Genomic DNA, 53,830 nt, shown 5'->3' with positions numbered 1-53,830 from the left:
CAAAACAAAGAGCAGCAAAACAAAGAGCAGCAAAAAGATAAAGCAATTAAAGATCAGCAGACTCAAAATAAAAGTGAAAGTAAGGGTGAGACTCAGTCTGAAGCAGAACGAGAAAAACAATTGGCAAAAGAACAATGGTTGCGTTTGATTCCAGATGATCCGGAAGGATTAATGCGAGAACAATTCTTACGTGACCATTTACGAAGAGAACGTGGATGGTATCAATGAAAAAAATAATTCTTATTGGTCTATTTTATTTATTTTGTGCGTCAATCTATGCTGATGTACACGTACAACTTGATCCTTCTCAAATTAGTATTGATGATTCATTCAACTTGGTTATCACGCAAGATTCTTTACAAAATGGAGTCATACCTGATCTGACACCCTTGCAAAAGAATTTTGTGATTCTTGGTACGGAACGGCGTATGAATTATTCGATTATTAACGGACAAGCCCAATCATCAAGTGAATGGACTGTTACTTTAAAACCAAACAAAGAAGGAAAATTAACCATTCCAGCGATTAAAATAGGGAATGAATCGACGCAACCGACTGTAATTGAGGTAACCGCAAGTACAACTGCTCATAAGACCTCTCAAAGTAATTCTGACAATACCCCGAACCAAAATTTATATTTAACTGCGGAAATTAACAAAAATAATCCGTATGTGAATCAACAAATTACTTATAAGGTTACTTTATACAATTCCAAGCAACTGCTTAATGCAAATTACCAAGGTCCCCAAGTTGAAAATGCATTACTTTTTCCTTTGGGTGAGGAAAAGCGTTATCAAATCCAAAAAAATGATGTCACTTATCTTGTGGAAGAACAAAACTATGCCATTTTCCCTCAAAAAAGCGGACCTTTAAAAATAAAATCTCCTGTCTTTTCTGCTTTAGTTTATGATTTTAATCCAGAACGTGTCACTGCTCAGGACAAAACAATAAAAATTAACGTCCAACCAATACCCAAAGAATATTCAGGTAAAATATGGCTCCCCGCAAAGAAAGTAAAGCTCATGGAAGAATATGAAAATTCAAACCAAAAAATTGAACAAGGAAATACTTTAGTTCGAACTGTCATTTTAGAAGGGGTGGGTATTCCTGCGCAACTTCTACCTTCACTTAATTTTGCTGAACCAGATGGGATTAATGTTTACCCCGAAAAAACGAAAAATAAAAATAGGATTACTTTTGGTGAGTTGGTAGGTCGCACTGAAATCAAAGTGACATATTTATTCAACAAAGCAGGTAAAATCACAATTCCTGAACTCAAACTCCCCTGGTTTAATACCGAATCAGGAAAAGAAGAAATCACAACCTTACCTGCAAAAACATTCGAAGTGACTCCTGCAGTCAATGCGGCACCTTCGGTAAATGCGAGCACATTACAAGCCATTAAAAGTGAAAATAAAACCCAATCTTCCCATGAAATGAAAGAAAGCCCTACTACGGTAAAATGGGATTGGGCTTGGGCAGTTGCAGCATTGTTCGCTGCGGGTTGGATTATTACATTATTTTTATGGGGATGGCAAAAACGCAGTAAACATTCTGGAAAGACTTCTTATAAAACTGCATTAAACGACCTTCGCCAGGCATGCATTCAGAGTAACCCCCAACGCACACGGGATGCCTTAATCTTCTGGGCGCGCCTTTACTGGCCAGATGCCTCTATTCTAAATCTGACAGATATCACACGGCTTGCTACGGATTCTTCTTTTAAAAAACAAGTGCAGATTCTTTCTCAGGTTTTGTACAAAAACAAAGAAAGAATTCTTTGGCGAGGGGACGAACTTTGGCGCAGTGTGCAGCACATGAAAAAAAATAATACGATGAAACCACACTTTGAGGATGTATTACCTCCTATGAACCCCACTTATTGAATCAATCTTGGGCGAGATTCTAATCCAATCTTGAGACACCGCGGACCAGCCGCGGTGCGTAGACGATAGTATAGTTAAAAGTAAGGAAACTGTTGCTCAAGTAGCCTGGTTGCAAAGAACAAGGCTGTACTATAGGAACATACAAGTTGCACTCTAATTAATCTTCCACGACGTCCCGCGACTTGTTTGCAGCGATCCAAGAAATTATTTTCTAAATTTGGTTTCTTATTATGCTGCAAGTAAATCAATTTCTGCGAACCAGCTGGGTACGTAGGCAATGGTAAGGTTAAAAAGTAAGGAAACTATTGCTCAAGTAGCCTGGTTGCAAATATCCAAGCTCTACTATAGAAAAATAGTTTGCTGCACTCCACGACGTCCCGCGACTTGTTCGCAGCGATCCAAGAAATTATTTCTAAATTTGGTTCTTATTATAAATAAATCAATTTCTGCGAACCAGCTGGGTACGTAGGCAATGGTAAGGTTAAAAAGTAAGGAAACTATTGCTCAAGTAGCCTGGTTGCAAATATCCAAGCTCTACTATAGAAAAATATTTTGCTGCACTCCACGACGTCCCGCGACTTGTTCGCGGGATCCATTAAATGTATCTAAATCCACGTTATGTTATGAATATAAGGGAGTTGTTTTCTATTGCAATGTTGGATGCTCATCACCTTGAACAACAGGTTCATCAAGTACTTTTTGTGCCGTATCGGACGCTTCAGGTGGGCAATCTTGTTCGGGTTCGGTATTCATTAATTTCGTTTTAATGATTGGATCATCCGCAACAAGTTTTTCTAAGCGTTTTGCTGCTTTCATAATTTTATCTCTATCGTGGATTACACGCATGTCTGAAGTTACAAATTCAGTTTCAGTTTCTGTTTCTGTAAGTTCATCTTTCTTTCCTTCACCCTCACTGTCATCTTCATCCAATTTTGAAGTTTCATAAATTTTATTTTTTTTGAGTGATTTAAAGAAGGGTATGGCAACTCGGCCAATGACATAAGCAATGGCCAAGGAAGCTGAGGCTGCGATGATAAAGAGACCTACAGGAGGTAAAAAAATACTGACGGCAGCGCCTATAACGGTTAAGCATGCAAACAAAGTTCCAATGGTCCGATCTAAAACGGCTTTGGTTCCTAACTTCTCTAATTGTTGCTGACACTCTTCGCGAGAATCAAGCATTTCTTGCAATGCCTTTAATTTAACCCTGACTTCTTTCCTTGCATTTTTTACTTCTTCTTCTAAAGCTTTATATTCCTCTAGATTCACATCCTTCTTCAGCTTTTTTAATTTAAAATGTAATTCTTCTAGATGGTCAATGGACTCATTGGCATTGCTTGTCCCTAATATGATACTGTTTTCCAATAGTGCGAGCTGATCTATCAATGCATATCGTTTATAAAAAAGATTAGCCAGGGTAATCACACTTAATCCTAAAACACTTAATGAGGTCACCAATGCAATAATGGGCGCAGCCGGTGGAAAAGCAAATGCAGTGATGGTCAGCCCAAGAATCACAGCAGAATATAAAAAGCGTGCATTGCGCGATAAAGAGAACGGCACGTCTTGGTTGGTGATAAAGGCACCTAAATAAACGGCCGGAATGTATAAGAAATCAGAGATGCTCGTGATCAATTTAATGGCATGGAAACCCGTCCCCGCTGCCTCGGAAGCATGACTGACATGCCCTTCTATTTCCGCGATGTTGGTGAGGGCATCCCCAGATAATTCGACTGATTCCATCAATTTATTAAAAAAGGGAAGGGTTTTTAACAGAGAGAACAGGATGGACTTTTTGGAAGCTCTATTCCCTTTCATTTTTTTTAATTTCTTTCTTAACTCTTCAGGGGAAAAATCTTCCAGTTCAATTTCTTCTTCGATTTTATGAAAAAACATTTTTTAATCCTACTTATTCAGCCCTAAAATTATTATACCAACTTAATATTATTAAAAGATGAACACGCACTAAAAAGGCAGACCCCTGGTTTATCCATTTAATCTTTTTTTATAATATGAACGGTCCATAGGATCCGATTTAATACAAAAGTATGCAATCTCCTTCTTTCATATTGGGACAATTCATAAAAAAGTGTATAATTCCTCTTTTTGTTTCACAAATATTGCTCAGTCATGAATCTTGAAAAATTATATGATGTCATTGTTGTAGGCGGTGGACATGCGGGTACAGAAGCCGCTCTTGCAGCAGCACGAATGGGTGCGCAAACGTTACTTCTGACGCATAATATGGATTTACTCGGCCAAATGTCCTGTAATCCTGCGATAGGCGGGATAGGTAAAGGACATTTAGTCAAAGAAATTGATGCTTTAGATGGCGCAATGGCAAAAGCTACGGACAGAGCAGGAATTCAATTCCGGACACTGAATGCCTCTAAAGGTCCTGCAGTTCGTGCTACGCGAGCACAAGCTGACCGCGTACTTTACAGACAAGCAATTAGAGAACAATTACAAAACCAAGACAATCTGACTATTTTCCAGCAAGCTGTCGATGATTTGATCCTTGAAGGTGATAGGGTGAGCGCTGTTGTGACGCAAATGGGGCTCACTTTAAGAGCACGGGCTGTGGTACTCACAGTTGGTACTTTTTTGGGTGGAAAAATTCATGTTGGCATGAGTCAATATGCTGGTGGTCGTGCAGGAGATCCACCTTCTATTGCTTTGTCTAAGAGCTTACGTGATTTGGATTTACCTGTCGGCCGATTAAAGACAGGCACACCACCGCGAATTGATCGTCGCTCTTTAGATTTTAGCCAAATGACCGTGCAACCTGGCGATTTACCCATCCCTATCTTTTCTTATCTTGGAACAGCAAGCGATCATCCGCAACAAGTGCCATGCCACATCACGCATACCACTGAAGAAACTCACGAAATCATTCGTAATAATCTTCACAAATCACCCATGTATGCGGGTGTAATCGAAGGAATAGGACCGCGATATTGTCCGTCCATTGAAGATAAGATTGTCCGTTTTGCTGATAAATTATCTCATCAAATTTTTGTTGAGCCTGAAGGACTCACTTCTGAAGAAATCTATCCTAATGGTATTTCCACGAGTCTTCCCTTTGAAGTTCAAGTGCAATTTGTACGAACAATTAAAGGATTTGAGAATGCGCACATCACCAGACCTGGCTATGCCATAGAATATGATTATTTTGATCCCCGGGGACTCACCTCGTTTTTGCAAACCAAGCCTATTCCTAACTTATTTTTCGCAGGGCAAATTAATGGAACAACAGGTTATGAAGAAGCTGCTGCACAAGGAATTATTGCGGGCTTGAATGCTGCTCTGCTAATTCAAGAAAAGGAGCTTTGGTGTCCACGCCGCGATGAAGCCTATATCGGGGTATTAATTGATGATTTGATAACTTGTGGGACTCAAGAACCTTATCGGATGTTCACCTCACGCGCTGAATATCGATTGTTATTGCGTGAGGATAATGCAGATTTACGCTTAACTGCGAAAGGCAAAGAGTTAGGCATTGTTGGTGAAGCACGTTGGAAACATTTTGCTCAAAAACGAGAAGCCATAGAATCAACTCAATCACTTTTAAATAATACTTGGGTACGTGTAGGCCACAATGAAATGTTTAAAGACATTTTGAATAATCCAATGGCCCACGACAACAGAGCCTCAGAATTTTTAAAACGTCCTGAAATTAATTATCAGCATTTACTGATGCTGGATGACTTGGGATTGCCTGAATTGCCAGATGAAGTCAGTGAGCAAATTGAAATTCAAAATAAATATGCCGGATATATTGAGCGACAACAACTTGATATAGAAAAGATGCGCAAACATGAGAATACCGCCTTGCCTGAATCATTGAACTATCATGAAGTCACTGGCTTGTCTAATGAAGTGATTCAAAAACTAACCAAGATTAGACCCGCTACACTTGCCCAAGCAGGACGTATATCGGGAGTAACGCCTGCTGCCCTGTCTCTATTGTTAGTACATATGAAAAAACAGCGAATTGAAGTATGAAGGAACACATAGAACACATTCAGTTTCTTCTTAAAGAAAGCTTAAACAAACTCGGATTGGATGCGTTAAATCCTGGTTTATCTGAATATTTATGTTTACTCAATAAGTGGAATTTAGCATACAATCTTACGGCAATTCGTGATCTTGATACTATGGTTAGCAAACATATTTTAGATAGCCTGGCGATAATACCCTGGTTGAAAGGCACGCAAATTATCGATGTAGGAACGGGTGCAGGTTTACCGGGAATCCCTCTGGCACTGGCAAAACCAGATACCAATTTTGTTTTACTGGATTCGAATGGTAAAAAAATACGTTTTCTCAAAGAAGTTAAAAGACAACTCAATATTAAAAACTTAGAAATTGTTCAATTACGAGTCGAGAACTACCACCCAACACAAGGTTTTGATACAGTATTAAGTCGAGCTTTTAGTAGCCTGGAACAAATGATTCAATGGACGCAACATCTTATTGCTGATAAAGGTATTTGGTTGGCAATGAAAGGCCGCTGTCCTGATGCAGAATTGAATGAGATAAAACAGCACTATAAAATAGAGCGTTATGAAGTCGCAGGTATTGAAGGTGAACGTTGTTGCATCATTATTGAGAACGAATCAGGAAAAAGTGATTAACCTCTAAAAATTTGTTAACATTTGGTTAGCTTGAGCCAAAATATGCCTGATTTCAAATGTCTAAGGACAGCATACTGATGCGGATTAAAACCCAGTATAAAGATGGCAGTTTTGAAGATATTAGAAAAAAATTCTGGATGTTTCATTACAAATCCAGGTGTAACCAAGGAATAAATCATGGCAAAAGTTATAGCCATTGCCAATCAAAAAGGCGGCGTAGGAAAAACGACTACAGCGATTAACTTAGCTGCTTCTTTGGCAGCGAATCGACAACAGGTTTTGCTCATTGACTTAGATCCTCAGGGTAATGCCACCATGGGCAGCGGAGTGGATAAAAGTCAGTTAGTCCATACAACCAATGATGTTTTGCTCCATGACTGCCTTGCAGAGCAAGCATGCCTTGCCACAGCTGGTGGGTACGATTTAATTCCTGGTAACGATGATTTGACTGTGGCTGAAGTAAGTCTCATGGAACGCAATCACCGAGAAACTTTTCTTTATAAGGCATTGCAGCCCATCCAAAATAAATATGATTTTCTTTTAATCGATTGTCCTCCGACCTTAAACACTTTAACGATTAATGCTTTTGTTGCGGCTGACTCTGTTCTTATCCCGATGCAATGCGAATACTACGCCCTTGAAGGCTTAGCTGCGCTGCTTTCGACTATCGAACAGGTCAAAGCCTCAGTAAACCCTCGACTTCATCTTGAGGGTCTTTTGCGAACCATGTACGATGCGCGTAATCGTTTGTGTTCCGAAGTTTCAAAACAATTAATGGAGCATTTTCCAACAAAGGTTTATCGTACTGTCGTACCGCGAAATGTTCGTCTTGCTGAAGCGCCTAGCCATGGACTTCCAGCCTTACATTACGATAAAACATCACCTGGCGCTGCAGCCTACATGGTTCTTGCATCTGAGCTGATTAATAAACAAACTGTTGCATGTTAAGAGGGGTAATTTATGACTATAAAACGTAGCAGTTTAGGGCGTAACTTATCCGCTTTATTAAGCCAATCCAATAACACGCTTTTAAATGAAAAACCACAAATCGAAAGCTTGAAGCTTGCCGTTGATTGTTTGCAGCCTGGTAAATACCAACCCCGAGGTGAAATGGAAGAAGCGCCCTTAATGGAGCTGGCGCAATCCATCAAGAAGCAGGGTTTGTTGCAACCTCTTTTAGTACGTGAATTGAGTGATGGCCGCTATGAAATCATTGCAGGCGAGCGCCGCTGGCGGGCAAGTCAGCTCGCTGGGCTAACCGAAGTCCCAGTGATTTTAAAGCAAGTCGATGATGAAACAGCCATGGCTATGGCTTTGGTTGAAAATTTACAACGGGAAGACTTAAATGCCATGGATCAAGCGCGTGCAATGCATAGGCTTACCCATGAGTTTTCACTAACCCACCAACAAGTCGCAGATCTATTATGTAAGTCCCGAACTGCTGTAAGCAATTACCTGCGGTTACTGGCTCTTGCCAATGGGGTCAAGAAATTATTGGAGCATGGTGACCTGGATATGGGGCATGCGCGTGCCTTATTGATGTTGGAAGAAGAACAACAAAATCAAGTGGCTCAAATTATTGTGGCCAAAAACTTGTCGGTACGTGAAACAGAAAAGCTGGTTGAGCGGGTTAAGTTAGGTAAAACCAAAGAGCAGTTCCCAGATTTTGACATTTCACTATATCAAGATCAGTTAAAAAATCTCTCACAGCATTTACGCACCGCCATTAAGCTCAAACCGGGTAAATCAGGTAAAGGCTCACTGGTGATTAGTTATGATAATGAAGAAAGATTACAACGGATTATTGAGCAGTTAACTGAGGCATCTTAATTCCTAGTTCAAAGGATCACTTCAGATCACCTACTTTTATCATGTAAAAAATATATCTTCATAGATTAATGGGGTATTCACAATAAATCTATCTCTAGACAGAAATTTTAAACAGCAAATACGATTCATGATAATCGTTTTGAATAAAGCATAGGATGGAGTGTGTAGCCCCAAATCATTTGAATTTTTTGTTGGGTCAAAATAGACCCAACTCTTATCAGTAACAGGAAGGAAAATTCCCGCTCGAGCAGGAATAAATTTTTGGATCTAGGCTAAGCTACTCATTGAAAATTCCTTTTATAACCAGTAAACGAATACAAACAAGAATAACCAAACTACGTCCACAAAGTGCCAATACCAGGCCACACCTTCAAAAGCAAAATGTCTTTCAGGGGTAAAATGTCCTAACTTGCACCGTACGGTGATAACTATCAACATAATCGTACCCAAGGTGACGTGTAAGCCGTGAAACCCTGTTAGCATGAAAAACGTAGTGCCATAGATACCAGCCGATAAGGTTAAGTTCATCTCTGTATATGCTTCATGGTACTCATAACTTTGCAAGGCTAAGAAAGTAACCCCCAAAGCAATTGTTAAAATCATACCAATCATCAGCTGCTTCTGCTTTCTTAATTTTAAAGCCCAATGAGCCCAGGTAATTGTGACACCGGAGGTTAATAAGATGAGCGTATTTATTGCTGCCAATCCCCAAGCACCCATGGCCTCATGAGCTCCGGCAAAAATACGATTATCAGGGTTTACCAAGATAGGCCAAGATGAATTAAAATCAGGCCACAAAGTAAAATGGGTAATGGGATGAACTTCTCCACCTAAAAGAGGCACAGACCAAAGCCGGCTGTAAAAAAGCGCACCAAAAAAAGCACCGAAAAAACAGACTTCGGAGAAAATAAACCAGCACATTCCCCAGCGGAACGATCTATCGACCTGCTCGTCATATACACCTTTGGAATTTTCATAAATTACCTGACCAAACCAGCCAAATAACATAAAAATCATAATTGCCATACCTATAGTGAAAATATAAGGTCCGTACCAATCGTGATGAAGCCACGATGCTGCACCGACGAGTGTGGTAGTTAACCCACAGGATGCAACCAAAGGCCAATGGCTTGGCTTAGGGATATAATAAGTACCATGTGCTCCCATTGTATTCTAATCTCCTGTTACAATAAGCTCTGTTATATTTTACCTGTTTTATCAAACTGAACTAGATTTTTGTATGCTGATACGCATCTTACTTAGAAGATCTTGCGCACCTCTCCCAAAAACAGCTCAATTTTCAACCAAATCCGATAAATGATTACAGATCAAAATCTATACCAATACGCACTCGAATAAATCGTGATTTTTATTAAATTATCGTGAACTGACATTTAATTATTCATAGATATCCGAGTTAATTACCAGTTTATAGTTATCAAAAAATACTATGCATTTTATCCTTTATCTGTTACATCAAATAAAGTATAAGACAAAGTCACGGTATGTACTCTTTCTGGTAAATCTGTATCCAGATGAAATAAAAGAGGCATATTCATTGCCTCATGCCCATTTAATGTTTGTCGCGCAAAGCAAAAACATTCAGTTTTTTTCAGATATTTCGCAGCAATTCCCGGTGTCACGCTCGGTATCGCCTGGACTGTCATCGGATGATCTGTCTTATTTTCAGCATAAAATGCTAATTTTGCGATTTCACCCGGATGAATTTTGATCTTGCGTACTTTTGGATAAAATGCCCAGGGAACACCACTGTTGTTTGTTGAAACAAACTCTACTGTTATTTCTCTATTTTGGTCAATTTTAGCTTTAGTTACATCGTAAGCAATCGCTTCAGGATTGGTTTTTCCATTAATACCCAAGGTTTTGCATATGCTGTTGTAAATAGGTACTAAGGCAAATCCAAAGGCAAACATCCCCAGGACAAGACTGCTTAATATAACAATTAACTTACGATGCCCATTTGGCTTTTCCATACAACGTGCCTATTAATCTAATTTGGGTGGAGTAGTAAACGTATGGTACGGAGGTGGCGAGGGTAAAGTCCACTCTAAACCATACGCGCCTTCCCACGATCTTCCCGCAGCGATATCACGAGCAGTACCTCTTTTTCTTATGGTGGCAATGATGTTGATTAAAAACAGGAGTTGTGTGAAACCAAAAATAAACGCACCAATAGTAGAGACCATATTGAAATTAGCAAATTGCAATGCGTAATCAGGTATTCTTCGAGGCATGCCTGCCAAACCCAAAAAGTGCATCGGGAAAAAAGCAATATTTACGGAAATTACGGAGAGCCAAAAATGCCATTTGCCCAATAATTCGTTATACATATGCCCAGTCCATTTTGGAAGCCAGTAATATGTTGCAGAAAACAGTGCAAAAATAACACCGGGTACAAGAACGTAATGGAAATGAGCGACCACAAAGTAACTGTCTTGGTATTGGAAATCTGCAGGAACCAGCGCCAGCATTAATCCAGTAAAGCCACCGATAGTAAATAGAAATACAAATGCTAAGGCAAATAACATTGGGGTTTCAAAAGTCATAGAACCACGAAACATGGTACTAACCCAGTTAAATACTTTAATACCAGTTGGAACTGCAATGAGCATTGTAGTGTACATAAAAAATAGTTCCGCACCCAGAGGAATACCCGAGGTAAACATATGGTGTGCCCAAACTATAAATGACAATCCGGCGATACTCGCAGTAGCATAAACCATAAAATAATAACCAAATAATGGCTTACGGCTAAACGTAGGGATTACTTCAGATATTACCCCGAATGCTGGTAACACAAGAACATATACTTCAGGGTGGCCAAAGAACCAGAAAACATGTTGAAAGAGAATAGGATCACCACCACCGGCTGCACTAAAGAAGCTGGTACCAAAATGACGATCGGCTAACATCATAGTGACCGCACCCGCCAGAACAGGCATGATGGCAATCAATAAGAATGCAGTAATCAACCAGGTCCAAACGAACATCGGCATTTTCATCAAAGTCATGCCAGGGGCGCGTAGATTTAAAATCGTGGCAATAATGTTAATTGATCCCATAATGGAAGAGAGACCCATCATGTGAATTGAGAAGATCATAAAATCGGTACTGGGCGGAGCATACGTGGTAGACAAAGGGGCATACATAGTCCAACCAAAGTTTGGCCCCCCTCCTGCATGAAAAGTTGTTGAGAGCAGCAAGGTAAATGCAAAAGGCAAAATCCAGAAACTCCAGTTATTCAAGCGAGGTAAAGCCATATCTGGAGCACCTATCATCATAGGAATTTGCCAATTCGCCATCCCTGTAAAAGCAGGCATTACGACACCAAAAAGCATGATTAACCCATGCAGTGTCGTCATTTGGTTAAAGAAGTTTGGATCAACAAAACGGTGCCCTGGTTGGAATAATTCAGCACGAATAATTAGCGCCATACCCCCTGCCAAAAAGAAGCTGATCATGGCAAGCCATAAATACAGGGTACCTATATCCTTGTGGTTTGTAGTAAACAACCAGCGTTTAATAAATCCTAAGACGCCTCTGCCTTGTTCAGGACCATGATCATCATGTTGTTCATCGTGTGCTAATGTATAACCGCTCATTGCAAACCTCCAGCTTTTACTTTATTAACCATGGTTGGTTGTTGATTCATTTTCTGACGTTGTGTCGCAACATCTGCAGCTTGGATTATATCATTGGTATTATTTTCCCAAGCATTACGCTCATATGTGGCAATTGCAGCAATTTCATCATCGGTAAGTTGATCTTTGTAAGGCTGCATTGCCGAACCAGGAATACCATTAAGGATAATATCGATATGACGTGAAATAGGATTCCCTGTTGCTACAGAGCTTCCTTTGAGCGCCGGATACATCGGTGGTATACCCCGGCCATTCGATTGGTGGCAGGGAGAGCAAAACTGCTCGTATCTTTGTTTTCCAAGGTTGAAGAGCTCATCTCGGGTCATTGTCTTCTGTGCTGCAACATTTGCCTCTAATTGATTGTATTGATCTTGGTTTTTAGATTGTGTTGCAACCCACTTATCAAAATCAGGCTGATTGACGGCTTGGACTACTATGGGCATAAACCCATGGTTCACACCACAAAGTTCCGCGCATTGTCCTCTATAGGTTCCTGGCTTTTCTATGGTTGCCCAGGCTTCGTACATAAAACCAGGTATTGCATCCCGTTTGATTCCTAATTCTGGAACCCACCAGGAATGGACCACATCATTTGAAGTCACTAAAAAACGAATTTTCTTATGGGTTGGAACTACTAATGGTTTATCAACCTCGAGTAAGTACCATTCACTCTTTTTTTGTTTGTTTTGAATTTGCTCAAAAGGTGTGGATAAGGTACTAAAAAAGCTAATACCCTGATCCAGATATTCATACTGCCACCGCCATTGGTAACCCACCACCTTAATGGTGAGCTCAGATTCTCTTGTATCGTCCATACGAATCAAAACCCGGGTAGCTGGAATAGCCAGACCGACAAGGATAAGGAATGGAATAATAGACCAAACGATTTCCAACCGGGGATTATCATGAAATGAAGCTGGCTTATAGCCCCTGGACTTTCGATGATGGATCATCGAATAGATCATGACGCCAAAAACAACGACCCCGATAATGGCACAAACGACCATACATACCATGTGCAGGTAATATGCGTCTTTACTGATAGGGGTAACCCCTTTATACATATTTAATTGCCAAAAATCCGCTCCAGCAAATATTGGCTGGCTCGCAATCCAGGCACCTAGTATTGTTAATAATCTACAGATATTTAACCTGTTTAACATCCCCATTCCTCGTCTTGTCTAGAAAGCCAGGTTAGCCTGGCTTTCCTATATTTTTATTCAATTTTTTATTTCCTCAAAAGCTGAGGAGTTTATTATCACTAAAACACTACCATAATGAGTAGTTTCCTTCAGTTTTAGATTTACTGACTATATATTTCACTGCTTCAATGACTTCGTTTGTAGTACATTGGTTACAACCTCCGTTTTTCGGATGATTTTTACCATGGACTGTGTTCTCAATTAATACATCCATATTTTTGGCAATCAGGGGTTTCCATGCTGCTTGATCGCCAATTTTAGGTGCACCATTTTTACCATCGTTATGGCAAACTGCACAATGCTCGTTATAAATCGATTCTCCGTTAGCTGGGTACTTCGCTGCACCCCCATTTTTCAGATCAATAAGTTCTGTGCGGGTTAACGATTCATTTAATATGTAATCCACTGCAGAAATAATGTCGTTATCCGAACAGGTGACACAAGCACCTTTTACGGGCATTGAGTTATATCCCTTAATTGCATGGTGATATAAACCAGTAAGCCCACTGCTTTTTAATCGCTCATACCAGCCTGCTGCATTTCCTAATAAGGGGGCTGTCATGAAGCCATCCTGGTGACAAATAACGCATGCTGTGTAATACACCTGCTTTCCACGATCCAGGGAAGGAGGGTCATTTGATGGAGGCAGCCCCAAGGGTTCTTCACTGACGACTGTTTTAAGGTATATCGCCATAGCCATCCTGTCTTCATCAGTAAGATACATCAAGCTGTTGTGATTTACCTCAGCCATAGGCCCTGCCACAGGCCCTGCGTTATTTATCAGCTGATTTAATTTAAATACATCAGCGACTTGCTGGTGGGTGGCCGATTCCAAACCATATTTGGTGATGTTGGGAGCCCAAAAGTTATCAATAAAACCACCGGTTAAATAGTATTTATTTTTTGGGGCGCCGAATGGATTTAAGGGGGTATGGCACATGCTGCAATGCCCTAATCCATCAACAATGTATTTTCCACGATTCCACTCAGGAGACTGGTTTTTATTATATTTAATTTCATTCTCTTCAGGGAAGAAGAATAATAAGTTCCAACCCCAAAGCGTAAACCTTGCTCCTGGAACATTAAAAGGAAAAGGCAATGATTTATTTTCTAATTTAACTGGCGGTAAACTCATAAAGTACGCATATAAAGCACGCGCATCATCATCGGTAATTTTAGAAAAATAAACATAAGGAAATACGGGGAAATAATTTCTGCCTTTGGGATCGCGACCATCTTTTAGTGCACGAATGAAATCCTTTTCTGTCCAGTTACCAATACCCGTTTCTTTATCTGGAGTAATGTTCGGGCTATAAAAGGTACCAAAAGGGGTCGCTATAGGTAACCCGCCTGCATAAGCTGGAGTACCTGCTTTAACATTGGTATGGCAAGAAATGCAATCGCCCATTTTTGCCAAATATTCACCCCGTTGAATTAAATTTTGTTGTTCACCCGTGGCTGGCGTAGTCGGTGGATATACTGGATAAAATCCATCATGTAATTGTAATTTCTCTGAAACAGGTGCAGGTACAGTAGCAGTTTCTGCATATGCAAATTGACCTGTCATGCCAAGCATCGTCATAGTAGCGATAACGATTAGCTTTCTTACTAACAAAGAGCCCACGCCCCCTCCTATTTGTTCTTATTTTGTACGCTTCTCTTGCGGAGACAGAATAATCGACGCATTTTATACTCCACAATGCATAAGTTGCAATGTTATAATCGCTATCTTTTATTATTTTTACACATACGACTATGTTCGTTTATCTTGATGGTTTGCTTCTAGGCTTGTCTTTAATCATTGCTTTGGGACCACAAAATGTTTTTTTAATCAAACAGGGGGCACAGAAAAATCATGCAGTGCTGTCTGCAGTGATATGCTTTGTCTGTGATCTTATTTTAATTTGTTCCAGCATCGCAGGTTTACATGAGTTATTACTCGTGCGTCCGGTTCTGCAAGTATGGATGTTACTGCTAGGTACGGGCTTTTTGCTTTTTTATTCTGCAAAGGCATTATCTAATGCGCTTTCTAAGCCAGCTGAGTCAAAAGAAAATATAACTCAACCACGTAATCGAACGCAAATCATTCTTCTCGCTTTAGGTTTTAGTATACTCAATCCACATGCCATTATTGATTCATTAGTCATTATTGGCGGTGGCAGCAGCGGCTATCCCCATCAGGAGCACATTTTTTTGATGGGCGTGCTTACCTCAAGTTTTGTTTGGTTCAGTTCTTTGACTTTTACTGCAACATATTTTGCCGATATATTAACAAGGACGTCCATATGGAAAGGAGTTGAGTTTGTTAGTGGTTTGCTGATGGCATTTATTGGAATAAAACTCGGAAAGGATTGTTTAAGCTTAATTTCTGAAATGATAGGGAGAGCGATGTAGAGAAAGGGCCAATCAGTGTGTCGCCAATTGACCCAGTGGAATGACACATAGCAAGTCCAACCTCGCAATACGAATATCTCATAATCATTATTCGATGTCAATTAGCGGGTTAACCGCAGGAAAACTTTCATTGTTGTTCTAATCCACTTCAGTTAAACTCAAGGATTTATTCATATAGAGCAATGCATGTTTTACGGCGATACCATTCAAGAGACAAGACAAATGTATTTTTCCAGTTGGTTGAAATACCAACAAAAACAACTTCTGTCGCCATTAGAAAATGAAATTGTCCAAGTGATATTAGCCCATCCTGAGTATCATAAAATATTTGAAAACCAGGATAAGTTTCAACAGCAGTCCTATTTTCCCGAATCAGGAGAACAGAACCCATTTTTACATATGGGTCTCCATCTGGCGATTAGAGAACAAGTTATGACTGATCGGCCTGTCGGCATTCATGCGATTTATCAAAGTTTAATCAAAAAATACGCTGATTCATTAATGGTAGAACATTTAATGATGGAGCAATTGGCAGAGTGCTTATGGCTTTCCCAAAAAAATAATAGACCTCCTGATGAACTCCAATATTTGCAAGCCTTGGGGAATCTTTAAACTTTACAATAGCGAAAGTCCAAATGATTACCCCTATGCCTTCAAAAGTGGATGAGTTGTTTCTTGTGCAACTGGACCATCCTGTAGATTGGGTTGGTATTCCAGAATGTCTCCAGGCTGGCACTTAAGATAAGCACAAATGGCTTCGAGCGTGGCAAAGCGTATGGCTTTTGCTTTTCCATTTTTTAAAATTGACAAATTCGCTTCGGTAATACCGATAGCCTCTGCCAATTCCTTAAGTCTGCATTTGCGCTTTGCCATCATCACATCAAGATTTACGATAATAGACACAGGTCATTCCTTAAATTATCAGTTGCGCTTCTGATTTAAGTTGATGCGCCTCTTGAACAATCCAGGAAGCAACCAAAATAATAAAAGCCGTTATTAAAGTAGATAAATTAGCCGATTTTAAGGTAAGGCTCGCAATACGTTCCCCTTTTGGATTATTAAAAGTAAGCGCTGCGGTCATCAGCGGCTGGTAGAACAATTGCACCAATTCGCCAAAAATCATACAAATGCCAATTTTCTTTATTAATTTGATATTCTCCTGTTCAAATAAATCCCCCCTTTCAAAAAGATGGAAAAGATGGGCTAGATTGCGGCAAATCAAAAGAGTGATGGTTAAGGGCAACCACTCTATAGCCAATATGATTCCTTTATGAATCCAAGAAAACTGGTGTGAATCATGTATTTGATCGACAGATATGAAAGAAGACCAGGCACCTATGGAACACATCCAATCGAATTTAAATAAGATTAGAAGTGACGTAGTGATGGGAATAAACCAAAAAAGAAAACAAAATAATAAGTAAAGAATATGACTCGTGTTCTTAATTTTGTTCACAATATGATCTCTCCATTATTAATTTATCACTGCATTATAATAATATTTTATTGTTTTACAATAATTTTTTTCCGTTATTTCGAATGATTGTTATAAAGAACCGAAATTAAGCTTTTTTCTTTAATTTCGCCAAAAAGGTGAAATTCGCCGACCAATTGCTCTCTTAAGAAACTCTTAATATTTATATTGTACAATTAGATCATTAAATATTCATGAGAGTTAAAATGCAATCAAAATCAAATGTAAATCCTCCTTCTAAAGAGCAGTGTTGCGTATCCTATGCACCATTTACCAAAGCTTGTTGTTTGGTTTTGGATGAACATGGAACTCTATTGGCTTTTGGTGGAAAACAATCCGGGAATGAACCTTTTCTAACTCCTTCTGCAGATGGCGAGAATTTTTCCCATGCTTACGCTGCTTATAAGGGTAGAACTACGGATAACAAGCCTGTGCAAGTCATCCTTGCACAACCTATGCAGGATGGAGTGGCAACAAATCACTTCGGACTTGATTTATATGCCAGATTGAAACAAATGGCGCAATTCCTTGAGCAATTCGAAATCAAAATAGATCCCAAGGCTCGAGATTTTTTACTTTACACAGGAGAATGCAAAGGGGATATCACGGCTGATGCATTATACGACAAGATAGGAGATTCTTTAGAAGGATGCGCCCTCATGTTCAATACCAAAGGAACAAAAACTGACTGTTTTAAAAAAATATCAAGCCAGGGTGAAGCTATCCCAGTTTTTGATACCTATATTCCAAAATCAAATTTTATTTTACATCCTGAATATGATCGCCATCTCAAAATGGTGAGTCCTGGGGTTAGCAATGAAAAGAAAAGAAAGCTCGAAGAGAATAATAATAATAATTCGAGTACAGATAACCACTTTTCCTTTTACAAGAAAGAAGTAAAGCGTACGAGAGAAGAGGAAGAAGTAAACGAAGCATCAAAGGAAAATCACCCCAAGAACTAAGTTAATTCTTTTAATTGAAACGAATCTTATTCTAAATAATGAAGCATGAAACCAATTTTGTGCTTCATATGTCCTATCACTTTGAAAAATTGGTACTGAGCTCACAAAATTCTCATCCGCTGTCTTGTATAATCCATCCAAAGACTGTGTATCTATAATAAAATAAGTTAATATGGTGGACTAAATAATTAATCCTGCTCCCCTATGGCTGATCAATATAAAAAAACAGACTTTGGCTTCTCCACCGTATCCTGGGATGAGAAAGAAAAAAAGGTTGCTGAAGTTTTTCATTCTGTAGCTAAAAATTATGATGTGATGAATGATTTAATGTCTTTGGGTATTCACCACCTATGGAAGCGTTACACGGTAGAACTAAGTCATGTACGTCCTGGACAATTTGTTCTGGATCTTGCTGGAGGTAGTGGAGACTTAACACGGCTGCTTTGTAAAAAAGTAGGAGTTACCGGCCTTGTTGTCCTGGCCGATATTAATTCGGCCATGCTCAATGTCGGCCGGAACCGTTTGCTTGATGAAGGTTTATACCAAAATATTGATTACGTCCAAGGGAATGCCCAATGCCTGCCTTTTGCTGACAATACCTTTCATTGCATTACCATGGGATTTGGATTAAGGAATGTAACCGATAAGGACGAAGCACTGCGTTCAATGTATCGTGTTTGCAAACCCGGTGGAAAAATCATGATTCTTGAATTCTCAACGCCTACTTTTCCGGGTTTAAAACCTATATATGACTGGTATTCGTTTAATATTTTACCTAAAATAGGAGAGTTCATTGCGCAAGATAAAGCCAGTTATCAATATCTTGCTGAATCCATACGCATGCATCCAAACCAAATAAAATTGAAGGAAATGATTGAGCATGCGGGTTTTGAAGATTGTCATTATGATAATTTAAGTGGCGGCATCGTTGCCCTACACATTGCCTATAAATATTGAGCGCACCATGTTAAAAAAATATTCTTTAAAAGCTCTGCAAATAGCCATCAATCAAGCTGCCAAGCTGGATGAAAACATGCCGGCCAAATTGAGGACCCTTGATAATAAATCATTGGAAATGATTATCAGTCCTCTAAACGTTAATTTTTTTATTCTATTTAAGGACGGTGAGATAATCCTTCTTGATCGTTTCGATAGAGAAGCAGATACCGTCATTCATAGCAATCCGTTAGGTTTAATCCGGCTCAGTTTATTACCTGCATCCAAAGCGCGATCTTTATTTAATGATAAAATTCGGATGAAGGGAGATATTGAATTAGGGCAACAAGTAAAAAAACTTTTTGATGAAATGGATATTGATTGGGAAGGCCATCTTGCTCACTTTACGGGAGATGTCGTGGCGCATCAAATTGGCTCTTTCGTACGAAAGGGAATGGCCTTCAAGAAAAAATTTGATGAATCCATGCGTCAAAATATATCGGAATACCTGAATGAAGAATTGCGCGTGCTACCTACAAAATACGAGCTGGAAGATTTTTTCGCTGAAGTCGATGAGTTATCCTTAAGTGTTGAGCGCCTGCAGGCCCATATCAATCAGTTGCTAAATCATTATGAAATCCATTAAAAAACTCGTTCGCCTGATTCATATCAATTATATTCTGGCTAAGAATGGGCTTGATAATGTCGTCGTATCATTACGCTTATTTGCCCCCCTGCGCTTTATCATATATTTAAATCCATGGAACTGGTTCCGTAAAGAACAGTTAACCCATGGCGAAGCGCTTCGCAAATCCTTGGAGGCACTGGGTCCGATTTTTATTAAATTTGGCCAAGCACTCTCAACACGCCCGGATATTCTGCCCTTGGATATCGCTCTAGAGTTGAGCAAATTACAAGATAATGTTCCTCCTTTTTCAAGTGAACTTGCAATGGCGATAATAGAAAAAGCCTACGGGATGTCGCCTTATGAAGTTTTTGCAGAATTTGATTCTATTCCTCTAGCATCCGCCTCTATGGCGCAAGTTCATGCAGCTACTTTGAAAACCGGCGAAGAAGTTATTGTCAAAGTGCTTCGGCCTAAAATGCGACGGATCATTGAGCAGGATCTAAGTATTATGCATACGATTGCAAAATGGGCAGATAGGTATTGGCCTGAGATAAGACGCTTAAAGCCTAAAGAAATTGTTACTGAATTTGAGCATACTTTAATTGACGAACTCGATTTAATGAGAGAGGCAGCAAATGCCGCTCAATTAAGGCGCAATTTTGAACATTCGCCGATTCTGTATATACCAGAAATTTATTGGGATTATTCACGCACGAATGTCATGGTTCTGGAACGAATTCATGGTATACCTGTTGCGGACATACCCAGCCTGAAGTCACACGGGGTAGATATAAAAAAATTGGCCGAACGTGGTGTTGAGATTTTCTTTACGCAAGTATTCCGTGATTGTTTCTTTCATGCAGACATGCATCCGGGGAATATTTTTGTTTCTTATAAAAATCCAAAGGAGCCTCAGTATATTTGTATCGACTTTGGCATCATGGGCACCTTAAATGATAATGACAAGCGGTATTTAGCTGAAAATCTTCTGGCTTTTTTTAACCGGGATTATCGACGTGTCGCTGAGTTACATGTCGAATCAGGTTGGGTTGCCCGAAATACCCGTGTCGACGAATTTGAAAGTAGCATTCGAACTGTGTGTGAACCAATTTTCGAAAGACCTTTAAAAGACATCTCCTTCGCACAAGTCGTCCTGAGGCTTTTCCAGGTAGCTCGTCGTTTTGATATGGTAGTGCAGCCGCAATTGGTTTTATTACAAAAAACCTTACTCGCTGTAGAGGGGTTGGGAAGGCAACTTTATCCAGACCTGGATTTGTGGGCTACCGCCAAGCCTTTCCTTGAAAAATGGGTCAGAGATCAAATAGGTCCCAAGGCGTTCTTTGCACAACTGAAAAAAAACCTGCCCTTTTTTGCAGAACAATTACCCCATATGCCTAAATTGCTGTTCGAATATCTCGAACTTAAAAAAGAAGAATTAATAACAAAAAAAGAGCTGGCAAATGAACTGTCAGAAAATGAAAAACCTGCAATCCAATGGAATAGTGTGGCCATAGGTGCAGGACTAACTTTTCTATTAGTCAGCGTGCTGGATTATTTAGATTTAATTCATGACAAACAAATTGCTGCTCTTGCTTTGACTGGAGCTGTCTTAACGGGTTTGTTTGTACTTTTTAACCGTAATGCGAGGAACTAACATGGGATTAAGTGGTATCAGCCCTCTGTCTTTATTATTAATTTTGGTGATTATTATTGCTCTTTTTGGTACTTCTAAATTAAAAACAATAGGCACTGATCTGGGAGAAGCGATTAGGAATTTCCGTAAAGCATTAAATGAAGCTCCAACCAGCGAACAGTCCAAAGAAGATAGTAAATCATCATGAGCAGTGGAGAGCTTCTGGTTATTTTTATGGTTGCCTTTGTTGTATTTGGACCAAAGAAACTACCAATGCTGGCAATCCATCTCGGCATGCTGGTAAGAAAATTAAACCAGCTTAAAGCTCAGGCCTATTTATTATGGCAGCAACAATTGAATGCATGGCAGTTGCAGGAAAATCAACGTCAGGCGAAAGAGGCTGATGAACAATATAAAAAAGATCAGGTATCTTAATCAGAATTATTATCTTTCGTGTCGATTCATTAAAATGCAGTAATAATCTAGACACCGCGGACAAGCCGCGGTGCGTCGGCAGGGGTAATGCAAAAAGAGTTTACTTCCAGCATGCCCGACTTTTTTGAATTCATTCTCCCAACGTCTGCGACTTTGTTCATTCCTTCAACGTTCCGCGACTGGTTCATTCTTTCAACGTTCCGCGACTTGTTCATTCTTTCAACGTTCCGCGACTTGTTCATTCCTTCAACGTTCCGCGACTTGTTCATTCCTTCAACGTTCCGCGACTTGTACATTCTTTCAACGTTCCGTGACATATTCATTCCTTCAACGTTCCGTGACATATTCATTCCTTCAACGTTCCGTGACATATTCATTCCTTCAACGTTCCGCAACTTGTTCATTCTTTCAACGTTCCGCGACTTGTTCATTCTTTCAACGTTCCGCGACTGGTTCATTCTTTCAACGTTCCGCGACTGGTTCATTCTTTCAACGTTCCGCGACTGGTTCATTCCTTCAACGTTCCGCGACTTGTACATTCTTTCAACGTTCCGCGCCTGGTTCATTCTTTCCACGTTCCGCGACTTGTTCGCGGAATCTATAATCAAGTAAATCTAGAATACTACCGATGAGCGGTGGCAGCAGACAAAGTGCTGTTCGAATGAGCAGTTAGTTCATTCAAAATAATAATTTTTATTTAAATCATGCCACAGCTGTTCTGCAACAGGGCCCCGAGCAGGTTTTTGTAATCGTATTGCTTCCAAATTAACCAGTCTTTTATCAAAATGATTTCCTTGCAAATAGCATAATCGACCGTCTGCCAATTCTTGCGAAATCAGATACAAAGGAAGTCTCCCCCAGCCAAGACCTGCAACAATAATGTCTTTTTTAGCCATCACGTCACGGACCGTCCATCGGTGCCCATGTTCAATTACTCCAAAGGAGTAATCAGACTGCGAGGAGTCACGTAGAATTACTTGCATGCATTCCGAAAGTGTATCCAAGTCTTCTAATTGATTTTTGTAAAGCTGAATGAAATCTGGAGATGCGACCGCTACAAGAAATTCAGAGCGAAGAGGAATCACTTCTACTGCTTGTTTGGTGATTAAATTCTCACTGATGATCAAATCTGCCTGATTTCTCAATAAACGTTCGCAAGCTCCTCCAAGTGATTCAGACAAAAAATGAAATTGTGTGCTTGGAAAACTGAGAATCCAGTGGCGCAACAAATTTTTCAAACTGGATAAAGGGAAAAAAACGTCGATTGCAATGGTAATATCACTTTCTGCCTCTGTTTGGAGTTGCCCTGCAAATTGGCCTATGTTCTTCCAATGACCTATTAATGACTGAGCTCTATGATAGAGTTTTTCTCCTTCCTTTGTGAGCGTAGGTCGATATTGACTTCGATCAAATAACATTAAATTGAGTTGCTCCTCAAGCTTTTTTATTGAGGAGGTAATCGCAGGCTGGCTTTTAAATAAAACCCGGGTTGCCGCATTAAAACCGCCACTTTGCACAACCACGACAAAGACGCGAAGTGCGTCAAAATCTATTTCCATAATTTAATATTATTAAGTTAATTCAAACTTAATATTATCAATTTATATTCTTTTTACATAATCTATTTTTTCGAAAGATGAAGTAGTTTTTGTAGGTTGAGCCATCGCTTCACTAAGGCGCAATAATGTAAGTCATTAGGCGCGGCCTGTTTGGTGATGGCAGGGTAATACAAAACAAACTGGAGACAAGAATGTCAATAGCTACTGAGCAAGATACAACATCTGCTTTATTAGAAATATTATTCCATCATAGAAGATTAAATGAATTCTCTGAAAAAACGTGCCGTGGTATTTTATGCAGTGAATGTATCCGACACCCACGGCATCAGATTCAACAAGCGGTGAAGGAGCAACGAATACTTACTTTAATCCTCCCTGCTTTCCCAGCAAAATCTGCGAATCGGCAAAAAACCATATCCGAAAATCCTGACCTAGGTGAAATTATAGGCTTGACCAATCTCAATGAACTCTGTCAAACCATGCAGAAAGTTTATCCTGTAGGTGTTAAATTAATTATTTGTTCCGATGGTCGTGTCTTTAATGATTTGGTTTTAGTCAGTGACGCCCATGTGGATGTCTATCAAAAAGGAATTCACCGGATTATCCAAGATTATCAATTATCCCATTTGTCTACTTTCTCGCTGGACAATGTTTATCCAACTCACAATTTCACCATGATGCGGGAATTATTAATGTCTGAATTTGCACAACCTTTAGATTCATTAAAGAAGAGCTTATCTCTGGATCCAAGCGCCCTTTACCAATTCAATGGGATTCATCGATTCATCATAGAAGATCAATTCGCCTTGAAACCCGGACAAACCAAAAACCAAATACGGCAAGAAGCCAAAAAAACCACTTATGAAGTGATTCGTCGCTCTAATGCTTGGTCACAATTACTGAGATGCTATTTTCCTCAATCTGTGCGTTTATCCATACACCCTCAAGCCTGTGGATCTGAAAAAATGGGCATCCATTTTTTACCCGTATCCAATCGCTGGAGTACTCCCTGGCATAATGTGTTAGTCAAAAACGGCCATAGATGGCATCTCGTAAAAAGACAAGAAGCAGAACAAATGGGGGCACGTTTTAATGAGGATCACTACGTTTTGGAGGCGAGTTAATGAATCACACAATTCAATTTAAGCCTTATACCATTCAAGCGGATGGTATATCTGGCTTGACCAGTAAGCCATTAAAAATGATCTTACGACTGGTGACGCAATACAAAATCGTCCTTTTAAGAGGCTTTAAATCATTGGATCGCGATAATTTACTCAATTATTGCCAAAGCCAGGCGCAATTGCTTTCCTGGGATTTTGGCCCAGTAATGGAGATGAAAGTAGATGAAAAACCAAAAAACTATTTATTTACTGAAGGAGATGTCCCCTTGCATTGGGATGGCGCTTTTTATCAAGAACCACGTTTCTTACTATTTCATTGTCTGCAGGCACCCAATATAGGAAATGGCGGGGAAACGGTTTTTGTAAACACTGAGTTTGTCTGGCAAAATGCAACTGACGACCAGAAAAAAGAATGGCTTCAATACAATCTCAGTTTTCAAACTGAAAAAGTGGCTCATTACGGTGGTTCGATCACTCGGAAACTCGTCGATGTCCATCCAGATACAAATCAAACCATTATGCGCTTTGCAGAACCCGTAGGAGAGGATTATTTAAATCCTGTACTCGTTAAAGTCAGCGGTAAAAGTGAGGATGAATCCCATAATATTTTATCTTCTATAAGTCAACAAATGCGTATGAAAGAAAACTTATACCAACATGAATGGCAGCAAGGAGATTTCTTGCTTGCTGATAACTTTTCACTCTTGCATGGCCGAAATTCTTTCCAACAATATAGTCCAAGACATTTAAGAAGGATCCAAATATTATGAAACCCTATACCTTAATGCAGCTGAAACAAACGACTACACCGGAACAATTCAGTCATCACTTACGTGAAATGGGTGACATATTTTGGTGGGAAGCAGGTCATTTTTTTGTGGTTACCTCTTATTCATTAGCCAAGCAGGTACTCACCAGTGAAGATTTCAGTTGTGATCGCTCCCCTTTTTTTATCTCCCGGATGCCGGAAATGAATTTAAACCTTATTACTGATTTTTTTAAAGTAGTAAGTCTAATGATGGTGATGAGTGATGCACCAGAACATACCGATCGCAGACGTATTTGTTACCATGGCTTTAGCCATCAAACTCTAGAGCAATTAAAGCCCTTGATTCAGCAAACCGTATCCAATTGTCTTTTGGAATTTTCGGGAAGTAAACATTTTGATTTTGTTAGCCAAATGGCACAAACCATTCCTTCAGTAACCCTGGCAGAATTATTTGCCATTCCTCATAGCGAACGTATGGACTTTTATCATTGGTCTAATAATATGACTCAATTTTTTGGCGGTTCCACCAGCTATAAAGATGAGGATGGAATAAAAGTAAATCATAGTGCCAAGCAGCTATATCATTACTTCTCTGATTTGATTGTTTCTCGCCGTCAAAAAGCAGGTCATGATTTTTTAAGTATTTTGCTAGAACATCAATCTCATTTTGGACTTAGCGATGATGAAATTATTTCTCAGGCAATTATGATGCTGGTGGCTGGGCAAGTTACAACCACAGACCAACTCTGTAATAATTTATTTATTTTACTCTCTGAGCAAGGGCTTTGGTCCCGGTTAAGAAATAATCTTGATTCACTTGATGTGTATATAGAAGAATGCAATCGTCTTGATCCCGCAGTCACATTTATATTCCGGGTTACTAAAAATGAAACGAAACTTGGCAATCAACTCATCGAAAAAGGGAAAGTGATTTTTATATCAACTCATGCAATGAATCGGGATCCAGATTTTTTCACCCATCCAGATACCATTACGATCACCGAAAAGCAAAACCAGCATTTCAGTTATGGTTACGGCAGCCATTTTTGCCTCGGCGCAAAATTGGCCAGAATTGAAATGCACAGTATCTTCAAAGCCTTGATAACCCACTTCCCTAGGTTATGCCTTGATAAAAATAAACCTCCTCAAAGAAAACACCATAGTTTGTCATTTTCGGGATTTGAACATATGTATTTAAAGCCATATTAATTTGTGAATTTTGGATTTTTTGTATGATCCACGCATCACCATCGAATTCATCTCCTCAGCCAAGCTGGTAAAATTTGCAGGGATAGATTCCCGCCTTCGCGGGAATGACACATTGATTTAGTCTGTCATTTCCGTGCAGAGAAGAATCCCTTCAAACAGAGTTAAAGATCTTGTTCTTCCCGCGCAGGCGGGAATCCATCTCATCAACAAAGTGAGTCATTACTTGGTAGAACCTAAGATAATAAAATTAAAGAAACCAGGGTTATGCCATGCAACCTATAATTGTCTCGTTTTTTTCTGTGTTTTCATCTAGACTCAAGTTTTAATCAGGTTTTAGGGATAGACTCTTGAATCACTCCAAAGGACTGGCGAAGGATGCTGCACTAAAATTCATTATCCTCACCGGCATGGTAAGCCTCTTTGCTGACATGACCTATGAAGGATCTCGCAGTATTATTGGACCTTATTTGGCTTTACTTGGCGCTAATGCCGCTATTGTGGGCTTTGTCTCTGGTTTGGGAGAGTTATTAGGTTATGCACTACGCATAATCTCCGGATATCTCGCTGATCGTACTCGTAAGTATTGGACTATAACTCTGTTTGGTTATACCTGCAATTTATTAGCTGTTCCATTATTAGCTGTAGCAGAAGATTGGTGGGTTGCAGCCGTTCTTATTGTAACCGAGCGAATAGGTAAAGGGATTCGTACACCGGCGCGCGATGCCATGCTTGCCCATGCCGGTCATCAAAGAGGATTAGGCTGGGCTTTTGGATTACATGAGGCAATGGATCAAACAGGTGCTATGCTGGGTCCATTAATTATCGCACTCGCTCTTTATTTCAAGTTAGGATATCAATATTGTTTCGCATTGCTTTTACTACCTGCAATAGGTGCGCTAAGTACTTTATTGATTGCATGTCGGCTTTTTCCACGTCCCCAGGAATTAGAAGTTCACCATGATACACTTGAAGTGTCCGATATAAATAAAAACTCAGCTTTTTGGATATATTTATCGGGAGCATCCCTGATTGCTGCTGGTTACGCAGATTTTCCTTTGATGGCTTATCATTTTCAAAAAACAGCCTTGTTGTCTCCGCTTTGGATTCCCATATCCTATGCCATAGCTAAGGGAATCAATATTATTAGCGCACCGCTCCTTGGATATTTCTATGATCGTTCTGGATTCATTATTTTAGTAATCATTTCTTTACTAACCTGTTTTTTTGCGCCATTCGTCTTTTTTGGCAACGCCAATCTGGCATTAATCGGTATCGTTTTATGGGGTATTGGTGTATGTGCCCATGAATCGCTGATGCGGGCCATTATTGCTGGTATCACCCCTAAAACACACCGAGCATCCGCTTATGGAATTTTCAATACAGGATTTGGTATTTTTTGGTTTTTGGGTAGTGCTTTAATGGGTGTACTCTATGATATTTCCATTCATGTTTTAGTTGTTTTTTCTATTGTAATACAATTATTGGCAGTTCCACTTCTGCTGATGGTTATGAAAAAAATAAAATAATTTTAATCATTATTTTTGTTCCGCCAGTTTCTTAAGCGGCTCCTCTTCTAACCGAAATTGCAACAAATCGGTACGTGGATGTGCTCCTAAAAATTCATAAAATTTAATAGCGGCTTTATCCCAGGTAAAGGCATGCCCTTCCATCCGGCAACATTCTTTTTCTAATGCGAGATAAGCCAAATTCGCTAATAATTTAGTTCCTAAACCATAATTACGGTAAAGTTCATCTACAAATAACTCTTCTACGTACAGAATAGGAGCCCCTGAAGCGGCAGAATAGGAAAAAAAATAAATGGAGAAGCCAGCAGGCTCTTTCTCATATTCGGCCAGTAAGACTTTGAAGTACTTATCTCGACCAAAACCGTGCCCTTTAATTTTTTCGAAAGTCAAAAGATTTTCTTCAGGTTTTTTTCCCGCATATTCAGCCATTTTATTTAATAAATAAAAGATTTTGTCTGTATCTTTTTTATTAGCAATTCGTAAAGTAAATTCCATTTTAGGCCTCGCAACAACTTAAATTAATCAAACCGCTTGACTGGTTGGTGACAATAAGGTGCTTTTTGATGCTTGTTATAATAATCCTGATGGTATTCTTCTGCTGGCCAAAATGTTTTCACTGGAAGAAGAAGGGTCGCAACTTGGTATCCTTTTTTCTTGAGCATTTGAATTAAAGTCTCTGCTTCTTCTAATTGTTCCTGATTATAATAAAAAACAGCACTCTGGTATTGAGGACCTATATCAGGCCCTTGTCCGGATTTTTGAGTGGGATCATGGATTTCGAAAAAGCGTTTTAAAATTTGGTGATAATCCGTTTTATCTTTATCATAAATCACACGTACTGCTTCATAATGACCTGTATTTCCTTGACACACTTGATCATAACTGGGATCAGAAACGACCCCACCGGTATACCCTGCTTCGACGCGAAGTACTCCCGGAACTTGCTTTAAATAATGATCAACACCCCAGAAACCCCCCCCTGCCATTATTGCCTCTTCAGTATCTAATACTGTACTGTCGGCAACAAAATCAATGGACGCTGAGTTAACACAATGGCGTAAATTTTTTTGGGTGAAATACTCACCCGTAAAGACATGGCCCAAATGGGCACTACAACGAAGACAAAGAATTTCGGTACGCCGGCCATCACTATCCGGGATTTGTTTCACTGCATGGACAATATTATCATCAAAACTTGGCCAGCCGCATCCTGAGCTAAATTGGCTTGATCCGCGAAATAAAGCGAACCCACATCGTCTACATAAATAAGTTCCTTCCTGTTTTATAGAATTGTATACTCCAGTGTGAGGGTATTCGGTGGCTTTATCACAGATTACCCTCTTTGCCAGAGGAGTTAGACTCGCTGTTTTATCAAGATAATCGCTCATACGCTTTACCTTTTCTGTCCTTGACAAATTTTATCTGCTAAATAACCGATAGCTCCTGCGTAATAAATTGAATTGTTGTAGTGAAGGATCATTTTATAATTTGGGAAAGTTAGGAAGGTGGGTCCGCCTAATGGTTGAACAATGCTGGCTTGCATATTTTGATAAGGTAATGCTTCACCACTTTCAGTACGCACGCCCATTGAATTCCATTCACCTACCGGTTTCACAATATTTTTGCCGGTCATTGCCATATCAAACTTGCGCGGCAATTTAACTTGAATTGCCCAAGGCTCTCCGGTCTGCCAGCCATTTTGTTTCATATAATTTGCAATGGAAGCAAAAACATCCGGCTTGCTTCTCCATATATCTTTTCGGCCATCACCATCATAATCTACGGCATATTTAATCCAACTTGAAGGTAAAAATTGGGGTTGCCCTGAAGCACCTGCCCATTCCCCTTTGAAGTCAGCGAGATCGACGTGGCCTTCATTTAATATCTTTAAGGCGATAAACAATTCTTTACGAAAGAATTCCTTGCGGTTGGAATCATATGCCAAAGTAGCCAAAGCTTTCACTACAGGAAAATTGCCCATATAAGTCCCATAGCTTGTTTCCATTCCCCAAAAAGAAACGATGAAGCAGGGATTCACACCATATTGTTTGGCAACCGCTTCTAACACTGCCTGGTTCTTTTTGAATTCCTTACGACCTATTGCAATTCTGTAATTGTCTACCCGAGTGTTTCGATATTTAATGAACGTAAGCCGATGTTCCGGTTGTGAACGCAACAGACCTTTAATTTGATGGCTTGGTTCATGAATATTGGCAAATGCCTCATCAAAAACTTCAGGTGATATGCCTTGTTGTAATGCCTCTGCTCGAATCCCTGCAACCCATTCATTCCAATTTTGTTGTGCGAAGGCAACATGATTTACCAGAACGTATGCGATTATCGCAAGTCCCCATTTTTTCATAGCCCTTCCCCCTGATTTTTAGTACTTTGCCATCTTAATATTTAAAGATAGACCATTTTAGAAAACAAAAACCCTGGCGTGCAATGAAAACCGGTTAATTTAAATACCAGGATTCTCACTGCAGCCACTTCGGCTACGACACAGCTTGACAAAGAGAAGGAATGATCCAATGAGTATCAAAGCGCTTCCATAAAGGTCGTTAAATCTGCCTTTTCATCTTGAGTTAGCTGCAACTGCAATACAAGGTTAAAAAACTCTACTGTATCTGCCAAAGTTAATAATCGCCCATCATGTAAGTAAGGTGGAGAGTCTTTAATTCCTCTTAAAGGAAATGTTTTGATGGGTCCATCACCCACTGCTTTCATACCATGAATGAGTTGCGGTTGATAGAAACGTTCCGTTTGTAAATTATGCATGGTATTGTCAGTATAATATGGAGGCGTATGACAACTTGAGCATTTGGCTTTACCGAAAAATAATTCCTGGCCTCGTAGCTCTGCTGGATTCGCTTTGGCAGGATCCAGCTTGCCTTCCCAAGTTAATTTAGGCGCTGGAGGAAAGTCAAGAATTTCTTGCAATTCGGACATAAATTGAACCTGGCTGCCACGCTCCAAAACGTTGACTCCCTTTTTCGTTGCAATGACAGGATCACCATCAAAATAAGCGGCCCTTTGCTCAAATTCGGTAAAATCCTCGACCGTTTTCAATGCGCGTTGAGATCCGAATAATCTTTGAATATTGACGCCGCGTAAAGTGGGCGTGGTAATGCGATGGCGAAATTCCTGAGGTCTTATATCTCCCACCAAGTGCGTCGCCTTATTGGTATGGCCGTTGGCATGGCAGTCAAAACAGGCAACCCCACGGCTGGGTTTTACTGTGCGTCTATCATCAGTTTGGTTAAATTGTTGTTGTGGAAATGGGGTCACCAGCAAGCGTAAACCTTCCAATTGTTTTGGATTCAATATTCCATTAAATAATTCAAAATAATTTTCAATGGTAACCAGTTTTCCTTGAGAAACATCTCCAAGATCCGGACGTGTGGTCAGATAAATCGGTGCTGGGAAAGGCGGTAAAAAATGATCTGGAATGTCATAGTCCAAATCAAAACGCGTTAAATCTCTTCCCTCTTGCCTCTTAATTTCATTAATCGCAAATTTGGGAAATAGCATTCCCCCTTCTGGATGGTTTGGATGCGGTAAAGGTAAAAAACCCTGTGGAAATAGACCCTGTTTTTTTATGTCATCAGGATTCATTTTGGATAATTGCTCCCAGGTCACTCCTGTAGGAAGCTTCACACGAACCCCCTCCTGGACCGGTTTTCCATTAGTCATTGTTGCTGTTTTAGAAGGCTTATTACTTAAATCATATCGCTGTTTTAAGAGCTCTAGTTGTTTTTCGTTTATTTCTTGTTTTGCACTACTCATGCGTTGCAAAACGCTGTCAAAGGTTTCATTAATTACTACAGGCATATAACTGGACGGAATGGATTTATTGACCGTAGCATTTTGTAATGTATTGGTAGGTGAATCTGCAAAGGCAACAGAAAAGCACCCGTAAATTAAAGTCGTAACCCCTATAAATTTTTTAAGCATTTTCAAGTCCATTTAGATGATAAAATGAATTTTTTTCATCATAAGGTACTTATAGAGGCAGTGCAATAGAATAATTTTTGACTTCTTGAACAGGATTGTGGGGACCAAGTGAAATCTGCTACTTATAATCGAATGAGCATCAGCATCATTCCTGCGCAGGCGGTAATCTATCCCTGCAATTTCCCATGCTTTGCTGATGAAATAGATTTCCAATTGTGTGCAGAAGATAATAAATTTAAAAGCGTTGAAACAAGAATTCCAATTTTCTATCGAGTGAGTGAACTCTCTATTCTTATTCACTTCGCAGAGAGACCACAGGTTCTAATTTAGCTGCACGAAGTGCAGGGTAAAAGCCGAAGAATATGCCCGTAGCAGCTGAGACCAAAAATCCTGCTACAGGGGGGAGGAGATAAATGGAAAATTCCCAATCACTGAAATAAGCCAATATACGTGTAAAAATCAATCCTAAAATAACCCCAAGTATGCCTCCTAATAATGAAAGCATTACCGACTCCACCAGAAACAGGGCTTGTATTTCACTGTTTTTTGCGCCAACCGCTTTACGGATACCGATTTCTTTTTTCCGCTCACTTACAGAGACTAACATCACATTCATGACGCCGATTCCGCCTACTAAAAGGGAAATACCGCCAATGACAGCAAGCAGTAAGGTGAAAATTTGCCCCTGATTTTCCATACTCGCAATAATTTGCTTGGCACTCCGAGAAAAAACACTAAGCTTGGGAGCCATTGAGCCAATGATTTGCTTTATTTCTTCTATCACTTCATCTATAGGGCTATCGGGTTTCAATTCTAAAACCACATTATTTATTTTGGCATCTTTACTTATCAGGCCAATGCCGCCCAATGGCACGATGGCGGCCTGATTAATGTCCTCATTGAAAAAACCGTTTTCCTTCCATTTTTTAGCAACGCCAATTATTGTATATAAAGATTGGCCAATCCGTAATTGTTTCCCTATGGGATCATCATAACTGATCTCCCGGATCTGGCGGGCCAAACCTGCCCCAATCACACAATAATGCTCATAAGATTCGACAAAGGATACAAAATGCCCGGCAGCCAATTTGATGTGGACAATCTCCGGTAGGTGTTCATTAGCCCCGATGATGACCCCTTGCATCATTTTTCCCTGAAAACTCAGAGGTTGATAGGCGGTACTATAAGGTGCCATGTTCACAATAGATGGGATCCGTTCAGACAACTGCTCCCATTGTTCAATTGAGATTGATTCCATACTCGACGAAGATTTGTCTGTATTTTTTGGGAAAACAGAAATCGCCAGTAAATCGGTACCTAATGCTTTAAATTGTGCTAATGCTTTCTCGGTTGCCAATTGACCGCAACTAATTAAAGCAACCACTGCCGCCGTACCCACTAAAATTCCTAACACAGCCAAGAAAGATCTCAATTTAGCAGCTGTCAAATTGACTAATGCTTGTTGACAATGTCCGCTCAGTTTCATAATCCCGTCTCCGACATCACCACACCATCAACTAGAATTATTTTTCTTTTGCATAAGGCAGCTATTTGTTCATCGTGAGTAATCATAATGATGCTTCGCCCTTGGCCATTCAAACTTAAAAATAAATTCATGACTTCATTACCAGTACGAGAATCCAGTGCACCTGTGGGTTCATCGGCCAAAATGACTTGAGGCTCGGTCACGAGAGCTCGGGCAATAGCAACACGCTGTTGTTGTCCGCCAGATAATTGTGTGGGGCGATGGTGCGCATATTGTTGCATGCCGACGCGGTCAAGCGCTTCAAGAACGCGCTCTTTCATTTCAGCAGATCCTACGCCCCGGTAAATGAGCGGCAGAGCCACATTTTGCATGGCATTAAATCTTGGTAATAAATTGAATTGTTGAAAAACAAAACCGATATGCTGGTTTCGCAATTCTGCAGCCTCGTCATCGCTTAAAGCTGCTACATTACGTTTTTGAAGCCAATAAGTTCCTTTATCGGCTTTATCTAATAATCCCAGGATATTCATTAAAGTAGATTTACCAGAACCAGACGCTCCCACAATAGCAAGTAAATCACCTTCAAAAACAGTGAGAGATATTTCTTTTAAGATCGTCGTACTAATTCCCTCAAGATGATAAGATTTAACAATATCTTTTAGAACCATTAGCGGCTGAGGGGTCTTCTTACCAACAGTGAGACTGGGTTCTACTTTTTGCGAATCTTCATTTTCGATCCCTATTTTTTGTTTTTGGGAATCAATTACGAGATCATCCATACACCACCACATCACCAGCTTTTAACCCCGTTTCAACCACCACTGAATCGGCTTGTGCAGCACCTGTTGTGATGACTCTTTTTTCAATGGAACCTGATTTGGTTTTGAGACGAACAAGACTTTGCCCTTTTTCTCTCTTAATCGCGTTGATGGGAATAATCAGTTGTTTTCCACTATCTACTTTTAACTCAATTGACGAGCTCATACCCACTTTAATCCATTGCTGCTGCTCTGGGGTGAGTTCCTTTACCTCCACAACTGCTGTAAAAAAAGGTAATCCATTGTTATTTGTGGCTTGGGCATTTACAGAAACCAGTTCTCCTTTTAATTGATATTTACCAAAAGCAACTCCCGTCACAATCGCTTCCATACCTGCTTTAATTTGCGTGATATCAATTTCAGGAACATCGATCTCGATTCTTATACCCGATAAATCGCCAATAAGGCCTATTACTTGGCCAGGTTTCACAGTGGAGCCTACCGTGACACGGACACTTTTATCCTCACCTGCTTTAGGGGGATATAGCAGCACCCCATCTCTGGATGCTTTTAAATGAATGGTATTATGCTGTGATGCTAATATTTTTTTTATCTTTTCAAAATCACCCAAACTTAATGCGGATAAATTTTTGGGACTACTTCCATCAAGCTTTTCTAACATTTCCGTGAGTTTATGTGTTGATTGCATCAATGTGATTCGGCTTGTATCCACATTGGACCTTTCGCTCATGTAATTATTTTTAGACAATAAGCCAGAATCCCATAGATCTTGAGTTCCCACAAACTTGGCTTTTGCGATGCTGTAACTGTCTTTTGCTTTTAGATACTCGGTTAATGCATCATTAAACTGTTTTTGTAAATCTGTTGAGTTGAGGGTTAAAATCACCTCATCTTTTTTTATCCTTTGGCCATAATGAAAATTCATTGTTTCCACTACTGCTTCCATTGGACTGGCCAAGGTATTCTCATGCAAAGGTTGTACTGTACCTGTAAAATGTAAGGTCTTCTGGAGCGCCTGCTCTTCTACTTTATATTCATTTAACGCTACAGTTTTTTGCTTTTCTTGATTCCCGCAAGAAAACAAAAAAGTACATGTAAATAATAAAATAATTATTTTTGATATTTTATAATACCTGTTCATCCACCATACCTTAATTTAATTTGCCAATGTTCCAGCGTGGTTCCCAAGGTTCTTTGCAAATTGGATATCTGATTAAGATATGCAATTTTAGCACTAATAAGACCTGATTGTGCCTGGATCAACTGATTTTGTGTATTATTTACGTCCAAAGCGCTGGCTATTCCGGCTTGCTGTTTCTTTTTTTCCAATGTATAAGATTGCTCAGCCAGTTTTACTTGCTTTTGGGCTAACTGGTAACGTTTCGCCAAACTGTTTATATTATTAATTGTATTCGTGATGTTGGTGATCAGGGCGCGTTTGGTCGCCAATAAATTTAAACGATCTTTTTCCAAGCGCACTTTTGCATTAATTAACTGGCTGCGTCGGCTGATATCATGAAAGGGGACAGTTAAAGTCACACGAGCTGCTTCGGTAATATTATTCCCGTTGTAGATACCTTTTAAACCTCCATTGACACCTGTAACATCATTTAAAACACCGCTTTGCACATTACCTGAAACATCCAATTGCCATAGTTGTTGGTTTTTAGCCACTTTATAAGCTCGTTCGTCTGCTCTTAGCGCAATTTTTTGCGCCAAATAAGCCGTATTGTTTTTTAATGCCAAATCAATAGATTGCTGCAAATTAGGTACAGAGATTTTTTCCAAAACCACGTCACTTGGAACAGAAATATGCATCTCTGGGTCTAAGCCTATGGTTTGCAAAAGATCCTGTGCTGCAGTTTGAAAATCATTTTCTGCTTGTTCTACCATTAAACTTAATGATTCAATTTGATAGGATTGTTGAATATTTCCTGTCGGCTCCAATTGACCGGCTTTTATCTTTTTTTCATTAATTTCATAGGATTTTTTAGCTTCTTTTAGTTGTAAGCGCTGATTTTGCAAATTGTTTCCGCTCAAAGTCAGAGTGCGATAAGCGACTATAACCTGCGTGACTTGGTCTGCGACGGATTGTTGTAAATTCAGTTTGTTTAACCATTCATTGTCTTTGGCATCCAGGAGCGCTGCTTCGTTGACAGATTTGCCAAATCCTCTTAATAAAGGTTGGGTTACAGAAAAATTTAAGACAGGATTGTAATTATTATTGTCATTGACATTATTATTAATGGATAAATTAGCTTCAGTTCCGTGTTTTGTTCTCAAATTGAATTCAGGACTCGCTAAGAAGGTCCGGGTGGTACCTGTACCGACCCCGTTGAAAGTACTTCTTTGAATGACTCCCGATGCGCCTAAAGCATATTGTAATTCAAACTGGTTATTCGCCAAACGTAATTGGTAGCGTTGGACAATGCGATCGAGCTCTGCATTTTGAATATTAGGGTTATAACGTAGTGCCAACAAAATAGCTTCTCTTAGACTTAGGTGATGTACTTTTTTACTGCGTGAGGAAGGGGAAGTAGGCAAATCGATCCAATGATGCAGCATGTACTCAGGATTTTCTATTGCTTGCTGCAAGCGAACTTCTGCTTGCTCTGCGGGAAAGCTTTTAGCAGGTGAAAGCGGCCACGCATTCATTGCAAATAATAAAAAGGAAATAACCCAAAAAATTTTTATCTCTTTACACCTGAAAAGAAAATTGTTTCGTAACATCATTTTTTGTTCCAGAACGCAAATCGCTGCATATCCTGTAAGCGTAAAGCAGTTAATTGGCCACCCCAAAAACATCCTGTATCTAGAGCATGTATTTTAGCATGGGGACAATTTCCCATTAAAGCAGCCCAGTGACCAAAAATAATATCCGCATCAATTTCTTTTCGAGACGGTACGTCAAACCAAGGATAAAGATTGGTCGGAGCTTGAGCTATGGTTCCCTTGTAATCCCAATCGATTTGTCCTCGTTCATTACAAAAACGCATGCGCGTAAAATAATTTGTAATAGCACGCAGTCTATCCATTCCCCTTAAAGCATCAGCCCAATAGTTGGGCTGATTTCCATATAAGTTAGATAAAAAATGAGGGTAGTTCTCTCCAGCGAGAACTTCTTCTAGTTCCTTAGCCAATTGTCTTGCCTGGTCTAAATCCCATAACGGGCAAATCCCGGCGTGACACATCACCACATTAAACTCGGATGAATAGTATAGAATAGATTGTTTTCTTAACCAATGGCCCAATTCCTCACCATCATCTGCATCCATCACTTCATGTAAGGTATCATCATGACCTTTCCAGGGTCTGTCACCAAATAAAGTCGCCAGGAGGTGTAAATCATGATTCCCTAGAGTCACTCTTGGTGCGATATGCAAGGAACTCACAAAGCGCAAAACCGCTAAAGAGTCTGGTCCCCGGTTTACTAAATCACCAACAAACCACAACCGATCGGATTTGTCATCAAAATCTATGATTTCTAATAAACGTTGTAGGGGATCATAACATCCTTGCACATCACCAATAGCATAATCAGGCACCGTTTTTTGCTCCTGGCCTTAAGGAACTCCCTTCATGCTCTATCACTTGCCATTTGCCTTTAGCATCTAATTTTTGCAACGCACTCGCCACCCCTTTGTTTTGTTGCTGAATAAATTGGCTGGTAAATTGAGCTTTATAAATCAATTCCGTAGCAGACATTGACTCTACTTTTCCATTGCCTGGATGGAATACTTTGACCGATTCTGGGATAGCAAGGGCATACTTAGAAAATACAATACCGGTCTCCATTTGTTTGTTGGCTTCAAATCGACTTAAAACACCGCCATCGGCAGCGCGATTGTGAAGTCCTAAGGACAAGAACCCGTTTTGCGCTGCTTGCCAATTTTTATATTCTGGATGTTCTCGTACAAATAACTGGAACATTTCAGCACACATCAACATACCACCAGGTACCATAAACAACGGCGCTTTATTAACCATAATGCGCCCCTCATCTAAAGCTTTAATCATCCATTGGATAAATTCCATGCCTACAGCTTGTTCTTTTTCAAGCAAACTTTCTGGTTGTCCATCAGAAAAAGTTCCCGCACGATATCGCCCGCTACCATGCGCAGATATTCCTTTTCCCATAAACTCGAGTAAATAGCGTTGGATGGCAATGGCTTCGGCGCGGATAAGGATCGCACCCAAGGTACCAGCAGAGGCTTCATCTTCATTCAATAACGCAAGCCACACTGAGAGGACTTCAGCATTGGAAGCTATCCAGGCAAAACCACTCGAAGGCATAAGTTTTTTAGCAAGCAATAGATTGAGCCGACGTCTAAATTCTATTTCAGATTCTTTTTCAAACTCATAGAAATAATAAATTCCGGTGTTGGTCATATTCCCTAGTAAAGGGTTCCATTCTTTTAAAAAGTTGCCGTTTGTGTCATAAAGGCTCACTCGGTAGTCTACAAATAGCTTACCAATTCCTTGAAGAATAGCGGCTGAAAAAAGGGCATATTGCCAAAGTTTTTGTTCTTCAGAATAAGAATCTGGCTGATCCTGTACCATGAACTCCTGAAATAAACTCAATGCAGCTTCGGTTCGATTCAATGCATGATCGACCAAGCCCCCTTGCTGAGAAAAATAGCTGTGCGCTGTTTCAGGTAAGTTTTGACAATAATTGACTAAGTTTTCAATAAGATTACCACATAAACTGTCATATCGAGCCGTTTCCAGGGCCGATAACATTCTCATTCTTTCAAGTAAAGCCTGTCTCTTATCCTCAGATAAAAAAAGAGTCGCAGTGACAATGCGGGTCAAATCTTTTAAAGATTTACCCTGTGAAGACAAAGAAACTTTACGCTGACGTTGACGATGAAACAAGGCCATCTCCATAATAATTTAATAACTCCAATTAAAATTAAAGTCCATGATGATTAATTTTACACTAATTGGAAATAAATTTCGCTAGTTGAACATATTCCGCAATAGAAATTTGTTCTGGTCTTTTACTTCCATCAATACCTAAAGTGTCTAATTCCTCAACTCTTATTATCCCTTTCAAATTGTTATTTAACGTTTTGCGGCGCATAGAAAATGCACAAGCCACCAAACGTTCCAACTGCGCTACAGACACTTTTTCAAAGGGAGATTCACGATGGGGTATCAGTCGAACCACCGCTGAATCTACTTTAGGCTGTGGATCAAAAGCCTCAGGGGGAACATCAAACAAATGATCCACCGCACAGTGATATTGCAGCATCACCGTTAATCGCCCGTAGGCCTTACTACCCGGTTGCGCTGCCATACGCTCTACCACTTCTTTTTGTAACATAAAATGCATGTCTTCAATATACGTCGTAAACTTCAATAAATGGATTAACAAAGGTGTGGAAATATTATACGGTAAATTTCCAACAACTCTTAGATGGGGTCCAAAGCGGCTGTAATCAAGGGTTAACGCATCTGCAGCAATTAAATTTAACTTTCCTCGTGCGTGGGATATTTCAGATAAATGCTTTTGCAAATCGGTATCAATTTCCACCGCAGTTAAATGATTTAAATGACCGAGCAAAGGCACCGTCAATGCACCAAGGCCCGGCCCAATTTCCAGCATATTATCTTCCGCTTGTGGGTTAATGGCGCGTACAATGTCATTAATGATATGTCGATTGTGTAGAAAATTCTGACCAAAACGTTTACGTGGGCTATGCCTCACTTTATTCATCCCATATGGGTAAAATGCCAATTATAACGTGCATCTCCAATAAAAAGTAGCCGGTATGCTCGATGTAATACCCGTACTCTTTCAGAACGAACCTTAATGTGGCGTATCATGATCCAGATAAAATTTATATAGCATATAGGTGACAATTTGGTGTAAAATTCGGCCACTATGAATAAGGGCTGAAATCATTATGTCTTATCGAAAAATGTTGAAATCCAAGATACACCGCGCTTGCGTGACCGAGGCTGACTTGGATTACGAAGGAAGCATTACGATTTCTCCAGAGCTTCTTAGAGCAGCAAACATATTACCTTATGAAGCAGTGAATGTATGGAACGTGACCGCAGGAACACGTTTCGAGACTTACGCCATTACGGGCAAACCAGGATCCACTTCAATATGCGTTAATGGCGCTGCCGCACATTTAGTGACCCCTGGTGATATCGTAATTATCGCCTCCTTTACCCAGATATTAGAAGAAGATTGTGCCAATATCGTTCCAACTGTAGTTTTTGTGGATCAATTTAATCGCTTACGCGAAATTCGCCCTGAAAAAATTGGAGTGAAACATCACGAATCCAAAGAACTTGTCGAAAACTAAAAAATCTCTCTCTCATTCTTGGGAGGGAAACCAATTAGAATAAACCTATGTTACATCATCTTTTAGAATTAAGACGTAGAGGATTGCAGACTTTAATTTGGTTCGCCAGCTTGTTTTTTATATTTTTCTTCTGGTCTAATGATTTATATCATCTTTTGGTGAACCCTCTTCTTCATAGCCTTTCGACCCAAGAAGGCTTAATTGCAACCCAAGTGACTTCTCCAGTTTTCACGCCACTTAAACTGGCAGCAGATACAGCCCTGTTACTAACCGCTCCTTTTTCTTTATTTCAATTCTGGCGTTTTATCAGTCCTGGACTCTATCAAAAAGAGAAAACGACATTACGCATCGCCTTAATTTTCAGTCTGGTACTTTTTATCGGTGGCGTTTTATTTTGTTTTTATTTGGTTTTGCCTTTCATGTTTCATTTTTTTGCACACGCCTTACCTAAAGGTGTACGCTTTATGCCCGACATGGCTATTGCTCTGGATTTTATTACCCGAATGCTTTTAATTTTTGGTTTCTGTTTTCAAGTGCCATTGATTTGTTTTGTTTTAGTGCGTCTACACCTCATCGACGTATCCACCTTAAAAAAAATAAGACCTTATGTCATTGTAGGCGCTTTCATTGTCGGCATGTTGCTTACCCCCCCAGATGTTTTTTCACAAATTATGCTTGCGGTCCCCTTATGTTTTCTTTATGAAACCGGCATTATTTTGGCAGTTTATTTTAAATAAGCTTTAAAATTCTTTTAAAAAGCCATAGTGACCATTTAATAGACAATTAATCTATCTTATAATGCCTTCTTTTTTTTCAATTAGATGTGAGATGTAAAATGATCAGCAAAGAAGATTTAATTCGTCAACGCACAGAAAAACAAGAACTACTGACACACCTGAGTCAAACAATAAGGAAAGAAAGAGAACTACTTGAGGAATTAAAACAACAAAAGCAGATGAGGGTGAATCTTCTTGGCAATTCGAAACAAGCGAATAAGAAAATCATAGAAAGGGATATACCCCGTATTTTTAGTCTTGCTCAAGAAATTCCTGGTTCTTCATTGGGCCTGGATATCGATGATAAAGAGGCTGTACTGAAATATGTCCAGGATCAGATCACTGCTCTAGAAGAGGTGCAAAAGAAAACTAAAGACCTATCTGATAAAACGATACTTGAAAATAAATTATTACTAGCTGTTCAAAGTCATTTAAGCGCAGGGTATAACCAAAAGACTTTGGCAGATCTTGCTAATAACTCTGGTATCACAGGGTACAAAAGCAGAGGGTTTCCTTTACTGTTGGATATACTTGGGGAAAAACAAAGTGATTATTTTTTAACTTTCGAATCAACAGACAGACAAAATTTAACTAAAGCCGTTTCTAAAAAGTTGGAAAGTTTGGCTTTTCCACTGAGTGTAGATGCTCAAGCTTTGTCTGAATTAGCTTCGGCTCTCGGGGGTTTAGAAGAAATTAAAAAAACGCTCATGCAGAATTATGAAGGTAAAGAGAGGGTTACGGAAGAATTGCACCAAATTGAACAACAGATAACCCACAAAGAAACAATTACTATCAGGGAACTCGCCAGACAAGAAGAAGATCTGCAACTGGAGATCGACTTGATAAACCGCCAAATTACGGAATTGCAAGTTGCAACTCGAAGACTTCTCGCCATCGATTGTATCCAACTTCTAAATGAATACATCATTGATCGTAATTCTCATTACCATACTAAGGATTTGTTGAGCTCAGAGGATAAGGAGACTCGCAATCAATTTATTAGTAGTTTAAATGATGAAAACAATGGACTATTCAAAGTATATATGGAGACAGGCCATAGTGATGATTTAATTCAAAAGATTACCACCGAAATCGGCAAATTTCCAGGCATCAAAATGCAGGCTACATTAAACAGGGTTGTCGTTAAATTAATGGATGCTGATGATAATGAAAAATTAAAAAGTTCGGATGAAGAGGCCAGTAGGATTCTGTTAAATTTTGAAGAAAAAGGAGGCCGATATAAGGCGTTTTCGGAAAAAATTAAGGGGCTTTCTTTAAAAATTGCTGAGTTAAAAACTTTTGCTGCAACTTTATCACCGGTTGAAAAAGACATTATCGAAGGTCTAGCTGATTCGCTTCAAAATGATGTCGCATTGTTGATATGCCAAAACCCTGAGGAGCTTCCTAGCAAAGAATCTTATACTCATTTTGAAATGAAATTTAAAGCCAGACTACACAGCCAAGATGATCTGATGAGCGAGCATTTTTCTTTTGGTGAAATTGTCGCAAATATCCTTTTCAGTCTGGTGACTCTTGGAAAGTTGCTTTATACCAAGGCGAAAACAGGAAGAGCATCATTTTTCTTTGATAAAACAGAAGCTCAAAAAGAAATGGAAGCCCCTGTTGATAATGCTTTGGAAGGTTTAAGCAGCTTATTTAACGAAAACACCATCTAAAATTCCATTGTCCGTTTTATCTGGGGAAAGCGCCAAATCTCTCTTGGCTCTTCCCCTTATCTTTCTTTGAGAATTCGTTACTCCCCTAGCTAAAAAAATATCCATTGGTGTTATCATGCAACCCAATTTTTTTCTTACCGATGCAACTTATGTTTTCTGATAAAAAACTATTAACCCATCTCCAAACTCAAGAGCATTTACAGAAGAGGACTTCATATTATTTTACTGAGATAAACCAGATTTATGCGATATACGGAGCGACATTGAAGGAAGAATTAAAAAAAACACTCCTCAATAAACTCGATCAACCTAGTAAATTGGCGATTCTTTTAGTCGATTTACAAAATGATTTTGTATTGCCAGGTTTTGCTCTATATGTCCCTGATGGAGAAAATACTTTGATAAGCAACATGGCTTTACTGGATGCAGTGACTGAGCTTGTAATTTCTTTCCCGGAACTATGCAATCGAATAGAACTCATTACCAGCCAAGATGCACACGTTTACAAAAGAAATGGTATGAGTCCCGATGCTCAAACTTTAAAAGAAAGTTATGGAGAAGAGCACATAAGAAGAATATTGCAAATCGAATACAATGAGCTACAAAATCTAAGTCCTGAAAATGGACAATATGGATTGCATTGTCTTTGCGGTACGATAGGGGCGGCTATAGCTCAGCCCATTGGGATCCGCTTAACTCATTTACAGAAAAAAATTGCTATTTATCGATTTGCAAAAATTAATTTCTCAGCCCCAGAAGCAGGAATACAACTGCAATCGAATATTGACTTGAGTGATTCTAAGTTTTTAACCGAAATAAATCCGGTTTATGCGTCTCCCGCTCTTTCATTTCTGAAGTTTTTTCAAAATAAAGATTACAAAGAGATTCTCATCACAGGGATTTGCGGAAATATCTGTGTGCAGCAGGCAGCGGAAGGCTTAGCTAAAGCAGGGGAAAAGGTATGTGTTGTGGATCCCTGCGTTCACTATTTAATTATTCCAGGAATGAGCTCTTATCATGAAATCAAAGCATCAGTCCAGCAGTCTTATGATGCAAAAGGAATAATGACCCTGGAGCATCATTCATTTCCATCGAACTATCAATGGAATAAAGAGAGCCAGTGGCTAACCCATGAGGAACACACGTTAGCCTAATCCGATGGTTAGGAAGCAAACCAGTAATTGACTCCCACACGGATCAATTGGCCATTATATCGGGAGGTGACGCTCACTGCATTAGCAAACAAAGATTGACCAGCGCTCTGCCCTGAATTAATAAGGCTGACCAATGGAGAGGCATCATAAGACACAGAACCTAAATCATAATACAAATACTCTAATTTGGTACTCCATTGACTATAAATTTTCCATTCTAAAGACCCTCCGACAGTCCACCCTTTTTGGATGTGGGAAGCCCCCCCTTCGCTCATAAAAGTTCTCATCAAATTATTTGCTGTACCAAGATAACTCTGAGTTAATTCGGTAACTGTTTGACTACCTCCATAAGCATATCCCCCTGATGCGGCCAACAATAATGAAGGTGTAGCCAGTATGCCAAAACGTCCTCTTAGCGTACCTAAATACTCTAACCCATGAGTCAAAACAAGATTCGAAGCTATTTTTGAAGTGGTGAATCCAGGAATAGCATAAACATGTGACGCATAACGAGAATGATCGTTGGGCGCTATCCCCTGAATGTCCGTTTCAATTCCTACAACAAAGGGTTTTAATAAATAGGAAGCCCCAAATTGTCCGCCCCCTATAAAGCCTTCATCGTGAGAAGAAATAGAAAAGCTTCCTCCCGCTATTGAAGTCGATGCGGCTAATCCTGGTGAAGATGATGGAGAGGGTAATGTCATGATATTAGAAAGATGCGTTTGCGCCTTATTATGAGTAGTTACATATCCCCCATTAATTCCCAAATAGATACCGGTCCATTCTTCAAATGGTGAGGACACAGCACTTAGCGATGAACTGACTCCATAGAAACAGCCCATTAAAAAAATAGGTATTCTTTTCATTAGTTTACACTCAATCCAGCTGGTATTTCCTGAAATCATGTACTCTTTTAACAGGGTACGTCAATCCCCGCCCCCTTATATTCAAGCTTTTTTGATGTATACCGATATATTATGCAGGATGCTCACCCTTAGAGGCTTATATGAATAAAATAGCGCAATTTAATATTGGTGATTTAGTCATTCACAAAAACAGCCGCTACAGAGCCATAGTTGTTGATGTTGATCCCATTTTTCAGGCTTCTGGCCGCTATAACCCGCAAGCACACAAGCGTGCATTCGCTACAAGAAATCCCTGGTATCGTTTATTGGTTGATGACAGCAGCCAAATTACTTATGTGGAAGAGTGTATGCTGATAGCCGATACGAGTCAGATGCCGATTAACAATCCTTACCTTCGTTTTTATTTAAAAGAACAGGAAGGCCATTACTGTAATGCAAACGCCAAACATTGATTTATTGGATGTACATGGAAAAGGGAAACGGAATCATAAACCATTTCGTTTCCCTTTGTATTTTTTAAGTATGACGCACAATTAGAATTAACAATGCCACAAAACCAATTAAAACAAGTGCTAAAATACCCATGGTATAAAAACTTTTATTTAAATTTTCTTTGCTAAATTGATCAGGTCTTCCTTTAATCGTTCGGTACAGTATAAAAATTATTAATCCCGCGCCTATGAGGCCTAAAACTTGATATAATGTTTCCATAAATATTCCTTATTTTGCTTCAAAACTAAAAGCGTCTGAAAATAAATGAGCGGGCGAAACGCCACTATGGACCAATGCATCGCGTGTGCTGTATACCATATCAAAGGGACCGCTAATTACAATCTGCCATTCATTAAGATCTTTGGGATGTCTTGCCAGGACAAAAGAGACTAAAGGTATGGAATTGTCTTCTGAGACTGAAGAAAAATACTTGAAGTGATCCACATGAGCTTGCCAGTTGATAACCTTTTCATCCATATATAAATCATTTTTTAATCGTGCGCCCCAGAATAATTCAAAACGGCGTGTATCTGAAGAAGATAATAAGTGCTCAATCATGGCTTTTACCGGTGCAAATCCAGTACCGCCTGCGATAAAAAGAATGGGGCGGATAGGGTCTAAATGTTCTATAGAGCATGTACCAAAGGGTAAGCTTATCGTCACAGAACCATATTTTTTGATGTGGTTAAAAAGCCTCTGATTGTAAGGATTTTCCAAACTATGGCGGATATGCAATTCATATTTGTGGGATCCTAAAGGAGCATTCGCAATGGAATAACTAAAAGCATCTTCGCCAAATATGATTTGTAAATATTGTCCTGCCTGATAAGCCACATATTTTTCAGGTACCAAAATTAATCGCATAATACTGTCAGTCAATGGCGAAATCTCTTCTACCAATGCTTTGATTTTTTTCCCTTTCATTCGTCTAATCCCAGAGCAGACCAATATCCATTAACCCTTTTTAAGATCTCTTCATCCATGATAATGGGTTCTCCCCACTCTCTTTGGGTTTCTCCTGGCCATTTATTGGTCGCATCCATTCCTATTTTGGAGCCCAAACCAGAGACAGGTGAAGCAAAATCCAGATAATCAATGGGCGTATTTTCCATCATCACTGTATCTCGAGCAGGGTCCATCCGCGTCGTCATTGCCCAAATAACATCCTGCCAATTCCTGGCATCAATGTCCTCATCACAAACAATGACAAATTTGGTGTACATGAATTGTCTTAAAAAAGACCACACAGCCATCATGATGCGTTTTGCATGCCCTGGATACTGTTTCTTTATTGTGACGACAGCCAAACGATAAGAACATCCTTCTGGCGGTAAATAAAAATCAACAATTTCTGGAAACTGCTTCTGCAGTAAGGGTATAAAAACCTCATTTAAAGCCAGTCCTAGAATTGCAGGTTCATCAGGCGGTCGTCCTGTATAAGTACTGTGATAAATGGGATCTTTTCTATGCGTGATCCGTTCAACAGTAAATACGGGAAAAGACTGCACCTCATTATAATAACCTGTGTGATCGCCATAGGGTCCCTCCGGTGCTTCAATTCCTGGTTCTATATAGCCCTCTAGAATAATTTCCGCACTCGCGGGGACATGCAGTTCACTGCCAATGCACCGGGTCAATCGTGTACGTTGACCGCGCAATAGTCCTGCAAAAGCATATTCTGACAAAGTGTCAGGTACAGGAGTTACTGCAGCAAGGATGGTTGCAGGATCAGCACCTAAGGTGACGGCAACCGGGAAACGCTCCCCGGGATATGCCTTTTGCCATTCCAGGTAATCCAAAGCACCTCCTCTGTGAGATAGCCAACGCATAATCAATTGGTTTTTACTTAATAATTGCTGACGGTAAATTCCCATATTCTCACGGTTTTGGTGGGGTCCCTTAGTAGTCACAAGCCCCCAGGTAATTAGGGGGGCAGCATCTTTAGGCCAGCAGGTTTGGATGGGTAAGGAATAAAGATCGACCTTGTCTTTTTCCCAAACATAAGTCTGGCATTCTGCCCCGTTTACATATTTTGGTGCCATATTCAGGGCTTGTTTTAAGAGAGGCAACTTTTGGAATGCATCCTTAAACCCTTTAGGAGGATCAGGTTCCTTTAATGCGGCCAATAACTTACCCACCTCCCTTAAGGCACTGATGTTGTCTTCTCCCATTCCCATAGCAACCCGCTCCACTGTCCCGAACAAATTAGTCAGAACAGGCATTTTTTGGTTCGGGGTATTGGTAAACAGAAGAGCAGGACCGCCAGCACGTAAGACTCTATCACTAACGGCAGTCATTTCAAGATAGGGTGATACAGGATGCGCAATGCGTTTTAATAAATGACGTGATTCCAGTTGTTCAATAAAATCTCTTAAATCAGAGTATTTCATGAATAATCCCCTTGTAGCCTGGGTGAGCGCAAAGCTGTAACCCGGGGAAGTCTATACAAAAAAAACCCAGGATCGCGATGCTTCACCCAGGTTCCACTGAATACGTTAGAATAGTAAATTTTACTCTTGACGTTTCATTGCATCAAAGAACTCTGCATTCGTTTTATGGTTTTTCATGCGTTCAAGCAAGAATTCGATAGCATCACATTCATCCATAGATTGCAGAATTTTACGTAAAATCCAGGTGCGTTGCAGATCTTCAGGACTTAATAATAGATCTTCACGGCGAGTACCGGAGCGGTTGATGTTAATGGCGGGGAAGACGCGGCGTTCGGCAATATTACGACTCAAGTGAATCTCCATATTACCAGTACCTTTAAATTCTTCGTAAATCACCTCATCCATTTTAGAACCGGTGTCTACCAAAGCTGTAGCGATAATAGTCAAGCTGCCACCTTCTTCAATATTACGCGCAGCGCCATATAAACGCTTGGGCCTTTGCAGCGCATTGGCATCCACACCACCTGTTAAGACTTTGCCCGATGAAGGAATTACCGTATTGTACGCGCGGGCAAGACGGGTTATTGAATCAAGCAAAATGACCACGTCACGCTTGTGCTCTACCAAACGCTTGGCTTTTTCAATGACCATTTCAGCAACTTGGACATGGCGGTTAGCGGGTTCATCAAAGGTACTGGCTACTACCTCACCTTTCACAGAACGCTGCATTTCGGTCACTTCTTCAGGGCGTTCATCAATTAATAAAACGATGAGGTAACATTCGGGGTAATTCTTTTCAATAGAACGCGCTATGTTTTGTAACATTAATGTCTTACCCGCTTTAGGTGGGGAAACAATCAAACCGCGCTGTCCTCGACCAAAAGGCGCACATAAGTCAACTACTCTCGCAGTCAAATCTTCCGTACTGCCATTTCCTTGCTCCATCACCAAACGCTGTGTAGCGAATAAAGGAGTAAGGTTTTCAAATAAAATTTTTCGTTTGGCACTATCAGGTGAATCATAATTGATTTCATCAACTTTCAACAAAGCAAAATAACGTTCACTGTCTTTTGGAGGACGAATTTTGCCTGAAATGGTATCGCCAGAACGCAAACCAAAACGCCGGATTTGGCTGGGAGATACATAAATATCATCCGGACCTGCCAAATAAGAGCCATCGGCAGAACGCAAAAAACCAAATCCATCTGTTAATACTTCTAAAACTCCGTCACCGTGGATGTCTTCACCTTTTAAGGCATGTGCCTTAAGGATGGCGAAAATGATTTCTTGCTTGCGCATACGCGAAGGATTCTCGACACCAATCTCTTGTGCGATATTAAAGAGATCGGCAATAGGCAATTGCTTTAGTTCACTAAGATTCATACTTCTCACTTGATTTGTTGATTAATCGAATTGGTTATCCGGGAAAAATATTATTAAGAATAGCAGCTAAGGATTCTGCTGCCTATGTGATATATTTATAATTATAATTATATCACATATTGCAGACAGGCTATCACAGCTTGCGTGAAAGATACAACATTTTTATCTAGAAAATTAAAAAATTACACGTGGCTTTCAACAAAAGCACTTAATTGGGATTTAGAAAGCAAACCCATCTTCACTGCTTCAACTTGGCCGTTTTTAAATAAAATTAAAGTAGGAATACTCATCACCCCATATTTTGATGGAGTCTGTGGATGTTCATCGATATTAATTTTAGCAAATATGACTTGCTCACCGTGAGAAGCAGCAACTTCTTCTAAAATAGGTGTCAATGCGCGGCATGGACCACACCATTCAGCCCAAAAATCAACTAAAACAGGCTTGTTCGCATTGAGTACATCATTTTCAAAGCTCGCATCTGTTACCGTTTTAATAAGATCACTCATTTGTTAACCTCAGTTATTATTGTGAATATGCCAAACGCTTCATTTGCATTAAAAGATTCGTTCATTTGGCATTGCTTAAATGTAAATCCCCTAAAAAATTCACATTCCTTACTTTAGCCAAGAAGATTGAATGCGAATCATCTATTTTTTCGCAATGGATGCATTAAGAAAAATGGCCACAGCATTATTATAGATCACCACCCACTGCTTGCAATATACTTAATGCGGTAATTGCAGCAGTTTCGGTACGTAAAATTCTTGGTCCTAAGGATAATGACTGGAATCCGTGTTTCATCGCCAACTGAACTTCATGATCACTTAACCCGCCTTCAGGACCGATAATCAAAGCGATTGCTGAGGGTCCAATCGTATAATCTCTCCACTTTTTATTTTTCCCTGGATGAAGAATTAATTTTAAATCAGCTGTAGTTTGAGCAATATAGTGTTCCAATGTCATGGGTGGATGGACCAGAGGAATTGTATTTCGACCTGACTGCTCACACGCGGCAATAACAATTGCTTGCCATTGATGAAGTTTTTTCGTCAAACGTCCTTGATCTAATTTCACAACACAACGCTCTGTCATAATAGGCGTGATACTGGCGACCCCAAGTTCCACTGCCTTTTGCATGACAAACTCCATGCGTTCCCCTTTAGATATAGCTTGGGCTAAATGCAGGCTTAAAGGGGATTCTCTGTTTTCATGTTTGGTAGATTCGATAATGACAGTAACTTGTTTTTTTTTCACTGTTTCAATGGTTGCCTCAAACTCTCTATTGTCACCACAGAATAAAGTGAGGCGCTCACCTACCTTCATACGTAAAACTACGCCGACATGTTGGCTTGCTTCGGGAGATAGTTCTAAAAGTTGACCTGTATGATAGTCACCTGCTTGATAAATTCGTACTGCTCTCATGGTTATATTCTTTTAGGACATAGGCACTTTGCTTGCCCAATACTATAACAAAAATTACTTATTTTTGCCCCGTGTGATAGAATTTTTTATTTCAACGCAGTAAGGAATTCAAAGCCATGAGTAAAACACGTATAGAAACGGACAGCATGGGTGAAATCGCTGTTCCGGCGGATAAATACTGGGGTGCGCAAACCGAAAGATCATTACATCATTTTAATATCGGTAAAGACATTATGCCTCGAGAAGTGACCCACGCCTTTGGAATTTTAAAAAAGGCTGCCGCTTTAACTAATTTGGATTTAGGTAAATTACCAAAAGAGAAAGCCGAACTGATAGTACGGGCTGCCGATGAGGTCAGTAATGGCTTGTTGGATAATCATTTTCCTTTACACGTATGGCAGACAGGAAGCGGGACCCAATCGAACATGAATGCCAATGAAGTAATTTCTAATAGGGCTATTGAATTGGCTGGGGGAACTATGGGGAGTAAATCACCCATTCATCCAAATGATCACGTCAATATGTCCCAATCATCAAATGATACATTCCCTACCGCCATGCATATTGCAGCAGCAGTTGCCTTTAAAAAGAAACTCATCCCTGCAGTAAAAAATTTACGTGATGCATTCGCTGTAAAAATGAATTCATTCAAAGATATCGTTAAAATCGGGCGAACTCATTTACAAGATGCAGTCCCCATCACTTTAGGCCAAGAATTTTCAGGTTATGTCGCACAGCTGGATGCATGCCTTCAAAGGCTTGAAGGCGTATTACCGGAATTGTATGAGTTGGCTGCCGGAGGAACCGCTGTTGGTACAGGTTTAAATACACATCCTCAATTTGCAACCAAGGTCGCAGAACATATAGCTCAAATCACCCAATTGCCCTTTGTTACTGCAGAAAATAAGTTTGCCGCTTTGGCATCCCACGAGCCATTAGTCAATGCTCATAGCGCCATGAAAGCTTTAGCTTGTGCCTTAATGAAAATTGCAAATGACATCCGTTGGCTGGCTTCTGGCCCTCGATGTGGCATCGGTGAATTAATCATTCCTGAAAATGAACCGGGATCCTCGATTATGCCAGGTAAAGTCAATCCAACACAAAGTGAGGCCATGACGATGGTCTGTGCTCAAGTATTGGGCAATGATGCGACGGTAGGCATTGCAGACAGTCAGGGTAATTTTGAGTTAAATGTGTTTAAACCGGTCATTATTTTTAATGTACTGCATTCACTGAATTTACTGTCTGACACCTGTCAGTCTTTTCAAGAATTTTGTGCTGAAGGAATCGAAGCCAACCACCAGATGATCGATTATTATCTGCATCATTCATTGATGTTGGTGACTGCACTAAACCAGCATATAGGGTACGATAAGGCTGCTAAAATTGCCAAAACTGCACACCAGGATAACTCCTCCCTTCAAGAAGCTGCAGTGAAACTGGGAATATTAACAGCTGAGCGTTTTGCTGAATTGGTAAAACCAGAAGAAATGATTGCTCCTCAGTAAAAAACTCTTGAAAATCCAATTCAAGCTATATAGCATACTCGCCCTTTCATTTGACTGGGTTCTCATGCTAAAGAGAACCTCAGTCAAATGATTGGGATTTGCGAAGCAAATAGGACTTTGCTTTTAAAAACTTGAAGGATGAATTTTAAAATAGATTTTTAGAACAGAAGGTTAGAGTTATGAAATTAAAAGGAACTATTCACGCATCATCACACATTCAAACAGCAGATCACAAGAATGCAAGAACCTCACATCAAGGAAATGAAAAGTCATGTAAGAAGAAAATGACTTTCTTTGGCGATCGCTCTTCTCGACAATTTGCACGAAATGAAATGGTTCAAGACGGGCTAGAATTAATGCAGATTCAAAATGAAATGGAAGAAGCCCGTATAGCCCGGGAAGAAGAATCCCGACAATGGACAATCTAGTTCCTTAATTAGTGTAACAAGTTCAAGCTCCCGGTAAAAAAGAATATCTCTACTGGGAGCTTTGGACCAAGAAAATTATGACATTACCATTCGAAATTGACCGCCCCATTATATGCTACCGAAGATTTCCCCGCAGTTGCTACCCCTGCCTTAAAAGCGATATGTTCAGATCCTCTAAATCCCATGCCACCAGCTACTGCGGTCTGACTGTTATACCCACCAAAACCAAGACTTAGGTTAAACTTACCTACACCGTACGGTTGGAATAAGCCAGAAAGTGCAGCAGAAGAAGCTAATCCTTTCTGTAATGTTTTATCAAAATTATCTAATCGTTCCGATAACCCATATACTCTTCGCTCCAGTGCATTAATACTGCTCGCACTGTTTTCCATATTTCTGACGACATTATTGAGCTGAAAGACATTGACTGCATCTGTATCCTCCACTCCTGCAGCAACATTTGTTATTTGTCGTTGTTGTGTTGCATTGCCAACAGAAACAGTATTTGCTCTATTGGCAACTGAACTCGAACCAACGGCAACAGAATTGTCTGCTCCAGCTTGCGCGTTAGCTCCAATCGCAGTAGATGATGTACCCGTCGCAGAAGCAGAGGCTCCGTTGGCTGTCGCATTCAATCCAGATGCTGTTGCGTTAGCCCCACTTGCAGTTGCGCGACTACCAGATGCATTGGCTTGCACTCCCATTGCCATACTCCCGAAGCCGCTTGCGATAGAATTAGATCCTACTGCAGTAGAAAAATCTCCCAATGCAACAGCAAATGAACCATTCGCTGTCGCACTGATTCCTGATGCACTAGCGTACGCACCATGGGCAGCTGCATTAATACCAGAAGCATTTGCTTGTTGACCTGTTGCCGTCGAACCCGCACCTGAAGCCAAAGAGCCTGCTCCGGTGGCAGTTGCCGAATTTCCTGCTGCTGAAGAGAACACACCATTTGCGGTGGCATTTGTTCCCGATGCAGAAGCATTTGCACCAGTAGCCGTTGCATTATTCGCTGAGGCATCAGCCAACTGGCCTGTAGCTGTGGCATTAGTTCCTGAAGCGGAAGAACCTACCCCAATCGATGTGGCGGTGTCACCCGTCGCTGATGAGGAGTCTCCTACTGCTGTAGAACCAATTCCGGATGCAGAACTGTTGGAACCTGTGGCCGTGGCATTACTCGCTGATGCATCCGCCTGCTGCCCGGTGGCAGTTGCATTAGTCCCTGAAGCTGTAGAGCCTACTCCAACCGATGTGGCAGTGTCACCCGTCGCTGATGATGCATCACCTACTGCTGTGGAACCAAGGCCTGAGGCAGTACTGTTGG

53 protein-coding genes and 1 pseudogene are annotated in these 53,830 nt (G+C 40.0%); 26 read left to right on the top strand and 28 right to left on the bottom strand.

Annotated elements, in window-relative coordinates; all coding sequences use genetic code 11:
• Both BU07_RS17755 and BU07_RS0113760 read left to right on the top strand, forming a co-directional pair.
• Positions 1-228: pseudogene (locus BU07_RS17755) on the top strand (tetratricopeptide repeat protein); the annotation flags it as partial.
• Positions 225-1,886, top strand: a complete 1,662-nt coding sequence (locus BU07_RS0113760; RefSeq protein WP_031566967.1) for a BatD family protein — start codon at positions 225-227, stop codon at positions 1,884-1,886. The pseudogene BU07_RS17755 and the gene BU07_RS0113760, both read left to right, overlap by 4 nt.
• Before the next feature lie 645 nt (positions 1,887-2,531).
• Here BU07_RS0113760 and BU07_RS0113755 read toward each other — a convergent pair.
• Positions 2,532-3,782, bottom strand: coding sequence for a hypothetical protein (locus BU07_RS0113755; RefSeq protein ID WP_031566965.1), 1,251 nt, complete (start codon positions 3,780-3,782; stop codon positions 2,532-2,534).
• Positions 3,783-4,016: 234 nt separating this feature from the next.
• Here BU07_RS0113755 and mnmG point away from each other — a divergent pair, with 234 nt between their 5' ends.
• The 4 genes from mnmG (at position 4,017) to BU07_RS0113735 (ending at position 8,353) form a co-directional block, all read left to right on the top strand.
• Positions 4,017-5,891, top strand: a complete 1,875-nt coding sequence (mnmG, locus tag BU07_RS0113750) for a tRNA uridine-5-carboxymethylaminomethyl(34) synthesis enzyme MnmG (protein ID WP_031566963.1) — start codon at positions 4,017-4,019, stop codon at positions 5,889-5,891.
• Entirely contained in the window at positions 5,888-6,523 is a 636-nt protein-coding gene (gene rsmG / locus BU07_RS0113745) for a 16S rRNA (guanine(527)-N(7))-methyltransferase RsmG (RefSeq protein ID WP_031566961.1), read from the top strand. Before mnmG ends, rsmG begins: the two co-directional genes overlap by 4 nt.
• A 177-nt stretch (positions 6,524-6,700) precedes the next feature.
• On the top strand, positions 6,701-7,471 hold the full coding sequence (locus BU07_RS0113740) for a ParA family protein (RefSeq protein WP_031566960.1): 771 nt from the start codon (positions 6,701-6,703) through the stop codon (positions 7,469-7,471).
• A gap of 12 nt (positions 7,472-7,483) precedes the next feature.
• On the top strand, positions 7,484-8,353 hold the full coding sequence (locus BU07_RS0113735) for a ParB/RepB/Spo0J family partition protein (protein WP_031566958.1): 870 nt from the start codon (positions 7,484-7,486) through the stop codon (positions 8,351-8,353).
• Between the two features lie 297 nt (positions 8,354-8,650).
• Here the strand turns inward: BU07_RS0113735 and BU07_RS0113730 are convergent, their stop codons facing one another.
• The 5 genes from BU07_RS0113730 to BU07_RS0113710 all read right to left on the bottom strand — a co-directional run bounded on the left by BU07_RS0113730 (position 8,651) and on the right by BU07_RS0113710 (position 14,841).
• Positions 8,651-9,520: a cytochrome c oxidase subunit 3 gene (locus BU07_RS0113730; RefSeq protein ID WP_031566956.1), complete on the bottom strand. Its 870-nt coding sequence runs from the start codon at positions 9,518-9,520 to the stop codon at positions 8,651-8,653.
• Between the two features lie 290 nt (positions 9,521-9,810).
• On the bottom strand, positions 9,811-10,347 hold the full coding sequence (locus tag BU07_RS0113725) for a cytochrome c oxidase assembly protein (RefSeq protein ID WP_031566954.1): 537 nt from the start codon (positions 10,345-10,347) through the stop codon (positions 9,811-9,813).
• Positions 10,348-10,359: 12 nt separating this feature from the next.
• Positions 10,360-11,976 carry a cytochrome c oxidase subunit I gene (gene ctaD / locus BU07_RS0113720; protein WP_031566952.1) on the bottom strand — a complete coding sequence of 539 codons (1,617 nt, stop codon included), beginning with the start codon at positions 11,974-11,976 and terminating at the stop codon, positions 10,360-10,362.
• Positions 11,973-13,178, bottom strand: coding sequence for a cytochrome c oxidase subunit II (gene coxB / locus BU07_RS0113715; RefSeq protein WP_031566949.1), 1,206 nt, complete (start codon positions 13,176-13,178; stop codon positions 11,973-11,975). Before coxB ends, ctaD begins: the two co-directional genes overlap by 4 nt.
• 106 nt (positions 13,179-13,284) lie before the next feature.
• Complete coding sequence (locus BU07_RS0113710) at positions 13,285-14,841, bottom strand: c-type cytochrome (RefSeq protein ID WP_031566947.1); 1,557 nt, start codon at positions 14,839-14,841, stop codon at positions 13,285-13,287.
• Positions 14,842-14,972: 131 nt separating this feature from the next.
• Between BU07_RS0113710 and BU07_RS0113705 the strand changes: the two genes are divergently transcribed.
• Together BU07_RS0113705 and BU07_RS0113700 are read left to right on the top strand one after the other, a co-directional pair.
• Positions 14,973-15,611: a LysE/ArgO family amino acid transporter gene (locus BU07_RS0113705; protein ID WP_031566945.1), complete on the top strand. Its 639-nt coding sequence runs from the start codon at positions 14,973-14,975 to the stop codon at positions 15,609-15,611.
• 186 nt (positions 15,612-15,797) lie between these two features.
• Positions 15,798-16,223, top strand: a complete 426-nt coding sequence (locus BU07_RS0113700; RefSeq protein ID WP_031566943.1) for a DUF1841 family protein — start codon at positions 15,798-15,800, stop codon at positions 16,221-16,223.
• 33 nt (positions 16,224-16,256) lie between these two features.
• Here BU07_RS0113700 and BU07_RS0113695 read toward each other — a convergent pair whose 3' ends face one another.
• On the bottom strand, positions 16,257-16,514 hold the full coding sequence (locus tag BU07_RS0113695; RefSeq protein ID WP_031566940.1) for a helix-turn-helix domain-containing protein: 258 nt from the start codon (positions 16,512-16,514) through the stop codon (positions 16,257-16,259).
• 10 nt (positions 16,515-16,524) lie between these two features.
• Positions 16,525-17,067 carry a DUF2975 domain-containing protein gene (locus BU07_RS0113690; protein WP_031566938.1) on the bottom strand — a complete coding sequence of 181 codons (543 nt, stop codon included), beginning with the start codon at positions 17,065-17,067 and terminating at the stop codon, positions 16,525-16,527.
• A 224-nt stretch (positions 17,068-17,291) separates the two neighbouring features.
• Here BU07_RS0113690 and BU07_RS0113685 point away from each other — a divergent pair, with 224 nt between their 5' ends.
• From BU07_RS0113685 to BU07_RS17750, 7 genes are all read left to right on the top strand, one after another.
• Positions 17,292-18,047, top strand: a complete 756-nt coding sequence (locus tag BU07_RS0113685) for a hypothetical protein (protein ID WP_031566937.1) — start codon at positions 17,292-17,294, stop codon at positions 18,045-18,047.
• Between the two features lie 204 nt (positions 18,048-18,251).
• Complete coding sequence (ubiE, locus tag BU07_RS0113680; RefSeq protein ID WP_031566935.1) at positions 18,252-19,004, top strand: bifunctional demethylmenaquinone methyltransferase/2-methoxy-6-polyprenyl-1,4-benzoquinol methylase UbiE; 753 nt, start codon at positions 18,252-18,254, stop codon at positions 19,002-19,004.
• Between the two features lie 7 nt (positions 19,005-19,011).
• Positions 19,012-19,629, top strand: a complete 618-nt coding sequence (locus BU07_RS0113675; RefSeq protein WP_031566933.1) for a ubiquinone biosynthesis accessory factor UbiJ — start codon at positions 19,012-19,014, stop codon at positions 19,627-19,629.
• The gene (gene ubiB / locus BU07_RS0113670; RefSeq protein WP_031566932.1) at positions 19,616-21,265 is read left to right on the top strand and encodes a ubiquinone biosynthesis regulatory protein kinase UbiB; all 1,650 of its coding nucleotides are present in this window, start codon (positions 19,616-19,618) and stop codon (positions 21,263-21,265) included. Before BU07_RS0113675 ends, ubiB begins: the two co-directional genes overlap by 14 nt.
• Position 21,266: 1 nt before the next feature.
• Entirely contained in the window at positions 21,267-21,452 is a 186-nt protein-coding gene (gene tatA / locus BU07_RS0113665; RefSeq protein ID WP_031566930.1) for a twin-arginine translocase TatA/TatE family subunit, read from the top strand.
• Positions 21,449-21,679 carry a Sec-independent protein translocase subunit TatA/TatB gene (locus BU07_RS0113660; protein ID WP_031566928.1) on the top strand — a complete coding sequence of 77 codons (231 nt, stop codon included), beginning with the start codon at positions 21,449-21,451 and terminating at the stop codon, positions 21,677-21,679. The genes tatA and BU07_RS0113660 overlap by 4 nt, the downstream gene beginning before the upstream one ends.
• Positions 21,680-21,766: 87 nt before the next feature.
• Complete coding sequence (locus BU07_RS17750; RefSeq protein ID WP_244913832.1) at positions 21,767-22,291, top strand: hypothetical protein; 525 nt, start codon at positions 21,767-21,769, stop codon at positions 22,289-22,291.
• A gap of 62 nt (positions 22,292-22,353) precedes the next feature.
• On the opposite strand, the gene BU07_RS0113650 is transcribed toward BU07_RS17750, so the two are convergent.
• Positions 22,354-23,238 (bottom strand): LysR family transcriptional regulator, encoded by an 885-nt coding sequence (locus BU07_RS0113650; RefSeq protein ID WP_031566925.1) that lies wholly within the window; start codon positions 23,236-23,238, stop codon positions 22,354-22,356.
• A gap of 191 nt (positions 23,239-23,429) precedes the next feature.
• Here BU07_RS0113650 and BU07_RS0113645 point away from each other — a divergent pair, with 191 nt between their 5' ends.
• The 4 genes from BU07_RS0113645 to BU07_RS0113630 all read left to right on the top strand — a co-directional run bounded on the left by BU07_RS0113645 (position 23,430) and on the right by BU07_RS0113630 (position 27,866).
• Entirely contained in the window at positions 23,430-24,362 is a 933-nt protein-coding gene (locus BU07_RS0113645) for an isocyanide synthase family protein (protein ID WP_031566924.1), read from the top strand.
• Positions 24,362-25,132: a TauD/TfdA dioxygenase family protein gene (locus BU07_RS0113640; RefSeq protein ID WP_031566922.1), complete on the top strand. Its 771-nt coding sequence runs from the start codon at positions 24,362-24,364 to the stop codon at positions 25,130-25,132. The genes BU07_RS0113645 and BU07_RS0113640 overlap by 1 nt, the downstream gene beginning before the upstream one ends.
• Positions 25,129-26,340 carry a cytochrome P450 gene (locus BU07_RS0113635; RefSeq protein WP_031566920.1) on the top strand — a complete coding sequence of 404 codons (1,212 nt, stop codon included), beginning with the start codon at positions 25,129-25,131 and terminating at the stop codon, positions 26,338-26,340. Before BU07_RS0113640 ends, BU07_RS0113635 begins: the two co-directional genes overlap by 4 nt.
• A gap of 347 nt (positions 26,341-26,687) precedes the next feature.
• Positions 26,688-27,866 (top strand): MFS transporter, encoded by a 1,179-nt coding sequence (locus BU07_RS0113630; protein WP_031566918.1) that lies wholly within the window; start codon positions 26,688-26,690, stop codon positions 27,864-27,866.
• A gap of 9 nt (positions 27,867-27,875) precedes the next feature.
• On the opposite strand, the gene BU07_RS0113625 is transcribed toward BU07_RS0113630, so the two are convergent.
• The 11 genes from BU07_RS0113625 to rsmA all read right to left on the bottom strand — a co-directional run bounded on the left by BU07_RS0113625 (position 27,876) and on the right by rsmA (position 39,795).
• On the bottom strand, positions 27,876-28,361 hold the full coding sequence (locus BU07_RS0113625; RefSeq protein WP_031566915.1) for a GNAT family N-acetyltransferase: 486 nt from the start codon (positions 28,359-28,361) through the stop codon (positions 27,876-27,878).
• 23 nt (positions 28,362-28,384) lie between these two features.
• Positions 28,385-29,254, bottom strand: a complete 870-nt coding sequence (locus BU07_RS0113620; RefSeq protein ID WP_031566914.1) for a bifunctional methionine sulfoxide reductase B/A protein — start codon at positions 29,252-29,254, stop codon at positions 28,385-28,387.
• 5 nt (positions 29,255-29,259) lie between these two features.
• Positions 29,260-30,228, bottom strand: coding sequence for a lytic murein transglycosylase (locus tag BU07_RS0113615; RefSeq protein WP_031566912.1), 969 nt, complete (start codon positions 30,226-30,228; stop codon positions 29,260-29,262).
• 176 nt (positions 30,229-30,404) lie between these two features.
• A complete protein-coding gene (locus tag BU07_RS0113610) occupies positions 30,405-31,820 on the bottom strand; it encodes a cytochrome b6 (RefSeq protein ID WP_031566910.1) in 1,416 nt (471 codons plus the stop codon).
• 292 nt (positions 31,821-32,112) lie between these two features.
• Positions 32,113-33,306, bottom strand: coding sequence for an ABC transporter permease (locus tag BU07_RS0113605; RefSeq protein WP_031566907.1), 1,194 nt, complete (start codon positions 33,304-33,306; stop codon positions 32,113-32,115).
• On the bottom strand, positions 33,303-33,974 hold the full coding sequence (locus BU07_RS0113600) for an ABC transporter ATP-binding protein (RefSeq protein ID WP_031566905.1): 672 nt from the start codon (positions 33,972-33,974) through the stop codon (positions 33,303-33,305). The genes BU07_RS0113605 and BU07_RS0113600 overlap by 4 nt, the downstream gene beginning before the upstream one ends.
• A 103-nt stretch (positions 33,975-34,077) precedes the next feature.
• On the bottom strand, positions 34,078-35,226 hold the full coding sequence (locus tag BU07_RS0113595) for an efflux RND transporter periplasmic adaptor subunit (protein WP_031566904.1): 1,149 nt from the start codon (positions 35,224-35,226) through the stop codon (positions 34,078-34,080).
• Complete coding sequence (locus BU07_RS0113590) at positions 35,223-36,740, bottom strand: TolC family protein (RefSeq protein ID WP_242601890.1); 1,518 nt, start codon at positions 36,738-36,740, stop codon at positions 35,223-35,225. Before BU07_RS0113590 ends, BU07_RS0113595 begins: the two co-directional genes overlap by 4 nt.
• A gap of 74 nt (positions 36,741-36,814) precedes the next feature.
• A complete protein-coding gene (locus BU07_RS0113585; RefSeq protein WP_031566899.1) occupies positions 36,815-37,630 on the bottom strand; it encodes a symmetrical bis(5'-nucleosyl)-tetraphosphatase in 816 nt (271 codons plus the stop codon).
• Positions 37,623-38,972 carry a conjugal transfer nickase/helicase domain-containing protein gene (locus BU07_RS0113580; RefSeq protein ID WP_031566897.1) on the bottom strand — a complete coding sequence of 450 codons (1,350 nt, stop codon included), beginning with the start codon at positions 38,970-38,972 and terminating at the stop codon, positions 37,623-37,625. Before BU07_RS0113580 ends, BU07_RS0113585 begins: the two co-directional genes overlap by 8 nt.
• 52 nt (positions 38,973-39,024) lie before the next feature.
• Entirely contained in the window at positions 39,025-39,795 is a 771-nt protein-coding gene (gene rsmA / locus BU07_RS0113575) for a 16S rRNA (adenine(1518)-N(6)/adenine(1519)-N(6))-dimethyltransferase RsmA (RefSeq protein ID WP_031566895.1), read from the bottom strand.
• Positions 39,796-39,994: 199 nt separating this feature from the next.
• On the opposite strand from rsmA, the gene panD reads away from it, so the two are divergent.
• The 4 genes from panD to BU07_RS0113555 all read left to right on the top strand — a co-directional run bounded on the left by panD (position 39,995) and on the right by BU07_RS0113555 (position 44,011).
• Positions 39,995-40,405: an aspartate 1-decarboxylase gene (panD, locus tag BU07_RS0113570; RefSeq protein ID WP_031566893.1), complete on the top strand. Its 411-nt coding sequence runs from the start codon at positions 39,995-39,997 to the stop codon at positions 40,403-40,405.
• A 47-nt stretch (positions 40,406-40,452) separates the two neighbouring features.
• On the top strand, positions 40,453-41,142 hold the full coding sequence (tatC, locus tag BU07_RS0113565) for a twin-arginine translocase subunit TatC (protein ID WP_031566891.1): 690 nt from the start codon (positions 40,453-40,455) through the stop codon (positions 41,140-41,142).
• A 98-nt stretch (positions 41,143-41,240) separates the two neighbouring features.
• Positions 41,241-42,857 (top strand): hypothetical protein, encoded by a 1,617-nt coding sequence (locus tag BU07_RS0113560; RefSeq protein WP_031566890.1) that lies wholly within the window; start codon positions 41,241-41,243, stop codon positions 42,855-42,857.
• A gap of 149 nt (positions 42,858-43,006) precedes the next feature.
• The gene (locus BU07_RS0113555) at positions 43,007-44,011 is read left to right on the top strand and encodes an isochorismatase (RefSeq protein WP_174888855.1); all 1,005 of its coding nucleotides are present in this window, start codon (positions 43,007-43,009) and stop codon (positions 44,009-44,011) included.
• A gap of 8 nt (positions 44,012-44,019) precedes the next feature.
• Here the strand turns inward: BU07_RS0113555 and BU07_RS0113550 are convergent, their stop codons facing one another.
• Positions 44,020-44,877 carry an outer membrane protein gene (locus tag BU07_RS0113550; RefSeq protein ID WP_133134465.1) on the bottom strand — a complete coding sequence of 286 codons (858 nt, stop codon included), beginning with the start codon at positions 44,875-44,877 and terminating at the stop codon, positions 44,020-44,022.
• Positions 44,878-45,017: 140 nt separating this feature from the next.
• On the opposite strand from BU07_RS0113550, the gene hspQ reads away from it, so the two are divergent.
• Positions 45,018-45,329: a heat shock protein HspQ gene (gene hspQ, locus BU07_RS0113545; RefSeq protein ID WP_031566885.1), complete on the top strand. Its 312-nt coding sequence runs from the start codon at positions 45,018-45,020 to the stop codon at positions 45,327-45,329.
• A gap of 64 nt (positions 45,330-45,393) precedes the next feature.
• Here hspQ and BU07_RS0113540 read toward each other — a convergent pair whose 3' ends face one another.
• From BU07_RS0113540 to BU07_RS0113515, 6 genes are all read right to left on the bottom strand, one after another.
• Complete coding sequence (locus BU07_RS0113540; RefSeq protein ID WP_031566883.1) at positions 45,394-45,588, bottom strand: hypothetical protein; 195 nt, start codon at positions 45,586-45,588, stop codon at positions 45,394-45,396.
• A gap of 9 nt (positions 45,589-45,597) precedes the next feature.
• A complete protein-coding gene (locus BU07_RS0113535) occupies positions 45,598-46,293 on the bottom strand; it encodes an NAD(P)H-flavin reductase (protein WP_031566881.1) in 696 nt (231 codons plus the stop codon).
• Positions 46,290-47,759 carry a 4-hydroxy-3-polyprenylbenzoate decarboxylase gene (gene ubiD / locus BU07_RS0113530; protein WP_031566878.1) on the bottom strand — a complete coding sequence of 490 codons (1,470 nt, stop codon included), beginning with the start codon at positions 47,757-47,759 and terminating at the stop codon, positions 46,290-46,292. The genes BU07_RS0113535 and ubiD overlap by 4 nt, the downstream gene beginning before the upstream one ends.
• A 120-nt stretch (positions 47,760-47,879) precedes the next feature.
• Positions 47,880-49,142 (bottom strand): transcription termination factor Rho, encoded by a 1,263-nt coding sequence (rho, locus tag BU07_RS0113525; protein ID WP_031566875.1) that lies wholly within the window; start codon positions 49,140-49,142, stop codon positions 47,880-47,882.
• Between the two features lie 182 nt (positions 49,143-49,324).
• Positions 49,325-49,651 (bottom strand): thioredoxin, encoded by a 327-nt coding sequence (trxA, locus tag BU07_RS0113520; RefSeq protein WP_031566873.1) that lies wholly within the window; start codon positions 49,649-49,651, stop codon positions 49,325-49,327.
• Between the two features lie 187 nt (positions 49,652-49,838).
• Positions 49,839-50,567, bottom strand: coding sequence for a 16S rRNA (uracil(1498)-N(3))-methyltransferase (locus tag BU07_RS0113515; protein WP_031566871.1), 729 nt, complete (start codon positions 50,565-50,567; stop codon positions 49,839-49,841).
• A 116-nt stretch (positions 50,568-50,683) separates the two neighbouring features.
• Between BU07_RS0113515 and fumC the strand changes: the two genes are divergently transcribed.
• Positions 50,684-52,075, top strand: coding sequence for a class II fumarate hydratase (gene fumC / locus BU07_RS0113510; protein WP_031566869.1), 1,392 nt, complete (start codon positions 50,684-50,686; stop codon positions 52,073-52,075).
• Between the two features lie 179 nt (positions 52,076-52,254).
• Positions 52,255-52,503, top strand: a complete 249-nt coding sequence (locus tag BU07_RS0113505; RefSeq protein ID WP_031566868.1) for a hypothetical protein — start codon at positions 52,255-52,257, stop codon at positions 52,501-52,503.
• 83 nt (positions 52,504-52,586) lie between these two features.
• Here the strand turns inward: BU07_RS0113505 and BU07_RS16840 are convergent.
• Positions 52,587-53,830: YadA family autotransporter adhesin (locus BU07_RS16840; protein ID WP_035899132.1), on the bottom strand; the 1,244-nt coding region annotated here is incomplete at its 5' end.

The sequence above is a fragment of the Legionella wadsworthii DSM 21896 = ATCC 33877 genome (assembly GCF_000701265.1).
Taxonomy (GTDB): Bacteria; Pseudomonadota; Gammaproteobacteria; order Legionellales; family Legionellaceae; genus Legionella; species Legionella wadsworthii.
The sequence above is the reverse complement of the archived record's forward strand: the minus strand, read 5'-3'. Positions and strand labels throughout refer to the sequence as shown.

Bases quoted from the DNA above. Each gene is read 5' to 3' on its own strand.
- BU07_RS0113760 (WP_031566967.1), top strand. From the start codon at position 225: ATGAAAAAAATAATTCTTATTGGTCTATTTTATTTATTTTGTGCGTCA.
- BU07_RS0113755 (WP_031566965.1), bottom strand. From the start codon at position 3,782: ATGTTTTTTCATAAAATCGAAGAAGAAATTGAACTGGAAGATTTTTCC.
- mnmG (WP_031566963.1), top strand. From the start codon at position 4,017: ATGAATCTTGAAAAATTATATGATGTCATTGTTGTAGGCGGTGGACAT.
- rsmG (WP_031566961.1), top strand. From the start codon at position 5,888: ATGAAGGAACACATAGAACACATTCAGTTTCTTCTTAAAGAAAGCTTA.
- BU07_RS0113740 (WP_031566960.1), top strand. From the start codon at position 6,701: ATGGCAAAAGTTATAGCCATTGCCAATCAAAAAGGCGGCGTAGGAAAA.
- BU07_RS0113735 (WP_031566958.1), top strand. From the start codon at position 7,484: ATGACTATAAAACGTAGCAGTTTAGGGCGTAACTTATCCGCTTTATTA.
- BU07_RS0113730 (WP_031566956.1), bottom strand. From the start codon at position 9,520: ATGGGAGCACATGGTACTTATTATATCCCTAAGCCAAGCCATTGGCCT.
- BU07_RS0113725 (WP_031566954.1), bottom strand. From the start codon at position 10,347: ATGGAAAAGCCAAATGGGCATCGTAAGTTAATTGTTATATTAAGCAGT.
- ctaD (WP_031566952.1), bottom strand. From the start codon at position 11,976: ATGAGCGGTTATACATTAGCACACGATGAACAACATGATGATCATGGT.
- coxB (WP_031566949.1), bottom strand. From the start codon at position 13,178: ATGTTAAACAGGTTAAATATCTGTAGATTATTAACAATACTAGGTGCC.
- BU07_RS0113705 (WP_031566945.1), top strand. From the start codon at position 14,973: ATGTTCGTTTATCTTGATGGTTTGCTTCTAGGCTTGTCTTTAATCATT.
- BU07_RS0113700 (WP_031566943.1), top strand. From the start codon at position 15,798: ATGTTTTACGGCGATACCATTCAAGAGACAAGACAAATGTATTTTTCC.
- BU07_RS0113685 (WP_031566937.1), top strand. From the start codon at position 17,292: ATGCAATCAAAATCAAATGTAAATCCTCCTTCTAAAGAGCAGTGTTGC.
- ubiE (WP_031566935.1), top strand. From the start codon at position 18,252: ATGGCTGATCAATATAAAAAAACAGACTTTGGCTTCTCCACCGTATCC.
- BU07_RS0113675 (WP_031566933.1), top strand. From the start codon at position 19,012: ATGTTAAAAAAATATTCTTTAAAAGCTCTGCAAATAGCCATCAATCAA.
- ubiB (WP_031566932.1), top strand. From the start codon at position 19,616: ATGAAATCCATTAAAAAACTCGTTCGCCTGATTCATATCAATTATATT.
- tatA (WP_031566930.1), top strand. From the start codon at position 21,267: ATGGGATTAAGTGGTATCAGCCCTCTGTCTTTATTATTAATTTTGGTG.
- BU07_RS0113660 (WP_031566928.1), top strand. From the start codon at position 21,449: ATGAGCAGTGGAGAGCTTCTGGTTATTTTTATGGTTGCCTTTGTTGTA.
- BU07_RS17750 (WP_244913832.1), top strand. From the start codon at position 21,767: ATGCAAAAAGAGTTTACTTCCAGCATGCCCGACTTTTTTGAATTCATT.
- BU07_RS0113650 (WP_031566925.1), bottom strand. From the start codon at position 23,238: ATGGAAATAGATTTTGACGCACTTCGCGTCTTTGTCGTGGTTGTGCAA.
- BU07_RS0113645 (WP_031566924.1), top strand. From the start codon at position 23,430: ATGTCAATAGCTACTGAGCAAGATACAACATCTGCTTTATTAGAAATA.
- BU07_RS0113640 (WP_031566922.1), top strand. From the start codon at position 24,362: ATGAATCACACAATTCAATTTAAGCCTTATACCATTCAAGCGGATGGT.
- BU07_RS0113635 (WP_031566920.1), top strand. From the start codon at position 25,129: ATGAAACCCTATACCTTAATGCAGCTGAAACAAACGACTACACCGGAA.
- BU07_RS0113625 (WP_031566915.1), bottom strand. From the start codon at position 28,361: ATGGAATTTACTTTACGAATTGCTAATAAAAAAGATACAGACAAAATC.
- BU07_RS0113620 (WP_031566914.1), bottom strand. From the start codon at position 29,254: ATGAGCGATTATCTTGATAAAACAGCGAGTCTAACTCCTCTGGCAAAG.
- BU07_RS0113615 (WP_031566912.1), bottom strand. From the start codon at position 30,228: ATGAAAAAATGGGGACTTGCGATAATCGCATACGTTCTGGTAAATCAT.
- BU07_RS0113610 (WP_031566910.1), bottom strand. From the start codon at position 31,820: ATGCTTAAAAAATTTATAGGGGTTACGACTTTAATTTACGGGTGCTTT.
- BU07_RS0113605 (WP_031566907.1), bottom strand. From the start codon at position 33,306: ATGAAACTGAGCGGACATTGTCAACAAGCATTAGTCAATTTGACAGCT.
- BU07_RS0113600 (WP_031566905.1), bottom strand. From the start codon at position 33,974: ATGGTTCTAAAAGATATTGTTAAATCTTATCATCTTGAGGGAATTAGT.
- BU07_RS0113595 (WP_031566904.1), bottom strand. From the start codon at position 35,226: ATGAACAGGTATTATAAAATATCAAAAATAATTATTTTATTATTTACA.
- BU07_RS0113590 (WP_242601890.1), bottom strand. From the start codon at position 36,740: ATGAATGCGTGGCCGCTTTCACCTGCTAAAAGCTTTCCCGCAGAGCAA.
- BU07_RS0113580 (WP_031566897.1), bottom strand. From the start codon at position 38,972: ATGGAGATGGCCTTGTTTCATCGTCAACGTCAGCGTAAAGTTTCTTTG.
- panD (WP_031566893.1), top strand. From the start codon at position 39,995: ATGTCTTATCGAAAAATGTTGAAATCCAAGATACACCGCGCTTGCGTG.
- tatC (WP_031566891.1), top strand. From the start codon at position 40,453: ATGTTACATCATCTTTTAGAATTAAGACGTAGAGGATTGCAGACTTTA.
- BU07_RS0113560 (WP_031566890.1), top strand. From the start codon at position 41,241: ATGATCAGCAAAGAAGATTTAATTCGTCAACGCACAGAAAAACAAGAA.
- BU07_RS0113555 (WP_174888855.1), top strand. From the start codon at position 43,007: ATGTTTTCTGATAAAAAACTATTAACCCATCTCCAAACTCAAGAGCAT.
- BU07_RS0113550 (WP_133134465.1), bottom strand. From the start codon at position 44,877: ATGAAAAGAATACCTATTTTTTTAATGGGCTGTTTCTATGGAGTCAGT.
- hspQ (WP_031566885.1), top strand. From the start codon at position 45,018: ATGAATAAAATAGCGCAATTTAATATTGGTGATTTAGTCATTCACAAA.
- BU07_RS0113540 (WP_031566883.1), bottom strand. From the start codon at position 45,588: ATGGAAACATTATATCAAGTTTTAGGCCTCATAGGCGCGGGATTAATA.
- BU07_RS0113535 (WP_031566881.1), bottom strand. From the start codon at position 46,293: ATGAAAGGGAAAAAAATCAAAGCATTGGTAGAAGAGATTTCGCCATTG.
- ubiD (WP_031566878.1), bottom strand. From the start codon at position 47,759: ATGAAATACTCTGATTTAAGAGATTTTATTGAACAACTGGAATCACGT.
- rho (WP_031566875.1), bottom strand. From the start codon at position 49,142: ATGAATCTTAGTGAACTAAAGCAATTGCCTATTGCCGATCTCTTTAAT.
- trxA (WP_031566873.1), bottom strand. From the start codon at position 49,651: ATGAGTGATCTTATTAAAACGGTAACAGATGCGAGCTTTGAAAATGAT.
- BU07_RS0113515 (WP_031566871.1), bottom strand. From the start codon at position 50,567: ATGAGAGCAGTACGAATTTATCAAGCAGGTGACTATCATACAGGTCAA.
- fumC (WP_031566869.1), top strand. From the start codon at position 50,684: ATGAGTAAAACACGTATAGAAACGGACAGCATGGGTGAAATCGCTGTT.
- BU07_RS0113505 (WP_031566868.1), top strand. From the start codon at position 52,255: ATGAAATTAAAAGGAACTATTCACGCATCATCACACATTCAAACAGCA.